Below are 45,221 nucleotides of genomic sequence, written 5' to 3'. Positions count from 1 at the left end.
AGGCAAAAGGTGGAAGCGTGGTGACATGTGGAGCTGATTTGTACTAATAGGTCGAGGGCTTAACCAAGTAAAGGTTAAGGTTTGGATAGAGAGTGAGAAATCACTGAACAAAACGAGGGTTATTCTTTAAGGATAATCAAACGGATGATATATTTAATGTGCAGTTTTGAAAGAGCAATCTTTCAGGCATTATCGATAAGATAATATTCCTCGATAGCTCAATGGTAGAGCACTCGGCTGTTAACCGAGTTGTTGTAGGTTCGAGCCCTACTCGGGGAGCTATAAGAATAAGTGGTTCTGACCATTGGTTCTTATCAAAACTAATAAGGCGCCATGGTCAAGCGGTTAAGACACCACCCTTTCACGGTGGTATCAGGGGTTCAAATCCCCTTGGCGTCACTTATTTGCATATGTTTGGTATGTTTGGCGACATAGCCAAGTGGTAAGGCGTGGGTCTGCAACACCCTGATCACCAGTTCGAATCTGGTTGTCGCCTCTGAGCTTTAATCATTTTGATTAAAGCTCTTTTTTTTTACCAATCTCTAAGTTAAAATCACCCCAATTATTTACTCAATTGACAAATCAATATAGTGCAATTTAGCTGCTATTGTGTTATAATACAAAAGATTTAGCAATAGTGAAATTATGGGGATTATTATGAAAAAGATAATAAAATTAACAGCTATAATGACAACACTAACTGCAACAATTTTTAGTCTTACAGCTTGCAATGGCAAGAAAGAAGCTACAATAGTTAGTGAAGAAGTAACAGAGGAAACAAAAGAACATGAAACAGTAGAAGCTAGTACTGCTGAGAAGTTTAGCTATACTGATCTAGTTATGGATAATATTAAATTGTTTATGACTGAGGATGAAGTTAAGAGTATTTTAGGCGAACCTGTTACTATAATCGATTCTTCTGAGATGGCTGAGAAGACTAATAAATCAGAAGGTACAACTAGTTCAGATAAATCGAGTTCTAGTGGATCGAGCAATTCAAGTAACAATAGTAATTCTGGTAGCTCTAATAATGCTAGCGGTTCTAGTAGTTCAAGTTCATCTGCTTCTAGTTCTACAGGATCAAGTTCAACTGATTCTAACTCAGATGCAGCAACTGATGAGTATTACGAGAAAGTTTATTCATATAATGAATTAACTTTGATTTTTATGAAGCTTGATGATGAGAATCATGCGGTTGAGAATCTTAGCGAAGAGGGTAACTACAAATTAACAGCTATTGCATCCTTAAGTGAAGAGAATACATTTTCAAGAGGACTTAAGGTAGGAGATAAGTTAGAAGATATCTTAGATAAGTATTATAGAGATCAGGATTATAAGAATAATTACTATACATTAGATGGTGATACAGTTCTTGGTAATTATTTATATGGTGATTCTACAATAGATACTTTAGAATCTGATTCTATTGAAGGCATTTTGGAATATGGAATCATAGATTATACAGGATATACATCTTTAGAAACAGCAGAAGAATACATGGTCACATTTACTTGCTTTGGAGATACTTATAAGAGTGAATATGCTGATATTGAGGACGATTTTGCTCAGTTGACATTCGATATGAATAACGATGGTGAAATCACAGCAATTAGATGGTATTATTATCCAGAAGAGTAGATGGAGAAAGAGTTTTAGGATTTATTAATGTGGTATTAATGAGGTAAATCATAAAATTTTAAGGATAAATTCAGAACAAGTCTGTAGGAATGTTGCTCTGTTTTTATATATAAGTTTTAATTTATGGAGGATGTGTTATGAAGTCGACAACACTTGTTATTATGGCGGCAGGAATGGGTAGCCGTTTTGGCGGAGGTATTAAGCAGTTAGAGCCAATGGGACCAAACGGAGAAATAATCATGGATTATTCTATCTATGACGCTATTGAGGCAGGTTTCAATAAAGTGGTTTTCGTTACTAGAAAGGATTTATTAGAGACATTTAAGGAAGTAATTGGTAACCGTATTGAGAAGGTTATTCCAGTTGAATATGTTTTCCAGGAAATCGAAGATGTACCTGCAGGTTTTACAGCACCAGCTGATAGAACAAAGCCTTGGGGAACAGGCCAGGCAATTTTAGCATGTAAGGGTACAGTTAAAGATCCATTTTTAGTAATTAATGCAGATGATTATTATGGAAAGACAGCATTTAAGCTTATCCATGACTATTTAGTTGCAGATCGTCCAGCTACAGGTAAGTATGACTTCTGTATGGCAGGATTTATTTTAGGTAATACATTATCAGATAACGGCGCTGTTACTCGTGGTATTTGCGTTGTAAATGATAAGGAGCAGTTAGTTGGTGTTGATGAAACAGGCGGAATCGTTAAGACAGCAACAGGTGCTCAGGCTGAGAAGAATGGTGCAATCGTTGATGTTGATCCACAGTCACACGTTTCAATGAATATGTGGGGATTCACAGCTGATTTCTTAGATGAACTTGAAGAAGGATTTAAGGATTTCTTATCAGGTCTTAAGGAAGGGGATATTAAGAGCGAATATTTACTTCCATCTATCGTTGATCAGTTAATCAAGTCTAATAAGGCTGATGTAGCTGTTCTTGAGACAAAGGACAAGTGGTTTGGTGTTACATATAAGGAAGACAAGCCAGTTGTAGTTGAGTCTATTAAGAAGTTAATTGAAGCTGGTGACTATCCAGAAAAGTTATATAACTAAAAAATTTGGCAGAGTGGAAATTTCCACTCTGCTTTTTAGGAAAAAAGTGTTATAGTAATAATATAAATAATACAATTAAATAGCTTTATGGCAAAATAAGACAAAAATTAGAGACAGAAATTTCTAGAAGGGGTGGAAATTATGAGAAAATTTGCAAGAGGAATTTTAGTTTTGTTGTTAGTTACAATCCTTGGAGGCGTGGGAAGCTATTTGTATGAGTACAATACAATTAAGGATATGTACAGGTCTGTGGCACAATTATACGTTGTTCCAGGAGAGGCTAACGAGGCAACATTACGTGCAGAAAATGGAGGACTTAAGGACGATTTTTCTATTGTTCTTAACAGTGACGTTGTTTTATCAGCTGCAAAGAATTTAGCTGGTACTTCTGAAAATCTTGAGAAGTATTTAACTGTTAATTCAGTGGCTAATTCAAATATTATTGAATTAGTTATTGTTAATCCAGATCAGAACACAGCTAAGACTTACGTTGATGCAATCGCTGCAACAGCAGTTAAGACAACTACAATTATTCCTGTAGAATCTATTCAGATTTTATCTGAAGGAACAAGCACAGGGGATAGCTTTAAGCCAAACTTAATGCTTAAGACTATAAGATTAACAGCACTTGTAGCTTTAGTTACATTTGCATTAGAAATGTTAGTATTATTCTTCTATTTAGCTTTCAGAAAGAGACCTGAAATCGAAGACGAATACTACGATTATGAAAGAGAATATGGTGCAAAGTCTAAGAAGAGTTCTAATAAGAGATTTGAAAATGATTATATTGCGCCAAATGTATCAAACGACGCAATCGTTGAATTTGACGAATATATTTCAAAGAGTAATAAAGAAAAAGAAGCAGCAGAAACAGAGGCTAAGGTTGAAGAGACTGTAGCAGAAACAGAGGCTAAGGTTGATGAGGCTGTAGTTGAAGCAGAGATTAAGACAGAAGAAGCTAAGACTGAAGAGGTTGAGATAGCTGAGAAGGCTGAGAAGGCTGAAGAGTCTGTGGTTGAAACTGCCAAGACAGAAACTAAAGAGGAGCCAAAGTTAGCAGAGGTTGCTGCTAATGAGGATGAGGTTGCTGAGAGTAAGGAAGTTGAAACTAAGACAGAAGAGAAAGTGGAGGTAAAGAAGAAAAAGCTAAAGATTTTTGGCAGAGTTAAGAAGTAGAGGCTTTTAAGAGGCTAAAGCTTGATGAGATAAAGTTTTTTAGAGGCTTAAGGTTGCTAAAAATAAGAGACCAGGTAGGGAAAATTGAATATTTAGTATGTAGAAACGTTTATTGATGATTTAGGCTAGAGTAAGGGGACAAGAGTATGTTTAGTGTAAATATTGATAAGTTAATCGACGTATCTTCAGCTGAGATGGATACTTACAAGGATTTGGCAGAAAATGTTGTGAAGGAATTAAATGGAGAGAAAACATTTTCAGTTGTAACTGGAGGAATGGGAGCCTTCAAACTTGCGTATTGTGTACATCTTATGGGAAAGAAAGTGCTCTTTATAGATGCAGATATTTCTAGTGACGTATTTGTGGGAAAATACAAGCTAGGAAAGAATATAGCTGGGGTTATGGATTTTTTAAGAGACGTGGATAAGGCAGGCAATATTGTTTGCCATACTAACAAAGAAGGTTTCGATATCATTTTCACAGGAAATATTGATGGGGATTCCTTAAACACTGATAATGAGATGATCATGAAGGGTTTAATTGATTCTTATAGCAAGGTTTATGATTTAGTGCTTGTGGATTCGGATATCAGTGGAACCGCAGCAAAGTACAGTAGTGCTGCGGTGCTTATGGTGGATGAGAATCAATTTAGTGAGGATGAGGCCGAGGACTATACAGAGAAATTAGAGGCTTTAGGCTGTAATATTTTAGGAGTGATTTTAAATGAGTAATATTGATGAGTTCTTAAATTTAGTTAAGGACAGCGACAACATAGTTTTCTTTGGCGGAGCGGGAGTTTCGACTGAAAGTGGAATTCCGGACTTCCGTGGGGCAGATGGCCTTTATATGAGCAAATATAACGGCTTATCGCCAGAAGAAATTATTAGTCATTCATTTTACTTAAGACACCCAGATGTCTTTTATGAATTTTATAGAGAGAAAATGTTGTTTCCAGAGGCAAAGCCAAGCACAACACATTTAGCTTTGGCAAAGCTTGAAAAAATGGGAAAACTAAAGGGTGTTATTACACAAAATATTGATGGACTTCATCAGATGGCGGGCAGTAAAAATGTAGTGGAGCTTCACGGTTCTGTGCATAGAAATTACTGTACGAAATGTCACAAGTTTTACGATATGGAATACATTTTCAAAAGTAAGGATATTCCGAAGTGTAGCTGTGGCGGGGTGATAAAGCCTGACGTGGTACTTTATGAGGAAGGCCTTAATGAGGATGATATTTACAAGGCTGTGGATTTAATAAGAAATGCAGATGTTCTTATAATAGGAGGAACTTCTCTTGGAGTTTATCCGGCAGCGGGTTTTGTAAATGAATATAGGGGTAACAAGATGGTTTTAATTAATAAATCAAAGACTCCTTATGATTCCAAGGCGGATTTACTAATTAATGATGCCTTAGGTGAGGTATTTAAACACTTATTATAATTTTTTAAAGAGGTGCTCTAATGGAGGCAATTTTAAAATTAGAGACTAATGATATTGTTGAAATGAAAAAGCAACATCCTTGTGGTTCTAAGGATTGGAAGGTAATTAAAACGGGAGCGGAAATCAAATTGTCTTGCTTAGGATGCGGACATGAGATTGAAATTAAGAGGTCTGTTTTGCAAAAGAGTGTAAAAAAAATTAAAAGGGCTTGATTTAAATTTCTCCTTATGATATTATCTTTATCTGTGATATATTTTTATCCTTGTTCCTTCGCAGTAGAAGGGACCTAAAGACCAAAAGGAGGTGCGACGTAGATGAATAAGTATGAGTTAGCATTAGTTGTAAGCGCGAACGTCGAAGAGGAAGTAAGAACAGCTACTATCGAGAAGGTTACAGAGTTAATCACTCGTTTCGGTGGTACAATTACTGATCCAGGTACTAGCGAGAAGAAGAAGCTTGCATACGAAATTCAGCATATGAACGAAGGTTTCTATTCATTCATTAAGTTCGAAGCAGAAGCTTCTGCTCCAGCTGAAATCGAAAACAGACTTCGTATTGTTGAAAACGTACTCAGATTCTTAATCGTTAAGGATGGCGAGTAATTAACGACGTTTATTATTGCTTATAACCTTGTAGAGGAGGCAATTATGAACAAAGTAATTTTAATGGGCAGATTGACTAGAGATCCAGATGTTAGATATTCTAACGGTGATAGTTCAAGTGCGCATGCGAGATATACATTAGCAGTAGACAGAAGAAGATCTAGAAATAATAGTGATGATCAACCAACAGCAGACTTTATTCAGTGTGTAACATTTGGTAAGTCAGCTGAGTTCGCTGAGAAGTATTTACATCAGGGAACTAAGATAGTTGTAACTGGAAGAATCCAGACAGGTAGCTATACTAATAAAGATGGTCAGAAAGTTTATACTACTGATGTAATTGTAGAAGAACAAGAATTTGCGGAAAGCAAGTCAGCAGCCGCTTCTAATGGTGCAGACTATTCAGGAGCAGCTTATACACCATCAAGACAGCAGCCTAGTCAGGAAGCTGGAGACGGATTTATGAATATCCCAGATGGCGTTGAGGATGAGGGCTTGCCTTTCAACTAAGATAGGAGGTAGCTTACCATGCCAGAGAAGAAGGCTGAGAGATCTGAAGGTCAGATGAGAAGAAGACCTATGCGTAGAAGAAAGAAAGTTTGTGCTTTTTGTGCTGACGCTAATAAGGTATTAGATTATAAGGATGTAGCTCTTTTAAGAAAGTATATTTCTGAAAGAGGAAAGATCCTTCCTAGAAGAATTACAGGTAACTGTGCAAAGCATCAGAGAGCTTTAACAGTAGCTGTTAAGAGAGCAAGACACGTAGCTCTTTTACCATACACTGTAGAATAATTTGTGATTTATCACTTAAATTTAACAACCACCGAGTATTCGGTGGTTGTTTTTTTTTATTGCCAAACTATTAATGTTATAAATAATGACAGAATTTATTTTAGTGATATAATATATTTAAAGAGATGTGTGAGTCTAGAATATAATATGTATTTTAGGAGGTAACAGGATGGAAAAGAGAGTTGTGATTACTATTGGCAGAAAGTTTGGTAGTGGCGGACATGTAGTTGGGGAACTACTTGCAACAGCGCTACAGATTCCTTACTACAATAATGAACTTATTAATCTAGCTGCAAAAAGGGGTGAGCTAGATAAGAAGGATATGGAAAAATTTGATGAGAAGAAGTCAAATCCATTTTTATTTGAAGGAAATTTTGCTGGAAATCAGTATGCTCCTAAGGGTGAGCCAATGGAGGATGTTCTTTTTAAGCTTCAAAGTGATGTTATAAAGAATATTGCTAATAAATCGGATGCAGTAATTATTGGTAGATGTGCGGATTTTGTACTAGAGGAAAAGGATGGATATTTGCCAGAAATTAATGTATTAAGTGTATTTATTGATGCGCCTATGGAGCAGAGAATTGAAAGAGTTAAATCATATTTTGACTTTGATGATGACCAGGCTAGCAAGCTTATAAAGAAGAGAGATAAGCAAAGAAGAGCTTACTATGAATCTCACACTAAGCGTAAATGGGCTAGTAAAGAGAGCTATGAATACTTCTTTGATTCAAGTGAAATGTCAATTAATGATATAGCAAGAGAAGTAAAAAATATATATGACAAGATGAAAAAAGAATAGCATATATGTTATAATGGTGAGGATAATATGGTGGGCATAGACATATGTTTAAGCTTGCTAAATTTTGGACTTGGGCATAGAGATAATCTATGTATGGTGATATAAATGTTTAACAAAAAGAAGATGTCGTTAAATCCGACAGGACAATTGAATAGTTTATTTATATGGCCAACTGTACTATTAATCATCTTAGCAGTGGTTAATATTGGTATATATTTTATATCTAGCCAGGCAGGAATTATTGTAAGCATTTTCCTAGTAATTTATCTTGTGGTATGCGGAATAATGCTTCTTTACTTACGTCCAAGAATTGCCCATGACTTAATTGAGTTTGCCTCAAATTATTCTCAGGTACAGAGATTACTTTTTAACAAGTTGAGTATTCCTTATGCTTTACTTGATAATAATGGACAAGTTTTATGGCTTAATGAAGAGATGCAGTTGTGCCTTAATAAAAGTAAGGATTTTAATAAGAATATATCTAGCGTTATACCTGAAATTAAGTATAACATTTTCCCAGAAATTGGAGAATCGACAGATGTTCCAGTGGTGTTAAATGAGAGAAATTACAGGGTTGAGTTACACAGAATTAGCGCAGATAAGATTGTGGAAGGGACTAACATTTTAGAGAGAAATTATAATGCTAGTCTGATTGCTATGTACATGTTTGATGAGACTGATATTAACATGTATATTCAGAAATTAAGAGATGAAAGATTCGTAGTTGGTTTGGTTTACATCGATAACTACGAGGATGCTCTTGAGGCAATTGATGATGTTAGAAGATCTCTTTTTATTGGACTTATTGATAAGAGAGTTAATAAGTATTTTTCTCCGGGAGCTGCTATTGTTAGAAAGATGGAGAAGGATAAGTATTTAGTGGTATTTAGATATAAGTATCTAGAGAAGCTATTAGCGGATAAGTTCAGCATTTTAGAGGATATTAAGGGTGTTAAGATTGGTAATGAAATGACACTTACATTATCAATTGGTGTTGGTACAGGCGCATCTGATTACTCTAAGAATTTTGATATGGCAAAGGCTGCAATGGATCTTGCTCTTGGTAGAGGTGGGGATCAGGCCGTCGTTAAGGATAATGAGAAGATTCACTACTTTGGCGGTAAGAGTCAGCAGATGGAAAAGAACGCTAGAGTTAAGGTTAGAGTTATGGCACATGCCTTAAGACAGATTTTAGAGACTAATGAGAGAGTCTTGGTTATGGGTCATACAATTCCAGATATTGATGCATTTGGCTCAGCACTTGGTATCTACATAATTGCTAAGAAGATGGGCAAGGACGCTCATATTGTTTATGGCGAGGTTACAAGTTCAGTTAGACCTTTCATTAACAGATTTAAGAACAACGACGATTATCCAGCAGATATGTTCCTTACAAAGGATGAGGCGCCGGATTATGTAAATTCTAATACAGTAGTTGTGGTAGTTGATGTTAACAGACCTCAAAGAACTGAGTGTCCGGAACTTTTAACTAAGTGTAAGACAATTATTAACTTTGATCATCATAGAAGAACTAACGACACTATTACTGGTGCGGTTCTTTCATACATTGACCCATATGCTTCTTCAGCATGTGAAATGATTGCAGAAATGATTCAATACGTGGATGATAGCATTAAATTAAAGGCCTTTGAGGCGGATGCTATGTATGCAGGTATTAATATTGATACGGACGGATTTAATAACAAGTCCGGCCCAAGAACCTTTGAGGCAGCAGCTTTCTTACGTAGAAATGGTGCAGATGTAACAAGAGTTCGTAAAATGTTACGTAATGATATGGATGAATACAAGGCAGTGGCAGAGGCTGTTAGTAGGTCAGAAGTATATAAAGATGCATTTGCTATTACAGTATTTAATGGTGATGGACTTGAAAGTCCTACAATTGGTGGCGCTAAGGCTGCTAATGATTTATTAGATATTAATGGTATTAAAGGTTCTTTTGTTATTACACCTTATGAAGGAAAGATTTTCATTTCAGCTCGTTCTATTGATGAAATCAACGTTCAGCTTGTTATGGAAAAGCTAGGCGGTGGCGGTCACATGAGCGTGGCAGGTGCTCAGCTTGAAAATGTAACAACAGACGAAGCGGTTGAAATGATTAAGCAGACTCTAGATAGTATGATAGAAGAAGGAGAAGTGTAGACATGGAAGTAATACTTTTAGAAGACGTTAAGACATTAGGAAAAAAGGGACAGATTGTAAAGATTAATGACGGTTATGCAAGAAATTTTGTATTACCTAAAAAGCTTGGTATAGAAGCTACAGCACAGAATTTAAATGACTTAAAGCTTGCTAATAAGAGAGCTGAGAAGGAAGCTGCTGAAGAATTAGCAGCTGCTAAGGAGTTAGCAAAGAAAGTAGAAGAGTCAACAGTTACAGTTTCAATGAAGACAGGTGAAGGCGGAAAGACATTTGGCACAATCTCAACTAAGGAAGTTGCAGAGGCAGCTAAAAAACAGCTTGGTCTTGAAATTGACAAGAAGAAAATGAAACTCGATGAGCCTATTAAGACATTGGGAAGTCATATTATTACAGTTAAGCTTCACAAGGATGTTAGCGCAAAACTTACAGTGAAGGTTGTTGAAAAGTAGAAATTATAGTAAAGAGGATTAGATAATGGATGAGGCAATAGTTACTAGGCAAATGCCTAGCAGTATTGAGGCGGAGGCTTCTGTTGTTGGATCTATGATGCTTGATAGACAAGCGATTTTAACGGCTAGTGAGCAATTAACTCAAGAAGATTTTTATTATGGTAATTATGGAATTATGTTCCAGACCATAGTTGATATGAATAATGAAGGAAAACCAGTTGATATCGTAACTCTACAGGAGCGCCTTAAGGAAAAGGATGCCCCACCTCAGGTTTACGATTTGGATTTCATTCGTAATTTAATTGCATCGGTACCAACATCGGCTAATATTAGACACTATGCAGGTATCGTAAAGGACAAGGCCCTACTTAGAAGTGTAATTAGAACAACAGAGGGCATTGCCAATGACTGTTATGCAGGAAATGACAAGACTGAAGACATTTTAGCAGAAACAGAAAAAAGAATATTCGACTTAGTTAAGAATAAGGGGGATCACGAGTACACAAGCATTGATAAGGTTGTACTTGAGGCCCTTGATAGAATTTCAGAGGCGGCTAAGAATAGAGGTAGCGTAACTGGTGTGCCTACAGGTTTTAAGGATTTGGATAGATACTTATCAGGTATGCAACCATCAGATTTTATCTTGGTTGCGGCGAGACCTTCTATGGGTAAGACTGCCTTTGTATTAAATGTAGCAGAGCACGTGGCAATTAAAGAGGGCGTTACAACAGCAATCTTTTCTTTGGAAATGTCGGATGTGCAGTTGGTAAACAGAATGTTATCTCTTGAATCTACAGTTGATGCGGATAAGATTAGACGAGGAAATCTAGATTCCGGAGATTGGGGTAAGTTAATTGAAGGTGCTGATAGCATTGCAAAGTCACACTTAATCATTGATGATACTCCTAATATTTCAATTTCAGAATTGCGTTCAAAATGTAGAAAATATAAGTTAGAGCACAATCTTGGACTTATTATTATCGATTACCTTCAGTTAATGAGTGGTAATGGTAAGACTGAATCAAGACAGCAGGAAATTTCAGATATTTCTAGATCATTAAAGGCTCTTGCCAGAGAATTAAATGTACCAGTTGTTACACTTTCTCAGTTATCAAGAGCGGTAGAACAAAGACCAGACCATAGACCGATGCTTTCGGATTTGAGAGAATCTGGTGCCATCGAGCAGGATGCCGATGTTGTTATGTTCCTTTATAGAGATGATTACTACAACAAGGATACTGAATTCCCTGGTGTAGCTGAAATTATTATTGCTAAGCAGCGTAACGGTCCTATTGGTACTGTTAAGATGGCTTGGTTACCAGAGCAGACAAGATTTGCAGATTTGCTTAAAGATGAGCGTTAGAATGCTTGATTGAAAATGAGCAATGAAACGACCCAAAAGACAAAATAAAAGAATGAAAAAGATAAAAAAGACCCGAGCATAGCTCGGGTCTTTACTTTAATACGTATTAGATAAATATTAAAGATGCATCCAAAACTCTTAGTAAAAACTACTGTGGGTTAGGAGCACCAACAGGACAGACACCTGCACAAGCGCCACACTCGATGCAAAGATCTGCGTTGATTTCGTAGTGGTTAGCACCTTCGCTAATAGCCTCTACTGGACATCCTGCAGCACAAGCGCCGCAACTAATACAATCATCATTAATTACATATGCCATGTTAAAATACCTCCTTAAAAAGATACTTTATTATACGATAAAAATTATCAAAAATCAAGCAAACCCGCATAGTTACTCAATTTAACACATGAATAAGTCTTCATATGTTAACTTATTGAACTAAAAGATTGCATAAATACTGGCTTAGAAAACAATACAACTATATAACAAACTATAGTAAGAATATACTAACTGTACAAATAATTTTAAGCATTTCCTTTAGATTTCTTTAAGATTTACTAGCTTGACAAGGAGAATTAAGCTAGTTAATATAAAAACTGTTTAGATACATTTTCAAAATCAGAAAAAGAAAGGTAAAGATAGATTATGAAGAGAATTACTAAGGATACAAGAATCGGCGACGCAATTCAGATGGAACCAGGAATTATTCCTATTTTACTTGGTGCAGGTATGCACTGTATAGGTTGCCCATCTTCAATCGGTGAGACAATTGAGGAAGCAGCAGAAGTTCACGGCCTTGATTGTGATGATTTAATGGAAGAGATTCGTACATATTTAGCATCACTTTGTTAAGCTTAATGCAAAATAAAAAGAGTAGTAAGAATTATTAGCTTTGCAGGTTAATTTCTTACTACTCTTATTTTATTGTTTTATTAAATTGTAGATCTTAAATTGTTGTTAAAATCTGAACGGCGTGTTTCTTGATTAAAACCTCCTGATGTTCCTTGAAGTAATCTACAGTGGAAACATCCATTGTTTCTTTCTTGCCGTATTCAGAAAGGATATTGCATATTTTATTAAAGTTTACAGAGGATGTGTTCTTTCTTGTAATTGCAAGATAATAGTGATTATCCTTTGTGTCCTTAAAGAAAGTACTATCGTCTGAATATATTGGGTTAATTATTAGGGCTGCATCTGTGGCATCATCAAGAGTGTTAAAAGAGAATACTCTTACAACAACTGGTGGTGTTAAAGTAGAAACATCTGCTGTATTGTCCTTAATAATTGAGTCTTTATTGTCTTTATTATCCTTAGCGGATTTATTAGTTCCATTAGCATTAGATATTGACTGACTAAGAGGAACAAAGCTATCACTGTTAGGTGAAATCTTCTTCTTGTTAAGGTAATCTTTAACCTGGCTAAAGATGTTCATTAAATCATTGCCTAAATCTTGGATCTCACTATCAAGATTTTCAACGGAATCTAACTCATCTGAAAGCTTACCAGGAACTATATCTTCGTCCTCGTCATCATCTGAATCGTCATCGAAGTCATTATAATCATAGTCTTCAAAATCCTCTGATTCATCGCTGTCTGAGAATCTTGAAAATCTAGTATCTAATTCCTCAGGATTATCAACCTTAGTTATAATCAAAACTATGCATTCAGCTGAAACAGGAATAGCCTCAATCATAAGAGGTAAATCTTCTGCTTCAAAACCTAGTTCATAGTTAGCTTGTCTCATCATATCACGAAAGAGTTCTCTCGCTTTTTCACTTCCATAAGCTAATTCACTAATTTTTAATTGTCTTGATGCAAGGTCTGATTTGTTAAGTGTGCATCTAATTTGGTTATCATTAATCTTCTCTATTTTCATATGGCACCTCACATTCTTAAACACCCATATAGATGTTAGATTAAACGTTAGTGTAAATTAAAAATTTAGCTAACAATATTTTTCATTCTTATATTGTTATCGGCAAAATAAAAAAATGCTTTATCCTTATGTTAATAATACTCATTTTTATTTGTTATGTAAAGGATTTGGAGCTCATGTGGGAATTAAATTTTGCTTTTGAAAATAAAAAAAGTATAAATCTGCGATTGACAAATAAATATATTTCTAGTAATATACCCAAGGATGTTACTCGTACTTCACCACTAAAGGGAGGTAATGCCTTATAGAAGATAGTAAGTATGAGCTAATATGCGAGCTTGCAAGAACTAAGCAATCTAGAGTATGTATAATAAGACATAAGAATTTTGATTGTTTACGAATTGCGAAATTTATTTCTAAGACCAATGGAGATGGAGATAACATTTTCACAAAGGTCAATCTAATTAAGAATCTTAGACATCCTAATATTCCAAGAATAATTGATATTGAAGAAGATGACAACGAAATAGTTATTATTAAAGAATATGTTGAGGCGATGACTTTATCGAAATTTTTAGATGAGAAAAGTTTAAGGGATAAAGAAATTGCTAAGATAATGATTAATTTGTGCAATATACTGGAATATATGCATGACACAGCAAATCTTCTTCACATGGATCTTAAACCAGATAATATAATGATTGATAATAATGACGAACTTTGGTTGATAGATCTTGGAAGTGTTGTAAGCAAGAATATTGAAACGAAGGTGAATACGGGTAGTCCAACTTTTGCAGCACCAGAGCAATATTTAGATGAAACAGCAACTATCCAGTCGGATATTTATGGCCTAGGACAGGTCCTAGCCTATATGTGTCAGAAAAAACAAACAAAAGATGACAGGTTTAAGGAAATAATTAAAAAAGCGACAAAGCACGAAAAAAGTCAAAGATACAAAAGTGTAGCAAACTTAAAAAGGGCTTTAACTGCCATATTAGAGGAATTAGAGGTTACGAAGGAAACGTCCAAAATAATTTTTGTCAGGGGAATGAGACCAGGCATCGGAGTGACGCACATTTGCTTAAGTCTAGCTAAGTGGATGGGGCAGTTTACAAGGGTGAGTCTTATTGACCAATCAACTAATAACCACCTAAGAACGGAAGGCCTAAAGGGTGTTCTTAGCAAAGATGGTTCTCTAGAGCTTGAAGGCTTTAATGTAATTCCAAATTATAACAATTTCATAGAGGTTAATGATGACGCAAGGGTAAAGATTGTGGATTTTAGCGGCAGAAGCGAGAACTACATCAGTCAAAAACGTAAGGAACTAACAGGGTTTGAGGACGTCACTTTGATTGAGTGTTTAGTGCTTAGCGGAGGTCCGGCTCTTTTTGAAGAAATTTTATCTCTAAAAAATGTGCCAGAGGAGACGCTAGTTTTCATGAATCTACTTAGTGCCAAAGACTTTTATGAGTGCATACGATTAATGGATAGGAGGGAAATTTATCGAATTCCTTGTATCTATAATTATAAAGAGGATTATAAAATTTTAGATGAGACTCTTGCAGGCTTTAGGGAGGAGCATTTTAATGAATTTTATTGGAAAGGTAGGAAGAAAATTTTTAAGGGCAGCAGCCTTTATGAATTTTTAAAAACTAATTTTGATAAGTTTAAAAAGAAATTCTAAGAAAAGAAAAATTGAATTTATGAGACATTTTAAATCTAATAAGAAGAGATTAGGAAAAATGAGTATAGGACTTTTAGGTCTATCAAGAGCCGTGGGTACAACTCACTTAGCCTTTGCCCTAGCTAATTATTTAAGAAATGGGCTGGGCTTAAAGGTAGCTCTTATAAGCTTTAATAATGAAAATGATTACGAAGGCCTAAAGGATTACGCTAATACTTATACTAGTAACAAATTATTTGATTTAAGAGATAAGTCTTATAAGGAATTAAGGAGATTTCAAGGAATTAATTTTAACGGAATTCATTACTATGCATGCAATAACAATGCCTATTTAGGTGAAATAGTAAATTCTTATGACTGCGCAATTTTGGATATTAGTGTAAATGATAAGAATTATAGAGAGGCACTGAAGTTTTACTTTAGCTGCGAGAAAAGATTTTTATTAGGCTCTCTTAGTCCCTATAAATTAAGGGAAGTGACAGAAAGGATCAGACGAATCAGACTTAGAGATGAGGAGGAAGATTTGACTATGTTAACAAGAGATTATAATAAGAAGAGAAAGGCTAAACTTACAAAGGAGTTTGGCGTAAATGTTCAGATTATCCCAGAGATTTTTGATATGGAGATAATTGATGGAAAGAATTTAATCTGGCTAGACGGTCTAATTTATTCATAAAAATATATCACAAATAATAAGAAGAAAATTAGAAACAAGGAAAGCAATTTCGTCGTTTAACAACTAATGAAAAATTTTAGAAATACGACAAAGCAAAAAATCAAAATAACATTTTCAAATATATACATAGTCCCTCTGCGTATATATTAAAGAAAGCCACTGACTAGGGCACCTTAATAGATGTTTGCTAATAATGCATATAGGTGTATAATGGTCGGTGGCTTTTTTAAGTCTCTAGTGTTACAATAAAAAGCATGTTCATTAATAAAAATTTTTGGAGAGTGTTATGAATAAAAGGAATTCAATTATGAAAAAGAAGAAGCTTTTAGTGACAGCAGTAATTGCCTTAGTTTGCATTATTGCTCTAGGGGTGTGCGTTTATATATATAAGTATGCGCCAACTAGTAAGAAGATGAGTGCATATGATTATTTTGATATGCAGGAAGGGTCAGAGGAATTACTTGTAATTCTTGATGGCGAGAAATATACAAATCAGGGGGTTTACATTGATGGAAATCTCTATGTTAGACAGGATTTAGTTGAGAGCGATATTAATTTAAGATTCTATTATGATAAGGAAACAAGCTGTGTTATTTATTCTGATACACATCATATGTATTCCTTTAAGGAGAATTCTAACGAATATACTGACGAAGAGGGCAATGCTTATACAAGTGATGTGACAGTTTTAGTTAAGGAAGGCGATACACTTTATCTTAATTGGGATTATGTTGCAAGCCACACAGATTTAGATTATGTAATTGCTAGTGACCCTAATAGACTTGTGATTACTACAAGTTATGATGAAGAAACTTGCGTAGATGCTAAGTCTAAGATTAGCGTTAGATATAGAGGTGGCGTTAAGAGCGAAGTGGTTGAAAGCGTTTCAAAGGGAACTCGCCTTGTGGTTACTAAGGAATTAGAGGATTGGCTTGAAGTAGTTACACCAACAGGCGTTAAGGGTTACGTTAGAACTAAGGATGTAACTGATAAATACAGCAATGTTAGAAGCACAAGCTATGAAGATGACAAGACTACAATTAGTTTTGATACAGATATTAATTTAACTTGGTTCCAGGTGGAGGGAACTGCAGGTAATAGTAACATTTCTAACCTATTAGCTTCTGCAACTGGTGTAAATGTATTGTCCCCAACTTGGTATTCAATTTCCGGATCAGATGGTTCCTTATCCTTTGATGGAACTAGCGATTTAGTAACAAGTATGCACAGTAAAGGCATCAAAGTTTGGGCCTTAGTGGATGACTTTGATACAAGCGTGGATTTTGAGACTTTATTTAAGAGTAAGGCTGCAAGAACTAAGATGATTAATACATTAATTTCAGGAGCAAGTACTTATGGCTTTGATGGAATTAATCTTGATTTTGAAAATGTAAACACAAACTATTCAAGAGATTTCTTGGAGTTTTTAAGAGAATTATCCGTTGAATGTGAAAAGGCTAATCTGGTTTTATCTACTGATAATTATAAGCCAGAAAGCTATAATTCATGTTATAGATTAAAGGAGCAGTCATCTTTTGTAGATTATGTTATACTTATGGCCTACGATGAGCACTATGCTGGCTCAGAGGCAGGCTCTGTTGCTTCGCTTCCATTTGTAACTGAAGCAATTAACGAGGTTTTAGAAGATGTTGATAATAGTCAGCTTATCGTTGGCGTTCCATTTTTCACAAGAATCTGGAAGACTACAAATGGCACAACAACAAGCTCTGCTGTAGGTATGCAGGCAGCAATAAGCAAAATGACAAGCGATGGTTATTCTGCATTCTGGAATGATGAGGTTTCACAGTATGTGGTTAGCTACGAAAAAGATGGTTCAACAATTGATATTTGGTTTGAAGAGGCTTTATCTATAGAGGCTAAGATGAAGGTTATTGATGAGGCAGACGTTGCCGGCGTTGCAAGCTGGAAGCTTGGACTTGAGACAAGCGATATTTGGACTGTAATAAATAAATATCTTAATAATTAGATATAGATAAAAGTAAGGAGACGTCATGGAAACAAGGATAAGAGTGGTTTCTGGAGATGAGAAGAAAGATAATTTAATATACGAAGAGGCAAAGGAAATTCTAAATAACGGTGGTTTAGTAGCATTTCCAACAGAGACAGTTTATGGTTTAGGGGGAGATGCCCTTGATGCAAATGCATCAAAGAAGATTTACGCAGCAAAGGGCCGACCATCTGATAACCCATTAATAGTACATATTGCTGATTTGGATGCACTTTATAAGTTATCAGTTGAGGTTCCAGAGAAGGCACTAGCTCTTGCCAAGAAATTTTGGCCAGGTCCAATGACAATGATTTTGAAAAAATCGGACATAGTTCCAAGCGCAACAACTGGTGGACTTGAAACAGTGGCAATTAGAATGCCAAGTCACAAGGTTGCCAACAGACTTATAGCTCAGTCAGGAGTTTATATAGCAGCACCATCTGCCAATACATCAGGAAAGCCAAGTCCTACAAGAGCTGAGCATGTTATTAATGATTTATCTGGAAAAATTGATATGATAATTCAGGATGACACAGTAGATATTGGACTTGAATCTTCAATTATTGATTTAAGTGAAGAGATTCCTACAATTCTTAGACCAGGTTATATTACAAAGAAGGATTTCGAGGAAGTAATTGGCGAGGTTAGAATTGACCCAGCAATCGTTGGTGAGGTTAAGCCTGGAGTTAAGCCAAAGGCACCTGGAATGAAATATAAGCACTATGCACCTAATGCAGAAATTACTATAGTTGAAGGCGATACAAAAAAAGTTGTAGACTATATTAATGAAGAAATAAAAAAGGCAGATGAGCTTGGTAAAAAGACAGCCGTTATGGCAACAGATGAGACAAAGTCTTGTTATGGTCATGAACATGTCTATGTTCTTGGCAGCAGAGAAGACGAACTAAGTATTGCAAAGAACCTATATAAGGTTTTAAGAGATTTTGATAAAGATGGAATTGAGGTAGTTTATTCAGAAAGCTTTGATTCAGCGGATGTAGGACAGGCTATTATGAATAGATTAATTAAGGCAGCAGGACATAAACTTGTTAAAGTTGATTAGAGGATGACGATTTGTTAGAATTGGGGGTGGCTAGTTTTGAGCGCATACAAGAAAGTAATTTTTGTTTGTTCAGAGAATACCAGTAGAAGTCCCATGGCAGCAACAATTTTGGCTAATTTAATGCCGGACTTAAAGGTTGAATCTCGAGGCATGGTAGTTTTATTTTCTGAACCATATAATCCTAAGGCAGTTGCAGTAGCAGCTAAGCACGAAGTAATTATTCCTAATAATTCTTCAGAGGAGATTAATGCAAAGGATTTTGGAAATGATACTTTAGTTTTAACAATGAATTCTGCCATGAAGCAGAAGATCTATGATACATTTGATGAAGCGATAAATGTTTATACATTATCGGAGTATGCTGGTTTTCCAGACAAAGAAATTATTAATCCTTACGGCAAGGGGATGGATGAGTACAATTTATGTTTTGAGCAAATATATGAGCTTGTAGACATAATCGCTAAGGATTTAATTGATAAAGATAGCAACTCAGATGAGGAAGAATCAGTAGAAGAGGATTCTTCTTTAGATGATGCTAATAAAGATGACACATTAAAAACGCCCGTAATTAATGGTAACAACAAAAGACAAGGTAAAGGACAAATTAATAACAATTAAAGGAGTTTTGGTATGAAATTAGCAATTGGATGCGATCACGGCGCAATCGAATTAAAGGAACAGTTAGTAGCACATTTAGAAAAGAAGGGCTACGAAGTAATCGATAAGGGTACTTATACAAAGGATTCTTGTGATTATCCAGTTTATGCAAAGCAGGTTTGCGAATCAGTTTTATCTTCAGAAGCTGAACTTGGTATCTTACTTTGCGGTACAGGTATTGGTATGAGCATTGCAGCAAACAAGGTAAAGGGCATCAGAGCTGCATTATGTAGTGACTGCTTCTCAGCTCAGGCTACAAGAGAGCACAACAACGCTAACGTATTATGTATGGGTGCAAGAGTACTTGGACCAGAATTAGCATTTAGAATCGCAGATACATTTTTAGAAAGCAAATTCTCTAATGATGAAAGACACATTAGAAGAATTAGCATGTTAGAAGACTAGAAATTTAGACTATATAAAGGGAGGTGTAACTATATGAGTCAGAAGAGAACTGACTATATTTCATGGGATGAATATTTTATGGGAGTGGCTAAGCTATCGGCCTTTAGATCAAAGGACCCTAACACTCAGGTGGGAGCTTGTATAGTAAGTCAGGACAATAAGATTTTATCTATGGGATATAACGGATTACCAATTGGTTGTTCAGATGATGAATTTCCATGGTGCAGAGAGGGCGACCCTCTTGAGAACAAGTATCTTTACACAACACATAGTGAGTTAAATGCAATTCTTAACTATCGCGGTGGAAGTTTAGATGGTTCTAAGATATATGTTACACTTTTTCCGTGTAATGAATGTGCAAAGGCAATTATTCAATCTGGCATAAAGGCAGTGGTTTACGACTGCGACAAGTATGCAGATACAGCTTCTGTTATAGCATCAAAGAGAATGCTAAAGGCAGCAGGTGTTGAAATCGTTAAGTATCACGAAAGTCAGAGAGAGATTACATTTACATTATAATCATAATAATAAAAGGCTTTAGTATCCTAGAATTTCTAGAGATATTAAAGCCTTTGTTTTTAAATTACTTTTATGTTAGCCTCGAAACGCTCAATAAATTTTACATATTCCTTAAAGCTGCCGCTATATATTGAAAGCAGTAGATTGTTTAGTCTATTCAGGGATGCTACTAAATAGTCCTTAGAAATTATGTCGCTTTTGAAAGCATCTGCTAATTCGTCTAAATCAACTACGCGATAATTACCGTCTTCATTAACAATAACATCTGCGATTAAATCAGTAAAAATGAACTTATCTTCTTCTTTATTATATTCTGTGTCGATTATATCCACATATATATAGGTAAGAGAATTATCATCTCTATAGAACTTGCTGACCTTAATGCCTTCGTTCATTACATAATAAGATATACCATGTGAGAATTCTTTCTTGGGCTTAAGCGTATTCCATACGGTTACGATTCTATCTGCATCCTGGTAAACAATAACATCATCTTTAAGCTCTACGCATTCCATAGGAACAAGTCTTTTTCTATAAAGTGTTGCCAATTTAATCACCTCCCCATGTATGTGATATAAATTATATATTAAACAAATTATAACAATAATGTATGCAAAATTCAAATGAATAATTGAATTAAATTTGATACAAAATTAACAAAATGTAGACATTTTCTTGATTAAATGGTAAAATATTGTTATCTGTTTTGAAGGGATATACGGTATGGAGAACAAAGGTAAGGCATTAAGAAATATAGTGCTAGTATCCCAGATAAGTATTTGTGTGATGGTGCCACTTTTCGTGTGCGTCGCGCTGGGTGTTTGGCTAGATGGAAAATTTAACACGAATCTCTTTTCCCTAGTATTAACGATACTAGGTATAGCGGCAGGAGGAAGGAACGCTTATGCTCTCGTTAAAGCAACGATAGTGCAAGAAGAAGCTAAGCGGAAAAGAGATGAAGAAGCGCTTATTCAGGAGAAGTTGGATAATTACAACCGTGAACACAAGAATGAACGTGACGAATAAACAAATTGTAAGGATGGTAGATAGATGCTAGAAAGAATCAAGCAAGTTAATGAAAGCCTACCAGGAATGATTTTGGTAGAAGGATTATATTTTGTAATCGGTGCAATCATCATCTTAATAGCAGTTCCAGATAACAAAGGATATTGTGTTTCTGGGCTTTCTTTTGGCGTGTTCTATGCTATTTTTTCATCCATTCATATGAGTTTTGTAATCCGTAAAGTAGTTTACGGCAACGAACAGGGCTCTAAATCTTATATCTTGGGTTATCTTATTAGGTTACTGGTAATGATAGCTGTTTTTTTGCTACTCTTTTTATTACACGCAGGTAACCCAGTTTGTGCCATTATTGGCATGTTTTCAATGAAAGTAGCGGCTTATATTGAGCCGTTTACTCATAAATTACTATCTTAAAGAAAAGGAAGGTGAGAAGGTGGGCGCTTTAAGTTTAAACACATCAGTAGCTGGTGATTCAAGCTTTATGATCCAGACGTTTTACACTTTTAAGCTAGGCGGTGTAGAACTAGGTATTGATTCAACTCACGTAGCTATGTTGATTGTGTCAGTCTTCATCATCATTATGGCAATTATTGCTAGAGTGAAGATCAACAAAGTTAATGCCACGGACACACCGGGAACATTCCAGAATATTGTCGAAATGATAGTAGATATGTTAGGCGGAATGGTTGATGGAATCATGGGCAGCAATGCTTACAGATTCAAGAATTACATTTCTGCGTTATTTATCTTTATTATCATATCAAATATTTCGGGAATTTTCGGTCTGAGACCGCCTACAGCGGACTACGGCGTAACATTATGCCTTGGTCTTATAACTTTCGTCTTAGTACAGTTCAATGGTATTAAGAAGAATAAGTTAGGACATTTTGGCGCATTGTTCCAGCCAATTTGGTTCTTATTCCCAATCAATTTAATTGGTGAATTTGCAGTTCCGTTGTCATTATCATTACGTCTATTTGGTAACGTAATGTCGGGTACAGTACTTATGGGCTTAATCTATGATTTACTTGGTCCATTCACAGTAGCTTACCCATCAATACTCCATGCATATTTTGATATCTTCTCAGGATGCATTCAGGCGTATGTATTTAGTATGTTAACTATGGTTTATGTTAACGACAAGATTGCCGATTAAGGCAAAAACCTAAAAACAAATTTTTAATTTAATGGAGGAATTCAACATGAATATTTCAGGACAGGAATTTATTAATGCTATGTCAGCAATTGGTGCAGGTATCGCAATGATCGCCGGTGTTGGACCTGGTGTAGGTCAGGGTATTGCCGCAGGTCACGGTGCTTCAGCAGTAGGTCGTAACCCAGGTGCTCAGTCACAGATTCAGTCAACTATGTTACTTGGTCAGGCCGTTGCCGAAACAACAGGTCTTTACGGTTTCGCCGTAGCTATTATCTTAATGTTCGTTAAGCCTTTTAAGTAAGATTAAGACATATCGAAGTAAGATAATAGAAAGGAGGCCAACAAGTGAATTTGTTAGGAAATACAGCAATTGTCCTTGAAGGACGATTATTTGGCTTGGATGCACAGCTCCTTTTTGATGCTGCAATAACATTAATTAATGTCTTCATCCTATTTATATTACTTTCATATATCCTTTTTAATCCAGTACGTAACATGTTAAAGAAGCGTCAGGATAAGATCACAAGTGATATTGAAGGTGCTGCTAAGGATAAAGAAGATGCCCTTGCTATGAAGCAGGAATACGAGGCTAAGCTTAAGGCTGCTAGTAAAGAAGCAGAAAGCATTTTAAGTGATGCTAGAAAGACTGGCGAGCATAATAAGCAGAGACTTATTGACGAGGGTAAAGAAGAAGCAGCTAGAATTATTGCGCAGGCTAATAAAGAAGCAGAGCTTGAAAAGCAGAAAGTTGCTGATGAAGTTAAGCAGCAGATCGTTGTTGTTGCTGCAGCAATGGCTTCTAAGTTAGTTTCTAAGTCAATTAATGAAAGCGACAGTAATGCTCTTATTGAAGAGACTTTAAACGAAATGGGTGATAAAACATGGCTAAGCTAGTAGAAACAACCTACGGTGATGCTTTGTTTGAATTAGCTGTTTCTGAATCTAGTATGGATAGTTTATACGAGGAGGCAGTAGCTGTAATCGATAGCTTTAAGGCTAATCCAGATTTAGAAAAGCTTCTCGCACACCCAAAGGTTGAAAAAGAAGAGAAAGAAACAGTTATTAAGAATGTTTTTGAAAAATTTGTCTCAAAGGACATGACAGGTTTATTAACTCTCATGGTTTCTAAGGACAGACAAGGAAACATTGTTGATACATTGGAGTACTTTGTTGAAAAGGTACTTGAATATAAGAAGATCGGCATTGCTTATGTAACTACTGCTAGCGAGCTTACAGATGCTCAGAAGAAGGCAGTAGAAGCTAAGCTTCTTGCTACAACAGACTATAAAGAATTCAAGATTAACTATGCAATTGATGAAAGTCTTATTGCTGGTATGATTATTAGAATTAAGGATAGAGTTGTAGATAGTAGCATAAAAACTAAACTCGCCAATATGGCTAATGAACTTAGTGGTATTCAGTTAGCTTAGTTTTAAAATAAACTTTAAGAAAGGGTTTCTAAACAATGAATTTAAGACCGGAAGAAATCAGTTCAGTTATAAAAGAACAGATTAAAAGATATTCTACCGAACTTGAAGTATCAGATGTTGGTACAGTAATTCAGGTTGCGGATGGTATCGCCCGTGTTCACGGATTAGAGAAGGCCATGCAAGGTGAACTTCTTGAATTCCCTGGCGAAGTATACGGTATGGTATTAAACCTTGAAGAGGATAACGTAGGTGCCGTATTACTTGGTTCAAACAAGAACATTAACGAAGGTGATACAGTAAAGACAACTGGCCGAGTTGTTGAGGTTCCAGTTGGTGATGCATTGACAGGAAGAGTTGTTAACGCCCTTGGCCAGCCTATCGATGGCAAGGGACCTTTAAACACAACTAAGTTCCGTCAGATTGAAAGAGTTGCCTCAGGTGTTATCACAAGAAAGTCAGTTGATACACCACTCCAGACAGGTATTAAGGCTATTGATGCAATGGTACCAATTGGTAGAGGACAGAGAGAATTAATTATCGGTGACCGTCAGACAGGTAAGACAGCCATCGCAATTGATACAATTATTAATCAGAAGGGCCAGGGCGTACATTGTATTTATGTAGCTATTGGTCAGAAGGCTTCAACAGTTGCCACAATCGTAAAGACACTTGAAGAATATGGTGCTATGGCATATACAACTGTAGTTGCAGCTACTGCTTCAGAGCTTGCTCCATTACAGTATATCGCTCCTTACTCAGGTTGTGCTATTGGTGAAGAGTGGATGGAAAACGGTGAAGATGTATTAGTAGTATACGATGATTTAAGTAAGCATGCTGCTGCATACCGTACATTATCACTTCTTTTAAAGAGAGCTCCAGGTCGTGAAGCTTACCCTGGTGATGTATTCTATTTACATTCAAGATTATTAGAGAGAGCAGCAAGAATGTCAGAGGAATATGGTGGAGGTTCTTTAACAGCGCTTCCTATCATTGAAACTCAGGCAGGCGATGTTTCAGCATATATCCCAACTAACGTAATTTCTATCACAGATGGTCAGATCTATCTTGAGACAGAAATGTTTAACTCAGGTTTCAGACCAGCTATTAATGCCGGTTTATCTGTATCTCGAGTTGGTGGTGCTGCTCAGATTAAGGCTATTAAGAAGATTTCTGCTCCTATCAGAACTGAGTTAGCTCAGTTTAGAGAGTTAGCTTCATTTGCTCAGTTTGGTTCAGACTTAGATGCTGATACAAGAGAGAAGTTAGCACAGGGTGAAAGAATCAGAGAAATGCTTAAGCAGCCTCAGTATAAGCCAATGCCAGTTGAATATCAGGTAATTATTATCTTTGCTGTAACAAGAAAGTATGTACTTGATATCCCAACAGAAAAGATTGGCGATTTTGAAACAGGTTTATTTGACTTCATCAATACAAAGTATCCTACAATTCCAGAGCAGATTAAGTCTACTAAGGAATTATCAGAGGAGAACGAAAAAGCACTTGTTAATGCTATTGAAGAGTTCAAGAAGAGTTTTAAGTAATTAGTAAAATGTAGTCGCTACATTTACTAGCTTTTAGGAAACGGAGGTAAATTTTATGGCCTCAATGAGAGACATAAAAAGACGTAGAGACAGTATACAAAGCACTGGTCAGATTACCAAAGCTATGAAGCTCGTTTCCACTGTTAAGTTACAGAGAGCTAAGGGTAAGGCTGAATCAACAAAGCCATACTCAGATCTTATGTATGAAACTGTTAGTAACATTTTAGCTAAGTCAGGAAATATCAATCATAGATATTTAGTGGCTGGCGAATCTACTAAGAAGGCAGTTATTACAATAACAGGTAACAGAGGATTAGCGGGTGGTTATAACTCGAACATTGATAAACTCATAATCAATAGTGGTTTTAACAAGGATGATGTAGATATTATTGCTATCGGTACTAAGGGAAGAGATTTCCTTAAGAGAAAAGGTTACAACATTGCAAAGGATTATTCTGATGTAATCAACGAACCTCTCTACACTGATGCAAAGGAAATCTGCGACGAATTACTTGAAAGATTTGCTGCAGGTGAAATCGGTGAGATTTATCTTGCCTATACATCATTTAAGAACACAGTAGTGCATATTCCAAAGCTTATTAAGTTATTACCAGTATCAACTGAGGACTTAAAGTCTGAGGAAAGTGATAAGAAGGTAGATACAACTCCAATGAGCTACGAGCCAGAGGAAGATGAAGCACTTGATATGATCATACCAAAGTATGTATGCTCACTTATCTATGGTGCCTTAATTGAATCTGTTGCCAGTGAAAATGGTGCTCGTATGCAGGCTATGGATAATGCTACAAGTAACGCTGAGGATCTCATTTCCAAGTTATCTCTTCAGTACAACAGAGCTCGTCAGGGCGCTATTACTCAGGAGATTACAGAGATTATCGGCGGTGCAAATGCTACTGGCTAATTAAGAGTGCTTAATTAAGTTATACTGTTAGATTTAAAATAAATCTTTTATTTAACTAATAATGGAGGTTAGTAATGGCAGATAAGAATATCGGTAAGATTACTCAGATCATCAGTGCCGTAATTGATATTAAGTTCACTGAGGGTAATCTTCCAGAAATTAATTCAGCCATCAACATAAAGACTAATGACGGCGGCAAGCTCGTAGTCGAGGTTGCACAGCATCTTGGTGACGATACAGTAAGATGTATCGCCCTTGGTCCTACAGATGGTTTGGTTAGAGGTATGGAAGCAGAAGCTACAGGAAAGCCAATTTCTGTTCCAGTTGGTGAAAACACACTTGGACGTATCTTTAACGTATTAGGTGATCCTATTGATAACAAGCCAACTCCAGATGTAGAAGAGTACATGCCTATTCATAGACAGGCTCCTACATTTGCTGAACAGGCTACTAACACAGAGATGTTAGAGACAGGTATCAAGGTAGTAGATTTACTTTGCCCTTACCAGAAGGGTGGTAAAATCGGTCTATTCGGTGGTGCCGGTGTAGGTAAGACAGTTCTTATTCAGGAACTTATTAGAAATATCGCTACTGAGCACGGTGGATATTCAGTATTCACAGGTGTAGGTGAGCGTACAAGAGAGGGTAACGATCTTTACCATGAAATGATGGAATCAGGCGTTATCGAAAAAACAACAATGGTATTTGGTCAGATGAACGAACCACCTGGAGCTAGAATGAGAGTTGGTTTAACAGGTCTTACAATGGCTGAGTACTTCAGAGATAAGGGTGGAAAGGATGTACTTCTTTTCATCGATAATATCTACAGATTTACTCAGGCAGGTTCAGAGGTTTCAGCCTTACTTGGACGTATGCCATCAGCCGTTGGTTACCAGCCAACACTTCAGACTGAAATGGGTGCTCTTCAGGAGCGTATCACATCAACAAAGAACGGTTCTATCACTTCAGTTCAGGCCGTTTATGTACCTGCGGATGATTTAACTGACCCAGCGCCAGCTACAACATTTGCCCATCTTGATGCTACAACAGTTCTTTCACGTTCTATCGTAGAACTTGGTATCTACCCAGCTGTAGATCCACTTGAGTCAACATCAAGAATCCTTGACCCTAGAGTCGTAGGTGAGGAGCATTATAAGACAGCTCGTGCCGTTCAGGAAATCTTACAGAGATATAAGGAATTACAGGATATCATTGCTATCCTTGGTATGGATGAATTATCAGAAGAAGATAAGCTTGTTGTATCTAGAGCAAGAAAGGTTCAGAGATTCTTATCTCAGCCATTCCACGTTGCTGGACAGTTTACAGGCTTAGAGGGTAGATATGTTTCTATCCAGGATACAATCCAGGGCTTCAAGGAAATCCTTGAAGGTAAGCATGATGATATTCCAGAAAGTTACTTCCTTAACTGCGGTAGCATTGATGATGTATTAGCTAAGGTAAAGTAAAATTTGCTTGACTAGATTGTATATTTGAGATGCTTTTGCATGTAAAGGAGGATTACCATGGCAGAGACTATGAAGCTTCTGGTTAATACACCAGATAGAGTTTTTTATGAAGACGATTCTGTTACTATGGTTGAACTTGCTACTTCAGAGGGAGAGATTGGTGTTTTTCCACAGCATATTCCTCTTACATCAGTAGTTGTACCATGTGTACTTAAGATTCATCATGGTAATGAAGTTGAAAAAGCTGCTATTCATGGTGGTATCATCGAAATTCTTAAGGATAAGGTGACAATCCTTGCAGAGGTTGCAGAGTGGCCAGATGAAATCGATGTTAATAGAGCTAATGAGGCTAGAGTTAGAGCTGAGAGACGTCTTTCAGCTAAAGATCCTAACCTTGATGTAGCTAGAGCAGAGATGGCATTAAAGAGATCACTTGCAAGACTTGGAGCAGCTAAATAAAAAATTTTGGGGCGCAGGAATTGCGCCCCTTTTTTTACTTAACAAGAGGGGAAAATAAAGGTATAATTTAGAAGATAGTTTTTTGTAATTAAATAGGAATATAAGAGATAAGATTGGATTAAGTATGGAATTAAAGGAATTTTTAGAGTCGAATTTAAATGAGAAGTTAATAGATTGTACAATTTCAGCTAGACGAAAAAAAGATGAAAAGAAGGCTTACAGGGTTAAAATTAGACCTGTAAAGATTAATGATAAATTGCTTTTTCAGGCAGAGGAGTTTGTAGGAAGACAGGCTTTTCATAAGAACTTGGAAAAGGGAGAACTAATAGAAGCAATTAAGGAATATTTAAAGGAATTTAGTCAGGCTCAGTTTAACTTAACTGATGCCACAGGACTTGTTCTTGCTTCTAAATATAAGGAAGGTCAGGAACAGCACTACACTATTAAGCTAAAGAAGGCTAAGGAAGTGAAGGCTATGAGGGACCTTAATCACAATAAGAAAAAGAGATACATTTTAGAAGAAGGAATCCTTGTTCCATTCTTAGTTGACCTTGGGGTTATGACTAAGGAGGGCAAGATTGTTAATTCTAGATATGATAAGTTTAAGCAGATTAATAGATTCTTAGAGTTTATTGAAGATATTTTACCATCCCTATCTAAGGATAGAGAGCAGACAATTATTGATTTTGGTTGTGGTAAGTCTTATTTAACATTTGCCATGTACTATTATCTTAAGGTTTTAAAGGGCTATGACATTCGTGTTATTGGACTTGATTTAAAAGAGGATGTAATTAATAACTGTAATGCCCTTGCTAAGGATTATGGATATGATAAGCTAAATTTCTATGTGGGAGATATTGCCTCATATAAGGATGTGGATGCTGTGGATATGGTAGTTACCCTCCACGCCTGCGATACCGCAACGGATTATGCCTTGGCAAATGCAGTCAAGTGGGGAGCTAAGGTCATCTTGTCGGTACCTTGTTGCCAGCATGAAGCTAATAAGACAATTGATAATGAAATTCTAAAGCCAGTTATGGATTATGGAATTTTAAAGGAGAGATTGGCAGCTATTATAACGGATGCTTCAAGAGCTAAGATGCTTGAGGCCAATGGTTATGACACACAGATTTTAGAGTTTATTGATATGGAACATACACCTAAGAATCTCTTGATTCGCGGGGTTAAGAATTCTAAAAAAGAGGGAAATAAAGGTGCGAGACTTGAAAATGATATAATGAATCAGGCACTTAATTTAGATCTGACTTTGTCTAGACTTATTTAACTTTTTAAAATAGACATTTCAGATTATTGATGGGAGATTATTATGGAGACAAAAAAGAATTTAAAGATGAAACATTGGATTCTTGGAATTATTTTTGTAGTTACGGGAGTTCTTACATTTTTAACAATGGAATTAGAAGCGGAAGAGGCTTCATATACTACTATGTCACAGGCTAGCCTTCCGATTGTGTACTTTAAGACAGATGCAGGCAATAGTTACAATGCCCTTCATGGCTATACAGAGGAAATTGATTCCACTATGGACTGCGAGGACATTACCCCTATTGGAACAGATAGAAGCGTAAGCCTTTCAATTAATACTTATGGTACAGAGGTTGAAGGCATTACTTATAAGGTAAGAGATTTAGATTCTGGGGATTTGTATGAAAGCAATGAAGTAAAGGATTTTAGTGTGGTTTCTGATTACATTGATGTTTCTTTTACTCTTAAGAATTTAATTGATGATGATGTGAAATATTCCCTTGAAATTGTGTTAGACCTTGAAGGGGATAAAGAGGCTCATTACTATGCCAACATTATTAAGGGCGATAGTTATGATATTCAGGAATACCTTGATTTTGTTTTAAATTTCAACGAAGTAACTTTTGATTCCTCAAGAGTTAATGAGATTGCAAATTACTTGGAGTCAAGTAGTTCAAGTGCTAATGATAATTTCGGACATGTGGACATTTACTCAAGTAGTTCAATGATTACCTGGGGAGATTTAGATCCATATCTTGAAAGTGATATTCAAATTAGCGTTAAGGATGTAAATTCAGAGATTGCAGTTATTTGTCTTGAATATAGAATGGGTGCAGAGAATAGCTACGGTTCTTACGACACTTACGTGGTTAATGAATATTACAGAGTTAGAAAGACAAGTCAGAGATTTTATCTGCTTAATTACGAGCGCGATGCCAATCAGATTTTTGATGCGAAAAATGATTTAGTAACCACAACAAGAATTGATCTTGGTATTACATCCACTACAGAAGTTAATATGCTTTCTGATGAGGATGGAGCTTACAACTATTTTGTAAATAATGGATCTCTTTGGTGCTATAGCGTCTCAGATAACATTTTCACAAGTGTATTCTCCTTTAGTAGTGAGGATACAGACTCGGTTCGTGAGGATTATCTAGACCATGACTTTAAACTTATAAATGTAGATAGTAACGGCGATGCAACTTTTGCGGTCATGGGTTACATGAACAGAGGTGAGCATGAGGGTGAAGTGGGAATTTCCCTTTACCAGTACGATTACTCAGATAATATTGTTAACGAGGTTGTATTTATTCCGCTAAACACAAGCTATACTGTGCTTTCTGAGAATGCCGGCGGTATTGCTTATCTTAATGAGAATAAATTCTACTGCCTTGTGGATGACACTCTTTACTCTATTGATATTTCAAGTTTAGAGATTATGGAGGTTGTAACAGATTTAGTTGAGGGCACTTATGCAGTATCTGAGGACGGTTCAACAATTTGTTATAGCACAAGCGGAGATTTAAATAATACAGATACTCTTAGAATTTATAATATGGCCAACAGTTCTGATTATCAGATTAAGGCAGATGAGGGAGATAGCCTCAATGTCATCGGCTTTATTGATGGGGACTGCGTTTATGGTATAGCTCACAAGTCAGATATTAGTTCTGATGATATGGGTAACGAGATTTTTGCTATGTATAAGGTTTGCATTGTGGATAGCGAATATAACGTAATTAAGGAATATGAGCAGGATGGCATTTACATTAGTAATGCTGAGATTGACGGTAAGAGAGTTACTCTTACAAGAGTGACAAAGTCAGGTGATAGCTATGTTTCTTCAACAATTGACCAGCTTATTAATAAGGATGAAAATGTAGTTGAGGACGAGCTTAGTGTGGTTACAGCCACTACAACTGCAAGACTTACAGAAACTCGTATTTTGCTTTTTAAGGCGGCTTCTTCCACAAGTGGAGTTTCTCTTAGAGCATCAGAAAAAATCGTCTATAATGAGAAGAAATGGGTGGATTTAGACAAGACTATAACAGGTGAAGGTAAGTATTATGTTTATGCATATGGAAGATACCTACAAAGTTATGAAAATTTAAATACTGCTATTAGTAAGGCTTACGATAGTTACGGCTATGTGCTTGATAACAATGCTAACTTAGTTTATAGAAGATATAAGAGTACTCAGAGCTCTCTATCAAACTTAAGTATTACAAGTTCAAGTTCAACAATAGCCACAGCGGCACAGACACTAGCTAATTACGCAGGTGAGAATATTAATATTGCAAGTCTTATGACCTCTGGCCTATCAGTCATTGACGCCCTTAAAACTGCTGATAATTTACAGCCATTAAGTATTAGCGGCTTAAGCGTTGATAAGTTATTAAATTATGTGGCAGATGGCTATCCACTAGTTGCTAAGACAGGAGATAATAGTTACTGTATTATTACAGCTTACGATTCAGATAATATTACATACATTGATTTAGCAACATCAGCAACAGAAACAAAGACAATTACTGCTGCAAGTAAGATATTTACAGAGGCAGGCAATGTTTATTTGACATATTATAAGTAAAATGAATTTAAACCGGTGCGATAATTCGCGCCGGTTATTTTTGTATAAAATTTATCGTAATAAAATAGAGATTATATTTAAAACTTGTTATAATATTAGAAGAGTAATGAGGATAGTAAATAGCCACAAATTACGGGGCTATTAATGGAGGATATTATGGCAACTACAAAAACTGGGGGAAGCACAGCCACTTCTAAATCTAAGGGAAAAAAGAAAAAGAAAAGATCAGTGGGAAAAGTGATTCTTAGCCTACTAATACTAATAATATTAGTGGCTTTAATTATATTTTGGCCAAAAATTCAAAGAATAACAGAGCTATATGATGACGCCTGCAAGATAGCCTCTACAAGCAGTCTTAATGATTTTAATGGTAGCCAGACTACAATTATTAATGACAAGGATGGCAATGAAATAGGCAGTATGCGTGATACTAAAGATATGTATTACGTGGCTTATGAGGATATCCCAGAAAATCTAGTCAATGCCTTTGTAGTTATGGAGGATAGAGATTATTACAAGCATCAGGGCGTTGACTATAAGGCTATTATAAGAGCGGTTATAGCCAATCAAAAAGCCAACGACATTGTTCAAGGTGCAAGTACCATTACACAGCAGCTAGCAAGAAACATTTACTTAAGTCAGGAAGTTAGCTGGGAGCGAAAGGTAGAGGAGATTTTCCTTGCTCAGGAGCTTGAGGCGAAATACTCTAAAGAGCAGATTCTAGAGTTCTATCTTAATAACATTTACTTTGGAAATGGTTATTACGGGGTGCAGGCCGCAAGTCTTGGATATTTTCAAAAGACCATTGACCAGCTAGATTTATCAGAGATGGCCTTTATTGCTGCCATTCCAAACAATCCTACAAAGTACAATCCTCTAACTAATTACGACAACACCGTGTATCGTCGCAATATCATATTGCACGAGCTTTACGAATATAGCTATATTTCGGAACTTGACTATTTGGTGGCTGAAAATGAAGTCGTTAGCCTTAACGCTAAATCCGTAGCCACTACCAATAATTCTGTAGTAACTTATGCAAGACATTGTGCCACAGAGGCTCTAATGGACCTTTACGGTTTTGACTTTAGGTCTAACTTTACAAGTGATGAGGACTATGATGGCTACTGCGAGGACTACGAGGCTTTCTACACCTACTGTCAGCAGCTTTTAATTTCCGGTGGCTACATAATTAATACAAGTATAGATATGTCGGCGCAAAACGCCCTTCAGGAATCTGTGGATGAAAATCTTTCTTGGAGCAGTGAAACAGGTGATGGCGGGGTTTATAGCCTGCAGGGAGCAGCCACAAGTATAGATAATGAAACGGGTCTTGTGGTGGCAATCGTTGGTGCAAGAAGTCAGGATTTAGTAGGCCTTACACTTAATAGAGCCTACCAAAGCTATAGACAGCCCGGTTCTTCAATAAAGCCGCTGATATGTTATCTTCCATATTTGCAGCTCGGACATACACCAGATTCTATTGTGGTAGATGAGTATATTGAAAATGGACCGGCAAACGCAGATGGTTACTATGCGGGAGAGATGACCTTAAGAGATGCTGTTAAGCTTTCAAAAAATACGGTGGCGTGGAAGATATTCCAAGAGATAACTCCTAGCGGTGGCATTTCATTTTTATTAAACATGGACTTCCATAAGGTTTGGATGGACAAGGAATACAACGCAGCAGCCCTTGGTGGTTTTACTTATGGCGTGTCTACTGTGGAGATGGCAGCAGCCTATGCAACGATTGAAAACGATGGCTATTATAGAAAGGCCACTTGTATAAATAATATTACAACAGTGGATAATACGCTGGTTTGGGACCACAGTCAGATTGCTTCTGAGAGGATTTATGAAACTAATGCCTGCAGAATGATGACAAGTATGCTAGAAACTGTTGTGGAGAGCGGTACTGGTGTGGGGGCTTCTTGCTATAATGCAGTGATTGCCGGAAAAACTGGTACTACAAATTCTAATAAGGATGCTTGGTTTGTAGGTTACAGCGCCTATTACACAACTTCCGTTTGGATAGGTTATGATTATCCACAGACCCTTTCTAGTGTAAATACTAAGGCGATTTTTAAGCAGTACATGGAATATATTCATTCTGGCCTTGAAAAGAAGAATTTTGAAAGCTACGAAGAAGGGGCTACAGATTCCACAACGGAGGCAAGCACTAGTGCACAGTCAGAAAGTGTGGATTCTAATCAAGGTGAGAACACAACGAATGTGGATGCCAATGAAAATGCATCTACAAAGGCAGTGGATGAAAATGGTGTAGAAATAGATGCCGGTGGAAATTCAGATGGAGATAGGAATGCCGGTTCAGGGGCAGCAGGCTCTTATAATGATAATGATAGTAATGTGGAATTAGATGATGATGGCGGAGGCGGTGCAAACTCCGATGGCGACAGTGATGCTGTAACATATTAAAAGCAATAAAAAACTCCTAGGAAAAATTCCTAGGAGTTTCTAAATATCTGAACTATTACAAAATGAAATACAAATTACTTACCGTAGTGTAATTCGTTGTATTCCTTAACTCTATTCTGGATTCTTTCAACAGGGTTTAATAAGTTGCTGATTGAAGAATCATGGTTAAGTGTATCAATGATAAGAGCCATGTACTTACTCATATCTACGTTGATATACCAAGGCTTAGATAAAAGCTCTTCTGGCTGGTAGATAAGGTTAGTTGTAAGAATCTTATCGATGATGCCCTTCTCATAAGCTTCATCAAACTTCTTAAATCCGTTAGTGAAAAGACCGAATGTTGTTGCACAGAATACTCTGTTAGCCTTACGTCTCTTAAGTTCTGAAGCAACATCAATCATAGATTCACCAGATGAAATCATATCATCAATGATAATAACATCCTTGCCTTCAACATTAGTTCCAAGGAACTCATGAGCAACGATTGGGTTACGACCATCAACGATCTTAGTATAATCTCTTCTCTTATAGAACATACCCATATCAAGACCAAGTAAGTTGGCAAGATATACAGCACGTCCCATACCACCTTCATCAGGAGAGATAACCATCATATGATCTGAATCGATATGAAGATCATCAACACCAAGTAAGAGGTACTTTACAAACTGATATGTACATGAAACTGATTCAAAACCATTAAGTGGAATTGCGTTCTGTACTCTAGGGTCATGAGCATCGAAAGTAATAATGTTATCAACACCCATATTAGTTAATTCCTGAAGCATGAAAGCACAGTCAAGGGATTCTCTACCTGTTCTCTTATGCTGTCTTGACTCATAAAGGAAAGGCATAATAACTGAAATACGTCTTGCCTTACCACCTGCAGCCATAATAACTCTCTTAAGATCAGCATAGTGATCATCAGGAGACATTCTATTAGGTACGCCGTTAAGTGAGTATGTGAGACTGTAATTAGCTACGTCAACCATGATATAAAGATCATGACCTCTAACTGAATCACTAAGTGTTCCCTTACCTTCACCTGAACCAAATCTTGGTGTCTTAGCATCAAGGATATAAGAATCCTTCTTGTAACCTGCTACACTAAGAACAGTTTCGTTGTCACGCTTTTCTCTCCAATCTACAAGGTACTTATCAACCTTATCTCCCATAGCTGTGCAGCTCTTTAATGGAATAATTCCTAATTTACCATAAGGAATAGTTGCAATATGACGTTCGTCTCGTGGCATAATATAACTCCTCCGTAATAATATAACAATAAAAAGTGACTGGTTTGTTTTGCAAAACCTATACTAATATAATCAAGTAGCAAGATAAAGTCAATGATTATTTCTTTTAAGAATTCGAATATCCTGTCCGAACAAACCTAAAAGTTTGTAGGAACTAAGCAGTCTAGAGAAGACTCTTTCAGAGTATCTTTCTCCAATTTCATTAATTTCAAGATTGGCTGAAATTATCATAGGCTTCTTTCTTATACTACGTTCATTAATAATATAAAACAATCTAGAATTAGTATATGAATTGCTATTCTCTGTACCTAAATCATCTATAATAAGAAGATCGGCATCAAGAAAATATTGTGTATCGACTACGTTGTCTTTATTTTTGTTAAAATCCTTGCTCTCAAAACTTTCAAAAAATTCGATAGCAGTAAGATATATAACACTATGTGAACTATCGAGCAATTCCTTAGCAATACAGTTTGTAAGGAAGGTTTTGCCAACACCGGTATTACCGGTAATTAAAAGGTTAGTGAATTCCTTATCGAAATTCTTAACAAATTTAGTAACGATTGCAAAAACCTTCTCCATGTTCTGTCTAGCAGTAGTGCCAAAACGTGGATTAATCTTTGTATCATCGTACCATTTATATGAAAATGTATTGAAATTCTCATCTTTAATAATGTTCTTAAGATTAGAATCTCTATATACAAGATCAATGGCAAATTTCTTAAAGCATGAACACTTCTCCTGGCCTATAAAGCCTGTGTCATGACACTTCTCACAGCTATAAATATCATCGAGATAATTAGCTGGTTTACCAAGAGATAGAAGCAATTGCTTCTTTTCTTCTTCAAGGGCCTTTAATTTAGAATCAAAATCCTTGTCATAATCATTAGTTGAATTGATTCGACTCTTTGCCGCCTCTAAAGAAATCTCTATAACTTTATTATCAATTTCTTCTAGCTTAGGAGATAAGTTCTTAATCTCCTCATAACGACTATCAAGTATTCTGTTGTTTAGGCTTCTTATGTCATCGTAATGTCGCATAACAGAAGCATATTGAGTATTAGTTAAAGCCATATAGTCCCTCTTTTATTCTTATTAAAAATAAAATTATCATAGCAGTTATATATTACCATAAAATGCTAATATATAACCACTATGAATAAGCTCAAATTTAAAATATTAATGAAACATTAATTACATATTGTCGTATAAAGAATCGTAGAATTCTTGTGAATACTCTCTTTGCTGGAAATTATTGAACTTGTTAGTTTTATTTCTAGCAGCTGATTTATTAGTCATGTTATTAGCTCTTGCTGTTGTAGTGTTAGTATAACCAGCAGCCTTGTTAGCCTTAAAGTCTGCATCTGCTCTTGAGATGTCCTCGAAGTTCTTTACTCCTGATTCATACCAGCCCTTAATAATAGAGTCGGCATACTGAAAACTTGCCTGATGTGTATTAGCTAAACTACGGTTACAAGCTTCAGCAATAATTTCAGGACTAAAGTGGTATTCTTTGCTCCATCTGTTGATGTAGTCCTTCTCTGAGCTACCAAGTTCTCTATTAGAGATACCAAAAGCCTTTAATACGCTAATTGTAGCGTTACTATGATTAGTTACTTCCTCCTTGGCAGCAGCAACACTTGTGATGCCTTTCTCGTGCCAGTTAAGAGCAGTAGCTTCTATATATCTAACATCCTTATGATTAGCTTCTACGCAGTAAGCGAAAAGATAATCAATTAAAGATGAAGAAAAACTAAGGTTATCGTATAAGTAAACGATTAAGTTGCATTCCTTTTGAGTTAAAGGTCTGCTTAAGTAAGCCTGAATACCAAAGAGTAATAATGAGAAGTCTTCTTCATTATTTAACTCATCCATTCTTGCTGATGATGGTTCAACTAAGGATGGCTTGTTAGCTTCAATTGTAGCCTGTGGCATAGAAGAAACTGTTGAGCTCTGACTTGCTATGTTAGCGTTAATACTAACTACATTAGAGCCAAGAGCTGAGTTATTAAAATTAGCAGCCTTGCTTGCTTGATTATTAGCCTGATTATTAGAAGCTAAGTTATTTATAACTTCGTCTTCGTTCTTTAAGTTGATATTCAAGTTATATCCATTAGCGGATGTATCAGAAACTCTTGAAACCAAGTTATTAGTGTTGTTGTTAAGGTCCTTAAGAGTGATTCCGCAAATTGTATTGTCAGAATTATACTCAAGCTCTAAAAGTCCTAACTTATCCCAATATCTTAGGGCTCTGATTACATCTGATTCTGTCTGATTAAAAGTATCTGCAAGAGAGGAGATGCTTAAATTGCTATTCTTATTAGAAAGAAGACGTAAAAGATAAAGATAAATCTTTACGAATTCTCCACTTGTATTAGGTATAAACTGGTCAATAAATATGTCCGGAACTGCTGTATAACCATTAGCAGTTTCTGTTGAAAGTACTAAATTACGCATTGTTGCCCCTCTTTCATATAGTAAGTCTGACTTAAAAGTCTTTTGCAAGTCAGATTATATCACACCTTTAACTTCTTGCAAATGTAGACAGGTTCTGCACATTTGCATTGTGGATATTGTGGATAATGTGGATAATTATTTGAACTATGTCATTAAATCACTAAATATCTAGCTTTCCTAAATGGACTTGTTAACATAAAAATCCACAGAAACCTATGTGGAAAATCCCATAAGCTCTGTGGATAATGTGGATAACTTTGTTGAAAACAAATGTTTCTGTTAATTTTTTCCGTTATTTACTAACTTTTCCCCAACTTTTACGATGTCACCAGCACCCATAGTTATCAACAAGTCACCGTTGACACAATTTTTTTCTAAAAATTTTTCGATTTCTTCAAATGTATCTATATAGTAACATTCCTTGCCTAAAGCTTTAATCTTATCGGCTAAGTCAGCGGAGCTAATTCCTAGATTATCTGTCTCTCTAGCAGGATAAATCTTAGCTAAAACTACCTTATCAGCAAGAGAAAGAGCTGTTGCAAACTCATTCATTAAAGACTTAGTTCTTGTATAAGTATGAGGCTGGAAAACGCACCATACAGTCTTATGTGGATAATGCTTACAAGAATCAAGAGTTGCCTTGATTTCATCTGGGTGATGAGCATAGTCATCGATTACTGTTACGCCGTTAAATTCACCCTTCTTCTGGAAACGTCTATCTGTTCCTGTGAAGTTCTTTAAACCAGCCTTGATAGAGTCGAGGTCAATGCCTTCATTTTCAGCAGCAGCAATTGCAGCTAGTGAATTATAGACGTTGTGAAGTCCAGGTACGCTTAAAGCGATAGTTGTAACTTCTGCGCCCTCTTTAATAAGTGTGTAGCTGCAGCAGCCATAAGCATCATAACTAATATTAGTAGCGCTGTAGTTAGATTTCTTTGGATCCTCGCCAAATGTAATTACGTGGCAATGCTTATCCTTAAAGAAATATTCGTAGTCTTCAATATCTGAGCTAATAATTAATGTACCAACATTATCAGGTAACTTTTCAACAAAGAGCTTGAAAGAGTGTCTGATATCATCTAAGTCCTTAAAGAAGTCAAGGTGATCTGCCTTAACATTTAAGATGATGTTAGTTGTTGGATTAAAAGATAAGAAGCTGTTAGTGTATTCGCAAGCTTCTGTTACGAAAAGATCTGACTTACCAACTCTTACATTTCCATTAATACTATTAAGAATACCGCCAACAGAAATTGTTGGGTCAGCATTAGCTGCCATAAAGATTTCTGTAAGCATAGATGTTGTTGTAGTCTTTCCGTGAGTTCCTGCTACATTAATTGCAGAACGATAATTGCTCATAATCTGACCTAAAAGTTCTGCACGTGTAAGCATAGGTATATTTTTTTCTTTAACAGCTACAAACTCAGGATTGTCTGGATGTATAGCAGCAGTATAGACAACAAGGTCAATATCATCTGTGATATTAGCTGCTGACTGTGGGTATGAAACCTTGCATCCCATGTCCTCTAATTCCTTAGTAAGTTTAGAGGCAGCCTGGTCTGAACCGGAAACTTTAAAATTTTCTTTAACAAGAATCTGAGCAAGGCCGCTCATGCTGATTCCGCCAATTCCAATAAAATGTACTGAAATAGGCTTCTTAAAATCGATTTTGTACATATTAAATGTGCCTTCTTTCTCATAAATTTATTTTGTAATAGATTGCTTATCTAATAAGAAACTAATTTTTGACCTGCAAAAATAGCAAGTTCATTATATATTATAACTATTTATGGGAAATTTCAATTTTTTCATAACAAAATATGGTAATAATACGAAAAATATCAAAATATCCAGAAAAAATAGGAAAAAAGTTTTTACTTAAATATTATATTGTGCTATACTTTTAGTATCTAGAACCGTAGAAATTATTTACATCAGAGGTGATAGCATGATTAAGAAAGAGATGATAGCTATGCTACTTGCTGGTGGCCAGGGAAGTCGTCTGGGTGTTTTGACTTCTAAGGTCGCAAAGCCAGCTGTGGCATTTGGTGGAAAGTATCGTATTATTGATTTTCCACTAAGTAATTGTATCAATTCAGGAATTGATACAGTTGGTGTGTTGACACAGTATCAACCACTAAGACTTAATACCCATATTGGAATTGGTATTCCATGGGATTTGGATCGTAATGTTGGAGGCGTTACAGTCCTTCCTCCATATGAAAAGAGTACTAACAGTGAATGGTATACAGGTACAGCCAATGCCATTTACCAGAACCTTGACTATATGGAACAATTTAATCCTGAGTATGTATTAATACTTTCAGGTGACCACATCTATAAGATGGATTATAAGATTATGCTTGATTATCACAAGGCTAATAATGCTGATGTTACTATTGCAGCTATGCCGGTTCCTATTGAGGAAGCTTCTAGATTCGGTATCGTTGTAACAGATGGTGATAACAAGATAACAGAATTTGAGGAGAAGCCAGCTAACCCTAAAAGCAATTTAGCATCCATGGGTATTTACATTTTCAGCTGGAAGATTTTAAAGGATGCACTTATTAAGTTGAAAGATCAGCAAGAGTGCGATTTTGGAAAGCACATTATTCCATATTGCTTTAATAGTAATAAGAGAATCTTTGCTTATGAATATAACGGTTATTGGAAGGATGTAGGAACTCTTAGTTCTTATTGGGAAGCTAATATGGAGCTTATCGATATTATTCCTATCTTTAACCTTTATGAGGAATTCTGGAAGATCTACACAAGTAATGATGCAATTCCTCCTCAGTATATCGCATCAGATGCCTATATTGAGAAGAGTATCATTGGAGATGGTACAGAAGTCTATGGTAAGGTATTTAACTCAGTCATTGGTAGTGGCGTAGTAATTGAAGAGGGAGCAGAAGTTCATGATTCAATTATTATGAATAATACTAAGATTGGTAAGAATACAATCATTAATAAGTCAATTATTGCTGAAGATGTTACAATCGGAGACAATGTTGAACTTGGAGTTGGGGAAGAAGCTGAGAATATCAAGCTTCCAAAGATTTATAACTCTGGCCTGGTAACAATTGGAGAATGTACAGTTATTCCTGACAACATTAAGGTTGGCAAGAACAGTGCAATTTCAGGAGTGACAACTGCTTCTGATTATACTGATAATCAGTTAGCAAGTGGTGGATTTTTAATTAAGGCAGGTGAAGAGTAATGAAGGCGATAGGAATTATTTTAGCCGGCGGAAACAACAGAATGATGAGAGAATTGACTAATAAGAGAGCTATTGCTGCAATGCCTATTGCCGGTAGTTACAGAGGTATTGATTTTGCTCTTAGTAATATGTCAAATTCCCGCATTCAGAAGGTTGCTGTTATAACACAGTACAATGCAAGATCACTTAACTCACATTTGAGTTCATCTAAGTGGTGGGATTTTGGTAGAAAGCAGGGCGGTTTGTATGTGTTTACACCTACAATAACTGCTGAAAGTAGTAACTGGTATAGAGGAACAGCAGATTCTATATATCAGAATATACATTTTCTAAAGTCAAGCCATGAGCCTTATGTAGTAATTGCATCAGGTGATGGCGTATATAAAATGGATTATAATAAGATACTTGAATATCACATCGAGAAGAAGGCTGATATTACAATGGTAGTTAAGAAGTTAACTGACAGAAGTGATATTAACCGTTACGGCGTTGTTGCCATGACTGATGAAGGTAGAATTACTGAGATTGAAGAGAAGCCTTTAGAGACTAATCTTTCAACAGTATCAACAGGTATCTATGTAATAAGAAGACGTCTTTTAATTGAATTACTTGAAAAGGCGGCTGAAGAGGATAGACATGAATTTGTTAGAGATATCCTCGTTAGATATAAGAATATTAAGAAGATTTATGGATATAAACTCGATACATATTGGAGTAACATTTCCACTGTAGATGCATATTACAAGACTAATATGGATTTCTTAAATAAGGATGTTAGAGATTACTTCTTTAAGCAGTATCCAGATGTTTACTCTAAGGTAGAAGATTTACCTCCAGCAAAGTACAATTTTGGAGCAAATGTAAAGAACAGTTTAGTATCAAGTGGTTCCATAGTAAATGGTACTGTAGAGAATTCAGTGTTATTTAAGAAGATTTATGTGGGAAATAACGCTGTAATTAAGAACTCTATCATTTTAAACAATGCCTATATCGGTGATAATGCATACATCGAGAACTGCATCGTAGAAAGCAACAGTACTATTAAGGCTAACGCAAGATACGTTGGCGAGGCAGGTCCTCAGATCGTCATAGAGGATAGCCCATTATATTACTAATTTGGTTACTAAAGTTCGTGGACAGAATAGACAACGTATGAGGCACCCCGCGAATTAGTAAATATATCAGGAAACTTTAATCGTGCGGTTTGCAGTCTTATCAAAGCAAGTTAACTTATAGTTAATTTTGGGAGGAATTAACCGTAAGAAGGATAGACTGGTAGACGATATATAAAAAGTTCCTTGACTAGTAACGAAGGGATATTAATATGTTTGGCCGGCAAAAAAGTTGCGGCAGAAGGGGTGCTTATGAATATTACAGACGTAAGAGTACGTAAGATTACTAAGGAAGGCAAGATGAAGGCTGTAGTATCTGTAACAATCGACGACGAGTTTGTTGTGCATGATATTAAGGTTATTGAAGGCGAAAAGGGTTTATTTATCGCTATGCCAAGTAGAAAGTCTACTGATGGCGAATATAGAGATATCGCTCATCCTATCAATACAGCCACAAGGGACAACCTTCAGAAATTAGTGCTCGAAGCTTACGAAAAAGCAGACGACACACCAGCTGAAGAGTAATTTTAGTGATTATTCTAATGTAGCTAAACCGCAATTGGCACACATTACGTATAATGTAAAAACTTAAAAGTGTATGACAGCTGCTTGCGCTGTAAGACACGAAATTGTAAATGGCTTCCTTACATTAGGAGGCCATTTTCTTTTTATAAAAATGTATTATTACATAAGAATAAAATAACAAATAAACTAATGGTATATGAACTTTTTAAAAAACCTTTGTATAAATTATACAATACTATATAGTAGACTACAGAAATATTGTATAGATTACATAATTTTTATGCATCTTTAAGAATAAGATAATAAAACCTACCAATAGTAGGTAAGTATCAACTAATATATCGTTAGTACTATAGTCATAGGAAATAAGTACTTATTTAAAAGGAAAATATAAAATTTTTGATAACAATTTATTCATGAAAATTTTACATTTAAGTACTAGTCTTATGGTACTGTGGTACTATCATTTGACATATCTGTCAAAATAGACAATAAAATCCTCTAGTTTTTAGTGAAAATTTCACAAGCCCTTGTGTTGACGTAAAAATCATATTTTAGATATAATGGCAAATGTCAGCAGGAGAAGTAATTTGTGGGACGCAATGAATTGCTGATAAGGAGTTTAGTGATTATATATTTTTATGGGAGGAACGGTCTATGAAGACTAAAATGAGAGCGAGAATTATGTCAATCGCAATGGCAATTCTCATGGTTGTTGGTCTTATGCCAACTGATTTTTCAGTTGTGAATGTAAGAGCCAATGAGGATAGTTCAAATACTCATGTATTTGAAACATCAACACTTACAGCAACAGCTGCAGGTACTTATACAGATGGACAAGAAATTACATATGATGACTATTTCACAATAGTTGCAAGTTCAAAGACAAAGATTGACTCAAGTTCAAAGACATTTGACGATGAATATACATCAGGACAGAGATTAAGCTTTGGTGCAAAGGCAGATATAGACGCAGGAAAGAACTATGTAAGCTTTAAAACAAGTGCAAGTGCAACAGTAAAGATTTGGTGGGTAGAAGGCGGAGAAGATAATAGAAGCATGGTAATCTACAACCTATCAAGTGGAGAAGTTGCAGCACAGACATCAGAGACATTAACTAAGAATGCAGCATGTGTTTCAACACTTACATTAAGTGAAGCAGGAACATATGCATTAGGTGGTTTAGAAAACAATAATTACATTTTTAAGATTGAAGTTACTGAAACTTCAGGTGAGGCAGAAGAAGTTCAAAGAGCAGATTGGTCAGAAGTTGCTAATCCTACAGTAACAAATGTAGTAGATAATGGAGATGGTACAGTAACAGTAGATTTCAATGCTTTAATCGGAACAGATGGAGCAGATGGAGCTGTTGTAACACTTACAGATACTACTGGAGAATCTCAGACAAGTAAGTATTCAAAGGAAGGTAGCACAGGTTCAAAGACATTTACAGTTAGTTCATCAGGAACATATACTGCAACAGTTAGCATTTATCGTGAAGGTGAAGATGATAAGACTAGTGATGCAGTTTCTGTAAATTTCGTACTTCCATTAAGTGAAGTTACAATTAATACAACAGCAAGTACAGGTAATGGAAGCGTATATATTGGATGGCAGTCAGTAACAGAGGCTGATTCTTATATCGTTTCTTATAGCACAGATGGGGAAAATTATGTTGTTGCTGCAGATGCAATTACTGATACAGAATATACAGTAACAGGTTTAACAGTTGGCACTACTTATAAATTTAAGGTGCAGGCAGTAAGACTTTTACCAGCTACAACAACAAATGGTACAGTAAGCGATGAGGTAGAGGCAACTAAAGAAGCTCAGACAGTTTGGGGTACAATTACTTATGGTAATGGTGCTAATTCATCTAACTTTACTAAAGTAGGTGATTTAAACGCTGATGGTTATGTTCAGTTAACAGCAGGTAAGTTAACAAACGGTAAGCTTACAGGTTCAGGTAATGATGGTAAGTTTGTACCAGCTTCATATG

45 protein-coding genes and 3 tRNA genes are annotated in these 45,221 nt (G+C 36.0%); 41 read left to right on the top strand and 7 right to left on the bottom strand.

From position 1 onward, the window contains the following. Positions 1-207: 207 nt before the first annotated feature. The 16 genes from QVA17_RS05680 (at position 208) to dnaB (ending at position 11,477) form a co-directional block, all read left to right on the top strand. Positions 208-279, top strand: a tRNA-Asn gene (locus QVA17_RS05680). A gap of 48 nt (positions 280-327) precedes the next feature. After that, positions 328-399, top strand: a tRNA-Glu gene (locus tag QVA17_RS05675). A 26-nt stretch (positions 400-425) separates the two neighbouring features. Beyond that, a tRNA-Cys gene (locus QVA17_RS05670) sits at positions 426-496 on the top strand. A 161-nt stretch (positions 497-657) separates the two neighbouring features. Beyond that, positions 658-1,638, top strand: coding sequence for a hypothetical protein (locus tag QVA17_RS05665; protein WP_287386998.1), 981 nt, complete (start codon positions 658-660; stop codon positions 1,636-1,638). Positions 1,639-1,775: 137 nt separating this feature from the next. After that, positions 1,776-2,693: a nucleotidyltransferase family protein gene (locus tag QVA17_RS05660; protein WP_027431016.1), complete on the top strand. Its 918-nt coding sequence runs from the start codon at positions 1,776-1,778 to the stop codon at positions 2,691-2,693. A gap of 141 nt (positions 2,694-2,834) precedes the next feature. Beyond that, entirely contained in the window at positions 2,835-3,869 is a 1,035-nt protein-coding gene (locus QVA17_RS05655; protein WP_287386997.1) for a hypothetical protein, read from the top strand. 146 nt (positions 3,870-4,015) lie between these two features. Next, positions 4,016-4,600, top strand: coding sequence for a hypothetical protein (locus tag QVA17_RS05650; protein ID WP_287386995.1), 585 nt, complete (start codon positions 4,016-4,018; stop codon positions 4,598-4,600). Then, positions 4,593-5,312, top strand: coding sequence for an NAD-dependent protein deacylase (locus QVA17_RS05645; RefSeq protein WP_287386993.1), 720 nt, complete (start codon positions 4,593-4,595; stop codon positions 5,310-5,312). The genes QVA17_RS05650 and QVA17_RS05645 overlap by 8 nt, the downstream gene beginning before the upstream one ends. A 20-nt stretch (positions 5,313-5,332) precedes the next feature. Further along, entirely contained in the window at positions 5,333-5,524 is a 192-nt protein-coding gene (locus tag QVA17_RS05640) for a DUF951 domain-containing protein (protein ID WP_103952276.1), read from the top strand. Positions 5,525-5,626: 102 nt separating this feature from the next. Next, positions 5,627-5,914, top strand: a complete 288-nt coding sequence (rpsF, locus tag QVA17_RS05635; protein WP_027431011.1) for a 30S ribosomal protein S6 — start codon at positions 5,627-5,629, stop codon at positions 5,912-5,914. Positions 5,915-5,959: 45 nt separating this feature from the next. Further along, a complete protein-coding gene (locus QVA17_RS05630; RefSeq protein ID WP_027431010.1) occupies positions 5,960-6,424 on the top strand; it encodes a single-stranded DNA-binding protein in 465 nt (154 codons plus the stop codon). Positions 6,425-6,442: 18 nt separating this feature from the next. Next, positions 6,443-6,706 carry a 30S ribosomal protein S18 gene (gene rpsR, locus QVA17_RS05625; RefSeq protein ID WP_027431009.1) on the top strand — a complete coding sequence of 88 codons (264 nt, stop codon included), beginning with the start codon at positions 6,443-6,445 and terminating at the stop codon, positions 6,704-6,706. A 169-nt stretch (positions 6,707-6,875) separates the two neighbouring features. Continuing rightward, entirely contained in the window at positions 6,876-7,505 is a 630-nt protein-coding gene (locus QVA17_RS05620) for a cytidylate kinase-like family protein (RefSeq protein ID WP_034245598.1), read from the top strand. 105 nt (positions 7,506-7,610) lie between these two features. Then, the gene (locus QVA17_RS05615; protein WP_287386991.1) at positions 7,611-9,665 is read left to right on the top strand and encodes a DHH family phosphoesterase; all 2,055 of its coding nucleotides are present in this window, start codon (positions 7,611-7,613) and stop codon (positions 9,663-9,665) included. A 2-nt stretch (positions 9,666-9,667) separates the two neighbouring features. Then, a complete protein-coding gene (gene rplI, locus QVA17_RS05610; protein ID WP_287386990.1) occupies positions 9,668-10,114 on the top strand; it encodes a 50S ribosomal protein L9 in 447 nt (148 codons plus the stop codon). Positions 10,115-10,139: 25 nt separating this feature from the next. Beyond that, entirely contained in the window at positions 10,140-11,477 is a 1,338-nt protein-coding gene (dnaB, locus tag QVA17_RS05605; protein ID WP_027431005.1) for a replicative DNA helicase, read from the top strand. Positions 11,478-11,625: 148 nt separating this feature from the next. Here the strand turns inward: dnaB and QVA17_RS05600 are convergent, their stop codons facing one another. Beyond that, positions 11,626-11,796, bottom strand: coding sequence for a DUF362 domain-containing protein (locus QVA17_RS05600; RefSeq protein WP_287386988.1), 171 nt, complete (start codon positions 11,794-11,796; stop codon positions 11,626-11,628). 327 nt (positions 11,797-12,123) lie between these two features. On the opposite strand from QVA17_RS05600, the gene QVA17_RS05595 reads away from it, so the two are divergent. Then, a complete protein-coding gene (locus tag QVA17_RS05595; RefSeq protein WP_027431003.1) occupies positions 12,124-12,330 on the top strand; it encodes a DUF1858 domain-containing protein in 207 nt (68 codons plus the stop codon). 94 nt (positions 12,331-12,424) lie between these two features. On the opposite strand, the gene QVA17_RS05590 is transcribed toward QVA17_RS05595, so the two are convergent. Further along, on the bottom strand, positions 12,425-13,354 hold the full coding sequence (locus QVA17_RS05590; protein WP_287386987.1) for an adaptor protein MecA: 930 nt from the start codon (positions 13,352-13,354) through the stop codon (positions 12,425-12,427). A 304-nt stretch (positions 13,355-13,658) separates the two neighbouring features. On the opposite strand from QVA17_RS05590, the gene QVA17_RS05585 reads away from it, so the two are divergent. The 7 genes from QVA17_RS05585 to QVA17_RS05555 all read left to right on the top strand — a co-directional run bounded on the left by QVA17_RS05585 (position 13,659) and on the right by QVA17_RS05555 (position 20,366). After that, complete coding sequence (locus tag QVA17_RS05585) at positions 13,659-15,038, top strand: serine/threonine-protein kinase (RefSeq protein WP_103952279.1); 1,380 nt, start codon at positions 13,659-13,661, stop codon at positions 15,036-15,038. Between the two features lie 58 nt (positions 15,039-15,096). After that, complete coding sequence (locus QVA17_RS05580; protein ID WP_027431000.1) at positions 15,097-15,714, top strand: hypothetical protein; 618 nt, start codon at positions 15,097-15,099, stop codon at positions 15,712-15,714. Positions 15,715-16,000: 286 nt separating this feature from the next. Continuing rightward, positions 16,001-17,701, top strand: coding sequence for a glycosyl hydrolase family 18 protein (locus tag QVA17_RS05575; RefSeq protein WP_051195368.1), 1,701 nt, complete (start codon positions 16,001-16,003; stop codon positions 17,699-17,701). 25 nt (positions 17,702-17,726) lie between these two features. Further along, entirely contained in the window at positions 17,727-18,785 is a 1,059-nt protein-coding gene (locus QVA17_RS05570; RefSeq protein ID WP_027430998.1) for an L-threonylcarbamoyladenylate synthase, read from the top strand. 36 nt (positions 18,786-18,821) lie between these two features. Next, on the top strand, positions 18,822-19,403 hold the full coding sequence (locus QVA17_RS05565; RefSeq protein WP_242826354.1) for an arsenate reductase/protein-tyrosine-phosphatase family protein: 582 nt from the start codon (positions 18,822-18,824) through the stop codon (positions 19,401-19,403). Positions 19,404-19,415: 12 nt separating this feature from the next. After that, on the top strand, positions 19,416-19,847 hold the full coding sequence (gene rpiB / locus QVA17_RS05560; protein WP_287386984.1) for a ribose 5-phosphate isomerase B: 432 nt from the start codon (positions 19,416-19,418) through the stop codon (positions 19,845-19,847). A 33-nt stretch (positions 19,848-19,880) separates the two neighbouring features. Further along, the gene (locus QVA17_RS05555) at positions 19,881-20,366 is read left to right on the top strand and encodes a deoxycytidylate deaminase (RefSeq protein WP_287386983.1); all 486 of its coding nucleotides are present in this window, start codon (positions 19,881-19,883) and stop codon (positions 20,364-20,366) included. 59 nt (positions 20,367-20,425) lie between these two features. Here the strand turns inward: QVA17_RS05555 and QVA17_RS05550 are convergent, their stop codons facing one another. Further along, positions 20,426-20,914, bottom strand: a complete 489-nt coding sequence (locus QVA17_RS05550) for a DUF402 domain-containing protein (RefSeq protein WP_034245594.1) — start codon at positions 20,912-20,914, stop codon at positions 20,426-20,428. A gap of 175 nt (positions 20,915-21,089) precedes the next feature. On the opposite strand from QVA17_RS05550, the gene QVA17_RS05545 reads away from it, so the two are divergent. The 13 genes from QVA17_RS05545 to QVA17_RS05485 all read left to right on the top strand — a co-directional run bounded on the left by QVA17_RS05545 (position 21,090) and on the right by QVA17_RS05485 (position 34,658). Further along, positions 21,090-21,392, top strand: coding sequence for an AtpZ/AtpI family protein (locus QVA17_RS05545; protein ID WP_027430994.1), 303 nt, complete (start codon positions 21,090-21,092; stop codon positions 21,390-21,392). Positions 21,393-21,416: 24 nt separating this feature from the next. Next, the gene (locus tag QVA17_RS05540; RefSeq protein WP_027430993.1) at positions 21,417-21,803 is read left to right on the top strand and encodes a hypothetical protein; all 387 of its coding nucleotides are present in this window, start codon (positions 21,417-21,419) and stop codon (positions 21,801-21,803) included. A 67-nt stretch (positions 21,804-21,870) separates the two neighbouring features. Continuing rightward, positions 21,871-22,545, top strand: coding sequence for a F0F1 ATP synthase subunit A (gene atpB / locus QVA17_RS05535; protein ID WP_051195372.1), 675 nt, complete (start codon positions 21,871-21,873; stop codon positions 22,543-22,545). Between the two features lie 46 nt (positions 22,546-22,591). Beyond that, positions 22,592-22,846, top strand: a complete 255-nt coding sequence (gene atpE / locus QVA17_RS05530) for an ATP synthase F0 subunit C (RefSeq protein WP_027430991.1) — start codon at positions 22,592-22,594, stop codon at positions 22,844-22,846. Between the two features lie 44 nt (positions 22,847-22,890). Further along, complete coding sequence (atpF, locus tag QVA17_RS05525) at positions 22,891-23,439, top strand: F0F1 ATP synthase subunit B (protein ID WP_330361980.1); 549 nt, start codon at positions 22,891-22,893, stop codon at positions 23,437-23,439. Further along, complete coding sequence (atpH, locus tag QVA17_RS05520; RefSeq protein WP_027430989.1) at positions 23,427-23,975, top strand: ATP synthase F1 subunit delta; 549 nt, start codon at positions 23,427-23,429, stop codon at positions 23,973-23,975. Before atpF ends, atpH begins: the two co-directional genes overlap by 13 nt. 35 nt (positions 23,976-24,010) lie before the next feature. Next, entirely contained in the window at positions 24,011-25,516 is a 1,506-nt protein-coding gene (gene atpA, locus QVA17_RS05515) for a F0F1 ATP synthase subunit alpha (protein WP_027430988.1), read from the top strand. Positions 25,517-25,571: 55 nt separating this feature from the next. Beyond that, complete coding sequence (atpG, locus tag QVA17_RS05510) at positions 25,572-26,438, top strand: ATP synthase F1 subunit gamma (RefSeq protein WP_287386981.1); 867 nt, start codon at positions 25,572-25,574, stop codon at positions 26,436-26,438. A 74-nt stretch (positions 26,439-26,512) separates the two neighbouring features. Beyond that, positions 26,513-27,904: a F0F1 ATP synthase subunit beta gene (gene atpD, locus QVA17_RS05505; protein ID WP_027430986.1), complete on the top strand. Its 1,392-nt coding sequence runs from the start codon at positions 26,513-26,515 to the stop codon at positions 27,902-27,904. A gap of 57 nt (positions 27,905-27,961) precedes the next feature. Continuing rightward, positions 27,962-28,363 (top strand): ATP synthase F1 subunit epsilon, encoded by a 402-nt coding sequence (gene atpC, locus QVA17_RS05500; RefSeq protein ID WP_027430985.1) that lies wholly within the window; start codon positions 27,962-27,964, stop codon positions 28,361-28,363. A 124-nt stretch (positions 28,364-28,487) separates the two neighbouring features. Beyond that, positions 28,488-29,648, top strand: coding sequence for a class I SAM-dependent methyltransferase (locus QVA17_RS05495; protein ID WP_287386978.1), 1,161 nt, complete (start codon positions 28,488-28,490; stop codon positions 29,646-29,648). A gap of 42 nt (positions 29,649-29,690) precedes the next feature. Next, on the top strand, positions 29,691-32,222 hold the full coding sequence (locus QVA17_RS05490; protein ID WP_287386977.1) for a hypothetical protein: 2,532 nt from the start codon (positions 29,691-29,693) through the stop codon (positions 32,220-32,222). Between the two features lie 156 nt (positions 32,223-32,378). Next, complete coding sequence (locus QVA17_RS05485; RefSeq protein ID WP_287386976.1) at positions 32,379-34,658, top strand: transglycosylase domain-containing protein; 2,280 nt, start codon at positions 32,379-32,381, stop codon at positions 34,656-34,658. A 74-nt stretch (positions 34,659-34,732) separates the two neighbouring features. Here QVA17_RS05485 and QVA17_RS05480 read toward each other — a convergent pair whose 3' ends face one another. The 4 genes from QVA17_RS05480 to murC form a co-directional block, all read right to left on the bottom strand. Further along, positions 34,733-35,911: a ribose-phosphate pyrophosphokinase gene (locus tag QVA17_RS05480; RefSeq protein ID WP_027430981.1), complete on the bottom strand. Its 1,179-nt coding sequence runs from the start codon at positions 35,909-35,911 to the stop codon at positions 34,733-34,735. 90 nt (positions 35,912-36,001) lie between these two features. After that, positions 36,002-36,985 (bottom strand): ATP-binding protein, encoded by a 984-nt coding sequence (locus tag QVA17_RS05475; RefSeq protein ID WP_287386975.1) that lies wholly within the window; start codon positions 36,983-36,985, stop codon positions 36,002-36,004. Between the two features lie 120 nt (positions 36,986-37,105). After that, a complete protein-coding gene (locus QVA17_RS05470) occupies positions 37,106-38,368 on the bottom strand; it encodes a DnaD domain protein (RefSeq protein WP_287386974.1) in 1,263 nt (420 codons plus the stop codon). Positions 38,369-38,647: 279 nt separating this feature from the next. Next, positions 38,648-40,042: a UDP-N-acetylmuramate--L-alanine ligase gene (murC, locus tag QVA17_RS05465; protein WP_287386973.1), complete on the bottom strand. Its 1,395-nt coding sequence runs from the start codon at positions 40,040-40,042 to the stop codon at positions 38,648-38,650. A 271-nt stretch (positions 40,043-40,313) separates the two neighbouring features. Here murC and QVA17_RS05460 point away from each other — a divergent pair, with 271 nt between their 5' ends. From QVA17_RS05460 to QVA17_RS05445, 4 genes are all read left to right on the top strand, one after another. After that, positions 40,314-41,585 (top strand): glucose-1-phosphate adenylyltransferase, encoded by a 1,272-nt coding sequence (locus QVA17_RS05460; RefSeq protein ID WP_027430977.1) that lies wholly within the window; start codon positions 40,314-40,316, stop codon positions 41,583-41,585. Then, positions 41,585-42,700, top strand: coding sequence for a glucose-1-phosphate adenylyltransferase subunit GlgD (gene glgD, locus QVA17_RS05455; RefSeq protein WP_027430976.1), 1,116 nt, complete (start codon positions 41,585-41,587; stop codon positions 42,698-42,700). Before QVA17_RS05460 ends, glgD begins: the two co-directional genes overlap by 1 nt. Positions 42,701-42,949: 249 nt before the next feature. Beyond that, positions 42,950-43,222, top strand: coding sequence for a septation regulator SpoVG (spoVG, locus tag QVA17_RS05450; RefSeq protein WP_027430975.1), 273 nt, complete (start codon positions 42,950-42,952; stop codon positions 43,220-43,222). Positions 43,223-43,879: 657 nt separating this feature from the next. Further along, positions 43,880-45,221: fibronectin type III domain-containing protein (locus QVA17_RS05445; RefSeq protein ID WP_287386971.1), on the top strand; the 1,342-nt coding region annotated here is incomplete at its 3' end.

The organism is Lachnospira sp., assembly GCF_016290755.1.
Lineage (GTDB): Bacteria > Bacillota > Clostridia > Lachnospirales > Lachnospiraceae > Lachnospira > Lachnospira multipara.
This window is presented reverse-complemented; position numbering and strand designations above follow the sequence as displayed.

Coding starts and splice junctions, on each gene's coding strand:
- QVA17_RS05665 (WP_287386998.1), top strand. CDS start 658: ATGAAAAAGATAATAAAATTAACAGCTATAATGACAACACTAACTGCA.
- QVA17_RS05660 (WP_027431016.1), top strand. CDS start 1,776: ATGAAGTCGACAACACTTGTTATTATGGCGGCAGGAATGGGTAGCCGT.
- QVA17_RS05655 (WP_287386997.1), top strand. CDS start 2,835: ATGAGAAAATTTGCAAGAGGAATTTTAGTTTTGTTGTTAGTTACAATC.
- QVA17_RS05650 (WP_287386995.1), top strand. CDS start 4,016: ATGTTTAGTGTAAATATTGATAAGTTAATCGACGTATCTTCAGCTGAG.
- QVA17_RS05645 (WP_287386993.1), top strand. CDS start 4,593: ATGAGTAATATTGATGAGTTCTTAAATTTAGTTAAGGACAGCGACAAC.
- QVA17_RS05640 (WP_103952276.1), top strand. CDS start 5,333: ATGGAGGCAATTTTAAAATTAGAGACTAATGATATTGTTGAAATGAAA.
- rpsF (WP_027431011.1), top strand. CDS start 5,627: ATGAATAAGTATGAGTTAGCATTAGTTGTAAGCGCGAACGTCGAAGAG.
- QVA17_RS05630 (WP_027431010.1), top strand. CDS start 5,960: ATGAACAAAGTAATTTTAATGGGCAGATTGACTAGAGATCCAGATGTT.
- rpsR (WP_027431009.1), top strand. CDS start 6,443: ATGCCAGAGAAGAAGGCTGAGAGATCTGAAGGTCAGATGAGAAGAAGA.
- QVA17_RS05620 (WP_034245598.1), top strand. CDS start 6,876: ATGGAAAAGAGAGTTGTGATTACTATTGGCAGAAAGTTTGGTAGTGGC.
- QVA17_RS05615 (WP_287386991.1), top strand. CDS start 7,611: ATGTTTAACAAAAAGAAGATGTCGTTAAATCCGACAGGACAATTGAAT.
- rplI (WP_287386990.1), top strand. CDS start 9,668: ATGGAAGTAATACTTTTAGAAGACGTTAAGACATTAGGAAAAAAGGGA.
- dnaB (WP_027431005.1), top strand. CDS start 10,140: ATGGATGAGGCAATAGTTACTAGGCAAATGCCTAGCAGTATTGAGGCG.
- QVA17_RS05600 (WP_287386988.1), bottom strand. CDS start 11,796: ATGGCATATGTAATTAATGATGATTGTATTAGTTGCGGCGCTTGTGCT.
- QVA17_RS05595 (WP_027431003.1), top strand. CDS start 12,124: ATGAAGAGAATTACTAAGGATACAAGAATCGGCGACGCAATTCAGATG.
- QVA17_RS05590 (WP_287386987.1), bottom strand. CDS start 13,354: ATGAAAATAGAGAAGATTAATGATAACCAAATTAGATGCACACTTAAC.
- QVA17_RS05580 (WP_027431000.1), top strand. CDS start 15,097: ATGAGTATAGGACTTTTAGGTCTATCAAGAGCCGTGGGTACAACTCAC.
- QVA17_RS05575 (WP_051195368.1), top strand. CDS start 16,001: ATGAATAAAAGGAATTCAATTATGAAAAAGAAGAAGCTTTTAGTGACA.
- QVA17_RS05570 (WP_027430998.1), top strand. CDS start 17,727: ATGGAAACAAGGATAAGAGTGGTTTCTGGAGATGAGAAGAAAGATAAT.
- rpiB (WP_287386984.1), top strand. CDS start 19,416: ATGAAATTAGCAATTGGATGCGATCACGGCGCAATCGAATTAAAGGAA.
- QVA17_RS05555 (WP_287386983.1), top strand. CDS start 19,881: ATGAGTCAGAAGAGAACTGACTATATTTCATGGGATGAATATTTTATG.
- QVA17_RS05545 (WP_027430994.1), top strand. CDS start 21,090: ATGGAGAACAAAGGTAAGGCATTAAGAAATATAGTGCTAGTATCCCAG.
- QVA17_RS05540 (WP_027430993.1), top strand. CDS start 21,417: ATGCTAGAAAGAATCAAGCAAGTTAATGAAAGCCTACCAGGAATGATT.
- atpB (WP_051195372.1), top strand. CDS start 21,871: ATGATCCAGACGTTTTACACTTTTAAGCTAGGCGGTGTAGAACTAGGT.
- atpE (WP_027430991.1), top strand. CDS start 22,592: ATGAATATTTCAGGACAGGAATTTATTAATGCTATGTCAGCAATTGGT.
- atpH (WP_027430989.1), top strand. CDS start 23,427: ATGGCTAAGCTAGTAGAAACAACCTACGGTGATGCTTTGTTTGAATTA.
- atpA (WP_027430988.1), top strand. CDS start 24,011: ATGAATTTAAGACCGGAAGAAATCAGTTCAGTTATAAAAGAACAGATT.
- atpG (WP_287386981.1), top strand. CDS start 25,572: ATGGCCTCAATGAGAGACATAAAAAGACGTAGAGACAGTATACAAAGC.
- atpD (WP_027430986.1), top strand. CDS start 26,513: ATGGCAGATAAGAATATCGGTAAGATTACTCAGATCATCAGTGCCGTA.
- atpC (WP_027430985.1), top strand. CDS start 27,962: ATGGCAGAGACTATGAAGCTTCTGGTTAATACACCAGATAGAGTTTTT.
- QVA17_RS05495 (WP_287386978.1), top strand. CDS start 28,488: ATGGAATTAAAGGAATTTTTAGAGTCGAATTTAAATGAGAAGTTAATA.
- QVA17_RS05490 (WP_287386977.1), top strand. CDS start 29,691: ATGGAGACAAAAAAGAATTTAAAGATGAAACATTGGATTCTTGGAATT.
- QVA17_RS05485 (WP_287386976.1), top strand. CDS start 32,379: ATGGCAACTACAAAAACTGGGGGAAGCACAGCCACTTCTAAATCTAAG.
- QVA17_RS05480 (WP_027430981.1), bottom strand. CDS start 35,911: ATGCCACGAGACGAACGTCATATTGCAACTATTCCTTATGGTAAATTA.
- QVA17_RS05475 (WP_287386975.1), bottom strand. CDS start 36,985: ATGGCTTTAACTAATACTCAATATGCTTCTGTTATGCGACATTACGAT.
- QVA17_RS05470 (WP_287386974.1), bottom strand. CDS start 38,368: ATGCGTAATTTAGTACTTTCAACAGAAACTGCTAATGGTTATACAGCA.
- murC (WP_287386973.1), bottom strand. CDS start 40,042: ATGTACAAAATCGATTTTAAGAAGCCTATTTCAGTACATTTTATTGGA.
- QVA17_RS05460 (WP_027430977.1), top strand. CDS start 40,314: ATGATTAAGAAAGAGATGATAGCTATGCTACTTGCTGGTGGCCAGGGA.
- glgD (WP_027430976.1), top strand. CDS start 41,585: ATGAAGGCGATAGGAATTATTTTAGCCGGCGGAAACAACAGAATGATG.
- spoVG (WP_027430975.1), top strand. CDS start 42,950: ATGAATATTACAGACGTAAGAGTACGTAAGATTACTAAGGAAGGCAAG.